Raw genomic sequence first — 43,679 nt, forward strand, 5'->3', positions numbered from 1 at the left:
GCCAGGATCGGCAGGCTGCTTTCGAGCGCGATCGCCTTGCCGAGGCCGATCGTCGACCCGCCGCCGATCGCGATCGCGCAATCCGCGTCGCATGACCGGGCGAACGCCTGCGCATCGCGGGCGATTTCGATCGGCACGTGCATCGTCGCGCGGTCGTACAGCCCGGCGGCGCGTGCACCGAGCCGCTCGACGATGCGTTGCGCGAGTTCGCGCTGGTCCGGCGTGCAGAGCACCAGCGCGCGCTGCGCGCCCAGCGCCAGCACTTCGCGTTCGAGATGCTGCAGGCTGCCGGCACCGAAGACGACGCGTGCGGGACGCGCCTGGTAGATGAAGTTCATGTTCTCGTTACTCCGTTGCGTAGTCGGCGTGATGGCGCGCGGTGCGCTCACCTCCGGTCGTGCCGGCGACATTCCACATCACGACGTGCCGGATCATGCGGCGCGCTCCGCGCGATTCAGCACGAAGTCGTAATCGAGCGTGTAGAACGGCGTGTCCATGTGCGATCCGTCGGGCGCCGTGCCGGGCGCGTGCCGGACCCAGTCGGCGACGAGCGTCGAACGCACGCCGAATACCGCATCGGAGTCGAGGTAGCGGTCGCCGTCGCGGAACACGTGCGTGATCAGCGTTTCGAAGCCGGGCGCCTCGATCATGAAGTGCAGGTGCGCGGGGCGCCACGGGTGGCGGCCGAGCGCATCGAGCATCGCGCCGACGGGGCCGTCGTGCGGAATCGGATACGGTTCGGCGAGGATCGAACGGAACGCGTAGCGGCCGTCGGCATCGGTGCGCAGCCGCCCGCGTGCGCGATGCGTGACCGAGCCGTCGTCGGCCGGTTGTTGCACGTCGTAATGCCCGTCCTCGTCGGCTTGCCAGACTTCCAGCGAGGCGTGCGCGACGGGCGTGCCGTGGATGTCGCGCACACGGCCCGACACGAAGCAGGGCTCGCCGCACGCGCCGTTCGCGATGTCGTCGAACATCCCGAACTCGGGGCTGCCTTCGACATAGAACGGACCGAATACGGTCGCCTCCGTGCAGCCGGCCGGCTTCGCATGATTTTGCGCGGTCACGAGCGTCGACAGCCCGAGCACGTCGGACAGCAGGATGAACTCCTGCCGCTTGTCGTCGGTGATGTGCCCGACCGCCGTCAGGAAGCCGATCGCGGCCTGCCATTCGGTTTCGGTGAGCTTCGTTTCCCGTGCGAACGCATGCAGGTGCTGGACGAGGTTCGTCATGACCGTGCGCAGCCGCTCGTCGCGACAGCCGCCCAGCGACGCGATCACGGCCTGCGTGATGGTGTCTTCGTTGAGATTGCGCATGGGGTCGTCTCCTGATGTCGTTCGATCACGCATTGACGTAACATTAATTCCTCCTTTGATCGTAATAAAGAGGGTTTGGAGGAGTTTTGTTCTCCGCCAGGTGGAAGAATCGAACGCATGGACAAGTGGACGCAGATCGAATTTTTCGTGCAGGTGGCCGAGCTGGGCAGCCTGTCGAAGGCCGCCGAGCGGCTCGGCATGTCGAGCGCGGCGGCGAGCCGCTGCCTGAATGCGCTTGAGGAGCGCCTGGCGGCGCGGCTCGTCGAGCGGACCACGCGCCGCTTGTGGCTGACCGACGCCGGGCACGAGTATCACCGGCGCTGCGTCGCGATCCTGACGGAGCTGTCGGAAGCCGACGCGGCGGTCAACGAGGCGAGCGTCAACCCGGCCGGCACGCTGCGCGTGACCGCGTCGGTGTCGTTCGCGTCGATCTATATCGCGCCGGCGTTGCCGGAGTTTCATCGCCGCTACCCAAACCTGACCGTGCAGATCGTCGCCGCGAACCGCTACCCGGATTTCATCGAGGCCGGCATCGACGTGGCGATCCGTACGCGCGAGCACGAGGCCGATTCGGGCATCACCGTGCGCAAGCTCGCCGAGACGCGGCGCGTGCTGGCCGCGTCGCCCGGGTATCTGGCAAAGCAGGGCGCGCCGGCGACGCCCGACGCGCTGTGCGACCACCGGCTGCTGGTCTACAACCTCGCCAACGATCCGTACGTGCTGCATTTCCGCCACGGTGCGAAGAAGCAGTCGGTCACGATCAGGAGCGTGCTCGATGCGAACGAAGGACAGGTGATCCGCGCCGCGGCGCTCGCCGGGCTCGGCATCCTGATCCAGCCGCTCTACATCATCCACGACGATATCGTCGCGGGAAAGCTGGTACCGGTGCTCACCGACTGGCAACTGCCGACGCTCACCGTCAACATCGCGTATCAAAGCCGCCGTCACCAGCCGGCGAAGATCCGCGTATTCACCGAGTTTCTGATCGAGCGCTTCGAACGCCTCGGACTCGCGCGCAAGTGGAAGGAAGTCGGCCGCTGAGCGCGGGCAGTCGGTCGCGATCGGCCCGCGTTCGCGGTGCGCAACCGGCTGCAGGGCGACACGCTGCGGGTGCAGTTCAGCTTTCCGCTTTTGCGACATCGCGCGAGCCGACGCAAGCTGACAAAATCCTGACGAATCAAGTTGATATATTGTATCATCCGATGTTTTCGTCGCCTGCCGCCCGGGCCGCCGGGCATGGCCGCGCGCGACGACACCATCCGAAGATCGATACGAAGTGACGAAAGCCAGAAACAAACCGGCGCGAGGGGAGCGGCAGCATGCCGCGTCGCGCCGGAACACCGGCGCCTGGCGCGCACGCGGCTGCACGACCTTGCTGGGCTGCGCGATGGCGACCTCCGGCGCGTTGGCCGCCGAAGCGGCAGCCCCCGCACCGGACGACCGGCACGCGTTGCCGGCGATCAATGTTTCCGCGCGATCCGCGCCGGTCGACCCGCTGACGCAACCGCTCGAAACGGGTTCGCGGCTCGGGCTGGCGAGCCTCGACACGCCCGCGAGCGTCGAGACGGTCACGGCCGACACGATCGACGCGCGCGGCGATCGCACGGTGCTCGACGCCGTTACGCGCACGGCCGGGTTCTCGAGCGCGATGGCGCCGGGTACCGGCGGCACCGCGATGAGCGTGCGCGGCTTCAGCGGGCAGGAATCGGTGATGACGCTGCTCGACGGCGTGCGGCTCATGCCGGCGGCCGGCACGATCACGTTCCCGTTCGATACGTGGTCGGTCGAGCGCATCGAGGTGCTGCGCGGCCCGGCGTCGGTGCTGTATGGCGAAGGGGCGATCGGCGGCGTCGTGAACGTGGTGCCGAAGCGGCCGCAGCGCACACGCGAGACGACGCTGCAGGTTGGCGTCGGCCCCGACGGCGCGAAGCGCGTCGCGTTCGATACGACGGGCGCGCTCGGCCCGCGGCTGTCGTACCGCTTCTACGCGAGCGATGCGCGCGCAAACGGTCTCGCCGAGCGGGCCGATACGCATACGACGGCGGTCGGCGGCGCGCTGCGCTTCGACGTGAGCCCGCAATTCACGCTGACGCTCGACTACGACTACGGCCGCCAGATGCCGGCGACCTACTATGGCGTGCCGGCGCCGAACGCCGTGCTCGACCCGTCGCTGCGCAAGCTCAACTACAACGTCGGCGATGCGACGATCGCGTATTACGACCAGTGGACGCGCCTGTCGGCCCGCTACCGGCCCGCGCCCGGCGTGACGATCGACAACCAGCTCTACTACCTGACGTCGAACCGCCACTGGCGCAACGCCGAATCGTATGCGCTCGACCCCGCGACGGGGCGCGTCACGCGCGGCGACTATCTCGACATCGGCCACCATCAGCGGCAGATCGGCGACCGGCTGAGCGCGCGTTTCGACGGCACGCTGTTCGGACGCGCGAACCGCTTCGTCGTCGGCACGGAATTCAGCCAGATCACGTTCGACGGTACCAACAATTCGCCGTACGGCGGCGAATCGACGGTCGCCGCGCATGGTTTCGATCCCGGCGTGTTCGCGAGCCCCGACCCGACATTGCCGAAGTTCAGCACGCGTGCGCGGCAGGCGGCGGTGTTCGCCGAGAACCGGCTCGAAGTGCTGCCGCGGCTCGCGTGGGTGAGCGGCCTGCGTTACGACCACATCGCGTTCAACCGCGAGCAGGCGGCGACCGGCGCGGGCTTCGACAAGCGTTTCGCGAACGTCGGCTGGCGCACGGGTTTCGTGTTCGAAGTCGCGCCGACGTTGAGCGCGTATGCGCAGTACACGACGGGCGCGGAAGGCCTCGGCTCGCTCGTGACGTTGTCCGCGTCGCAGGCGAACTATCGGCTCGCGACCGGCGAACAGTGGGAAGCCGGCGTCAAGCAGACGCTGCTCGACGGCCGCGCGTACTGGACGTTCGCGGTGTACGACATCACGAAGCGCAACCTGCTCAGCACCGACCCGTTCAATCCCGCGCTGCGCCAGCAGGTCGGCAGGCAATCGTCGCGCGGCGTCGAGCTGACGGGCGGCGCGCGGCTGCCGCACGGCTGGACGGTCGACGCGAACGTCGCGCTGCTGCGCGCGCGCTACGACGCGTTCAACCAGACGGTCGGCGGCGCCACGGTGTCGCGCGCCGGCAACGTACCGTCCAACGTGCCGCAGCAGACGGCGAACCTGTGGCTCGGCTGGGCGTTCGCCGAGCGCTGGCAGGCGAATGCGGGCGTGCGCTATGCCGGCGCGACGTACGGCGACGATGCGAACCGCCTGCAGGTGCCGTCGTACACGGTGTTCGATGCGTCGCTGCGCTGGCAGCCGACGTCGCGCACCGAGCTCGCGCTGTATCTGCGCAATCTCGCGAATCGCACGTATGCGGTGACGACGTCGAACGGCGGCGAGCAATGGTTGCTCGGTCCGTCGCGCTCGGCGGAGCTCGTCGCGACGATGCGCTTCTAGTGCGGCGCGGCGAACCTCCCATGGCGCACATGCTCGAAATCGAACGCGTGAGCTGGTCTCCCGGCGGCGCGGTCACCGTGCTCGATGCGGTGACGCTGAGCGTCGCCGAAGGCGAGTTCGTCGGGCTGGTCGGCCCGAACGGCAGCGGCAAGACGAGCCTGCTGCGCTGCGTGTTCCGTTATGCGCGGCCCGACGCGGGCAGTGTCGCGCTCGATGCGCAGGACGTGTGGCGCATGCGGCCGCGCGCGGTCGCGCAGCGCATCGCGGTGCTGCAGCAGGAGACGCCGGACGAATTCGGGCTGACGGTCGACGAACTGGTCGGCATGGGCCGCACGCCGCACCAGCGGCCGTTCGATGCGGAGTCGACCGACGACCGCCGGATCGTCGAATCCGCGTTGCACGACGTCGGTCTTGCCGAGCGCCGCGCGCAACGCGTCGCGTCGCTGTCGGGCGGCGAGAAGCAGCGCGCGCTGCTGGCCCGTGCGCTCGCGCAACAACCCGAGCTGCTGCTGCTCGACGAACCGACCAATCATCTCGACCTGCGTCACCAGCTCGAACTGCTCGCGCGTGTGCGGCGCCTCGGCATCGCGACGCTCGCGACGATTCACGACCTCAATCTCGCGGCTGCGTATTGCGACCGGCTCCATGTGCTCGCGCACGGGCGGGTCGTCGCGTCCGGCGCGCCGGACGACGTGCTGACCGAAGCGCTGCTGCGCGACGTGTTCGGCGTCGCCGCGCTCGTCGACCGCCATCCCGTCACGGGCCGGCCGCGCATCACGCCGCTTCATCCGGAATGACCGCCATGCCGTTTCCTGTCTTGTCCGCCGTATCCCGCCGGGTTGTCGCCGCTGCCGTGCTCGGCTGTGCCGCCGTTCATGCGGGTGCCTATCCCGTCACCGTGCGCAGCTGCGATCGCAACGTGACGTTCGAGCGCGCGCCGACGCGCGCGGTGAGCAACGACGTGAACCTGACCGAGATGATGCTCGTGCTCGGCCTGAAAAACCGGCTCGTCGGTTATACGGGCATCGGCGGCTGGAAGACGGGCACCGCGCGCGTGCGCGACGCATTGCGTGGCGTGCCCGAACTGGCGAGCCAGTATCCGTCGCTCGAAGTACTGGCTGCCGCGCGCGCCGATTTCTATCTGGCGGGCTGGAACTACGGGATGCATGTCGGCGGCGCGGTGACGCCCGCGACGCTCGCGCCGTTCGGCATCCGTACGTACGAACTGACCGAATCGTGCTCGCACGTGATGAAGCAGACGCCCGCGTCGTTCGACGACGTGTTTCGCGACCTGAACAATCTCGGCCGGATCTTCGGCGTCGAGGCGCGTGCCGCGCAGGTGGTCGCCGCGATGCGTGCGCGTCTCGCGGCTGTGTCGCGCACGGTTGGGCGGCCCGAGCCGCTGCGTGTGTTCGTCTACGACAGCGGCACCGACAAGCCGATGACGGCGGGCGGGCTCGCGATGCCGACCGCGTTGCTGGCGGCGGCAGGGGCGCGCAACGTGATGGACGACGTGCCGCGCAGCTGGACGCAGGTGAGCTGGGAGAGCGTGGTCGAGCGCGATCCGCAGGCGATCGTGATCGTCGATTATTCGGCCGTGACGGCCGCGCAGAAGCAGCAGTTCCTGCTGAGCCAGCCGGCGCTCGCGCGCGTGGCCGCGATTCGCGACCGGCGCTTCGTCGTGATTCCGTACGATGCGGCGACGCCGGGGCCCGAGAATGTCGCGGCTGTCGAGACGCTGGCCCGCGCGCTGTATCCGGCCGCGTTCGCCGGGCCGGCGCGATGAGCGTGCGCGTGCAGGCGTCGCGGCTCGGCATGCGCGTGGTGCTGCCGGCGCTGGTCGTGCTGCTGATCGTGTCGATCGTCGCGTCGGCGGCGTTCGGTCCGGCGCCGATCGCGATGCCGGTCGCGGTACGCATCGTCGCCGCACATATCGCAGCGGCGTTTGGCGACGCCGGCGCGTTCGCGGCGGGCGCGGGCGACGACAGCATCGTGTGGCTGATCCGGATGCCGCGCGCGTTGCTGGCCGCGATCGTCGGCGCGACGCTTGCGGCGGTCGGCGTCGCGTTGCAGGCGGCGACCGCGAACCGCCTTGCCGATCCGCACCTGCTCGGTGTGAGCGCGGGTGCGATGCTCGGCGCCGTCGCGGTCACGGTGGTGGCCGGCGCGGCGTTCGGCCCGTTCACGTTGTCGGCCGCCGCATTCGCGGGCGCGCTCGCGGCAACCGCGTGCGTCATCGCGCTCGCCTACCGGCGCGGCCGGCTCGAATCGGACCGGCTGCTGCTCGCGGGCGTATCGGTGTCGTTCATGATGGCCGCGTTCGGCAACCTGCTGCTGTATCTCGGCGACCAGCGCGCCGCGTCGTCGGTGCTGTTCTGGATGCTCGGCGGCGTCGGGCTCGCGCGCTGGGATCTGCTGCCGGTGCCGGCCGTGTGCGCGGTGCTCGCGGGCGGCGCGCTGTACGCGCGCCGACGCGAACTGAACGCACTGATGTCGGGCGATGCCGCCGCGGCCGGGCTCGGCGTGCCGAGCGCGCGGATGCGGCGCGAGGTCTTCGTCGTCGCGTCGTTCGCGACGGGCGCGATGGTCGCGGTGAGCGGCGCGATCGGCTTCGTCGGGCTCGTGACGCCGCATCTGTGCCGGCGCGTCGTCGGCGCCGAGCACGGCAGGCTGCTGCCGGTCGCCGCGCTGACGGGGGCGATCCTGCTCGTGTGGGCCGACGTCGCCGCCCGCACGCTGGCGGCGCCTGAGGATCTGCCCATCGGTATCGTGACCGCGCTGTTCGGCAGCCTGTTCTTCGTCGCGTTGTTGCGTCGCCGCTGAGCGGCGCGCATGGGCCGGCGGCAAGCCGTCAGGCGAGGGCGGGGCGGTGGCCCGCCGCGCGCGTCATCGCGGCGGCGTAGCCGTGCGCGTGCCGTCGCCGAGCGCGTCGGTGTGCGCGATGGTGCCCGCCACGTCGAAGAGGCTATCCGGCAGTGCGCGCGCGGGCAACGTGATCACGAAGCGTGCGCCACCGAGCGGCGAATCCTCGAGCCGCACGTCGCCGCCGTGCACCTGCGCGACGCGCCGCACGATCGCGAGCCCGAGCCCGAATCCGCCGGTCTGCCGGTCGCGGCTCGAGTCGAGTCGCTGGAACGGTTCGAATACGCGGGCGCGTTCGGCGACCGGAATGCCGGGGCCGTCGTCGTCGACGCTCAGCACGAGTGCGCCGGACCGGTCGGTGACCGCGGCCAGCACCACCGTGCGCTGCGCGTAACGCGCGCTGTTGCGGATCAGGTTCAGCAACGCGCGGGCGACGAGCTTCGGATCGCACACGTGGGTCGCGGGCGCGCCGAGCGTCGACACGTCGAGCGTGACGCCGCGATCGGCGATGTCGTTCGCGACGTTGCCGGCGACGCTGTCGATCAGCGCATCGACGACGACTTCCATCGGCGCGAGCTGGCTCGCACCCTGTTCGAGCCGGCCGATCGTCAGCAGCTCGGTGACGAGTTCGTCGAGTTCGCGCACATCGCGCCGCAGCGCGTCGCGGCGTTCGCGCATCCGCGCCGATTCGTCGGGCTCGGCGAGTAGCGCGAGCCCGAATTCGAGCCGCGCGAGCGGTGTCTTCAGCTCATGCGAGATGCCGTGCATCATTTCGCGCTGCTGCTTGATCGACGCCTCGATGCGCTCGGCCATGTCGTTGAACTGCTGCGACAGCTCGTCGATGTTCGACTTGCCCGACAGCTTCACGCGTGTTGACAGCATGCCGGCGCCGAATGCGCGTGCGGCGTCCTGCAGCTTGCGCAGGTCGCGCCAGTGATAGTGAATCCACAGCACCACCGCGAACAGCGTGCTGATCGCGAGCAGCAGGTACGCATAGATCCTGATGTCGAGATCGGACGCCTCGACCGGCCGCGCGTGCAGCACCGTGCCGTCCGCGAGCGGCATGTAGTAATCCTTGCTGTTGTAGCTGATCGCGATCTTGCCGGCATCGAGATCGCGCAGCGGCGTGCCGCTCAGTTGCGCGCGGGCGGCGGCCATCGACATGAAACCGAACCCTTCGTTGCCGTGCTTCGCGAGCTCCCGCAGCGCGAGCTCGCGCTGCCCGCCCGGATGGCGTTCGAGGTAGTCGTTGAGCACGAACGCGTAGGTCGTCAGCGAGTCGCGCTGCGCCTGCGCGGTGCGCTCGTAGAAGATCCGGTCGAACGACAGCTGGATGAACATGATCGCCGCGATGACGAACAGGATCACGACGAGGTACAGCCTGATCAACGGACGCAGCATTTATTCGTCCCACGCGGAAGGGCTGAACAGGTAGCCGCGGCCCCAGATCGTCTTGATCTTGTGCGGCTCCGATGAAGCATCCTCGAAGCGGCGGCGCAGCTTCGAGATGCCGGAATCGACCGAGCGGTCGAGCCCGTCGAACTCGATGCCGCGCAATTGCTTCAGGATGTCGTCGCGGCTCAGCACGGTGCCGGCCGCGCGCGCGAGGATCAGCAGCAGGTTGAATTCGGCGGTCTTCAGGTCGACCGGCTCGCCGCGCCACGTGACGGTGCGGTTCGGCGGCGAGATCACCAGTTCGCCGAATACGAGCGCCTCGGGCGGTGCAACGGGCGCATCCGCGGCGGCCGGCTGCGCGCGGCGCAACAGCGCGCGGGCGCGTGCGACGAGCACGCGCGGCTCGATCGGCTTCGTCACGTAGTCGTCGGCGCCGGTCTCGAGTCCCGCGACCTGGTCGTAGACGTCCAGGCGCGCAGTCAGGATCAGCACGGGGACGTTGGTGAACGCGCGAATGCGCCGGCAGACTTCCATCCCGTCGAGGTTCGGCAGCATCAGATCGAGTATCACGAGGGCCGGCTGGTGCTCGCGCACCGCCGCGACGGCGAGGTCGCCGCGCCGCACGACCGTGACCGCGAATTCATAACCGTCGAGGTACTCGCGAACGAGTTGCGCGAGCCGGTCGTCGTCCTCGATCAGCAGTACACGGTATTTGAGCGGATCTTCGTTCATATTCTCCTCGAGACGCACGCGCCATCTCGTACCCGGCAGACCGGAGTGTGGCGCGGCACGCGAATTCTATCCGGCGCACCGGAGGCCGGGGGAGCAGGGCGACAATCGCGGACAATCGAACACAATTGAGCACAGATTCTCCGCAGATTCTGGACAGTCTTGGCGCAGGGCGGCACCTAGACTGCGGGCTCCGTCACTCTTATCTCAATATTGTGCGCCCATTACTTCGCCGCTACCGCTATTGCATGCCGCTCGCCGGCCTGACCCTCGCCGCCGCCGCCCACGCGGAAAACCAGTATTCGCTGTCCCTCGGCGGCGGGTTCGCGCCGCGCTACCAGGGCAGCAATCAGTATCGCGGCGTGGTCGCGCCGTCGTTTTCCGCCAAGTTCGGCAACGGCTTTTTCATCGACACCACGCAGGGCGCCGGCTACCGGCTGGATCTGCCGCACGGCGCGTTCGTGTCGGCGGCCGTGAGCTACGACGCGGGCCGCGCGGACGAGAACCGCTTCGACCTGCCGGGCTCCGACTACCTGAAGGGCATGGGCCGGATTCCGGGCTCGGTGCTCGTCGGCGTGCGCGCGGGCGTGACGCTGTTCAATGCGGCGGAACTGAGCGTCACGATCGACTCGCCGGTGACGCATACGTCGCGCGGTGTATCGGGGCACATGGATCTCGCGGTGCCGGTGCTCAAGACCTCACAGCACGAGATCGTCGTGACGGGCACCGTGCATGCGGGTTCGGGACGCTATACGCAGACGTTCTACGGCGTGACCGATGCACAGTCGATGACGAGCCGGTTCCGGCCATATTCGACGAGCGGCGGGATCGACAGCGCATCGATGGCGGTCGCGTGGAACTGGACCCTGTCGCAGCACTGGTCGGTGCTCGCGACCGGCGGCGTCACGCGGCTGCTCGGCCGTTACGGCGACAGCCCGATTGTCCAGTCGCGCAGCAACTACTTCGGCATCGCGGGCGTGACCTACAAGTTCTGAGCGGGTTGTCGTGGCATGCATGGAAGGGCGCGATCGTCATGCACGCGCCGTCACGCGGGGCAGCGTGCGGTAACATGCAGGCGGCTCCGGCGCGCCGAATCGGCGTGACCGGCGCGTGCGAGGCCGCGGTTCGCTTGCCGGCATCCGTCCGGAAACGGCGAGCGACGCGCGGCACCGATCATGCATGCAACGCCCGGTCGGCCAGGAACGCCGCACATGCTCCGCCGGGCGCGAAAGGGAGAAACCGATGAAGAAAACGATCGCGATGATGATGGCACTGGTTGCGAGCGCAACGTTTGCGGGATGTGCGGACATGAACGGGAGCAATACGAACGCGGGCAGCGTACCGGCGAATGGCGGGCAGGCGGGCGCGTCGCAGGCATGCAAGGCAGACGCGGGGCCGGACGATGCGCTGGTCGGCAAGACCGAAGCCGATGCGGCGGCGCAACTGGACGGCTGCCTGTGGCGCGTGCTCGAGCGCGACGGCAAGGCGTTGCCCGGCACGATGGATTACCGTGAGGAACGCCGCAATCTCGGCATTCGCGACGGCAAGGTGATCTGGGTGCGGCGCGGGTGATCGAGCGACACGACGATTCCGCAGCCGGAGTCGTCGACGTCGTGTTATCTGCGCATGTATTTCAGGAAGAACGACACGGCCGAACTGGAGTGGGCGCTATGAACGCCCCCGAGTTGCCGCCGACCGTGGAGAAATGATCGCCGCGCAATGCGTGCGATCGCGTGCGCGTTACTTCGAGATGTACCACAGCGCATCCGTGCTGACGCGCGAAGGCTGAGCCGCAGGCGCCGGAACCGGCGCGGCGGGCGGCGTGTTCGACGTGACGGCGGTCGGCAGCGTGGCGGGAATATTTGCTGTCGACGGCGATGCCGCATTCGATCCCGATCCGTACGTCGACGGCGTGTTCAGATACCAGAGCGCATCGGTCGACGACGTGCGTTTTGCGGCCGCATTGGCGGGCGTATTGGCCGCGGTATTCGTCCCCGCATCGGCGGACTTCTTCGACGCAGCGGCCGCAGCCGTCGGCGAGCCTGCCGTTCCCGGACGCTGCGCGGTCATCCCTGCAGCCCCGGCCGCGCCACGCTGCGCGCGCGCCTCGAACGGCCCGAGCTGGAAGATTAACGTTTGCGCGGGACGCGTCACAACGGCATACGGAAACTGCAGCTCCCACGACATCAGCACGCGCCCGGCCGACGTCTCGGTGAAGATCGCCGGCACGTGCTTCATGTCGCTGAACTGCACGTAGATGCGCGCACCGTCGTCGAACACCTGGGTCGGCTTCGCCTGGTCCGCACCCGTGACCGTCCATCCGAAGTTGTACGTGCCGGCCGGGCCGGCGGGTCCGCCCTGCGGCGGCGGAGGCGGCGGTGCGGCCGGCGAGATCGTGCGCGCCCGCGTGACCGGCGGCGCGGACACGCTCAGGCTCGCGAACGGGTTGTACGCCTGTTGCTGCTGCGGCGGCGTAAAGGAGGGGGGAAGGATAGGCATGGGAGTATCCGGCGAATCCGGCATGGTCCGGATTGCATCATAGACCTTGCGCGCATACGCGAGGCGCTTGTCGGGCGACGCGGAGTTGTACGCGCCGATCGCGTTCCAGTTGGGACCGAGCTGGCGGATGTTCTGCGACAGGATCCACGCGCCGACATACGCGTTCGTGCACGGATCGAACAGGCTCTGCTGCGTGATGCCTTCGCGCGCGAGCGTCGGCAGCCACGTGCTGTTGATCTGCATCAGGCCGATGTCGACCGTGCCGTTCGTATTGGTGTTGACGGCATTCGGATTCATCCCCGATTCGACCTGCGCGATACCGCGCATCAGCGCGACGCTCACGTGCTGAAACGCGGCCGCGTCGTCGAGGCAATCGGCCCGCGCGACGCCGTGCAGCGCGCACGACATGGCAATCGTCGAGGCGACTTTCAGCGTTTCGCGGCTGATCGAACGGGTGGTATGACGCGGCATGGCAGGATGGGGCGGAATCCGGGCGCCCGGTGCAAGGAAATTACGCGAGACGCGAAGTTTGCCATAGCGAGCAGACAAATGGCTCGCGTCAAACTTTCCTTTGCATTTGCCCATCAGTTAGCCATGCATTTTTATCGCGCCGGATCACCGGTTGCCGTGAAGCTTGGTCGGTAAAAATGGCCGGCATTCCGCGCGTATGTCGATGCAGTGAGGTGTTCGGAAAACTGACGCATCGCGTCAGTTGCACCGGGAAAGCGGCGGTGAATGGAACAGGACGGAAATCGCCCGGTAATTTTGCGATCGGACCGATAAAGGCGATAAAAAGAGCGGCCGAAACCGCCGGGTCGACAAGCGCGGTTTCGAGCGGCCGCGCGGCGCGCCGTCCGGGCCCCGCGAAGTCATGGCGGCTTCGTCATGCATCGCGGTTCCGGTGCGTCGTCTGCGTGACCGACCGTGGCCGCCGTGCACCGAAACCCCGGCCGCCGGTCCGCTTTTGTATATAATAATCATTCTCATTTACAAAATTGCCGACGCCTGCGCATCCCGGAACCCGGCCATGTCCGCTGACAAGCTGTCTCTCCATCGAGAAATCGACGCCCTCTATGTCGGCCACCACGCGTGGCTGCGCGGCTGGCTGAGCCGCAAGCTCGGTTGCGCGCATCGCGCGGCCGATCTGGCGCACGACACGTTCATGCGCCTGCTCGCGCGCGACGAGCCGATCGGCGCCGACGAGCCGCGCGCGTTCCTGACCACGGTCGCGCAGCGCGTGCTGAGCAACCACTGGCGGCGCGAGCAGATCGAGCGCGCGTATCTCGACGTGCTCGCGCAACGCCCGGAAGCGGTTGCGCCGTCGCCGGAAGAGCGGGCCGTCGTGTTCGAGACGCTGCTCGAAATCGACCGGCTGCTTGACGGGTTGCCGCTCGCGGCGAAGCGCGCGTTCCTGCTCGCGCAGCTCGACGGACTCACGCAGGCCGAGATCGCGCGCGAACTCGGCGTGTCGCTCGCGACGGTGAAGCGCTATCTCGTGAAGGCCGGCACGCAGTGCTTCTTCGCGATGGCGGCCTGACCGATGGCCGCCCCGGGAGCGCCGGCGGTGCCGCCGCAGGTCGCGCGTCGCGCGGTCGAATGGTGGGTCGACCGGCAGGCCGGCCGCACGGACGACGCGTTCGCCGCCGCGCTCGCGCGCTGGCGTGCCGAGGATCCGGCGCACGACGCGGCCTGGCGTCATATCGAAGCGATGCAGGGCCGGTTCGGCCGGCTGACGGCCGGGCTCGACACGCAGGCCGCGCACGCGGCGCTGCTGCCGCCGCGTGCGGGCCGCCGCCGCGCGGCCGTGAAGACGCTGGGCGTGCTGCTGTTCGCGGGCGGCGCCGCGTGGATGGCCGATCCGGTGCGGCGCGCGGCGATCTGGCCGGCCGACCTGCGTACGGCGGTCGGCGAGCGGCGCACGGTGACGCTCGCGGATCGCACGGTCGTCGTGCTCGATACCGACACGGCGCTCGACGTGCGCTTCGACGGCACGGCGCGCCGCCTGCGCCTGCTGCGCGGCACGATCATGGTGACGAGCGGCCACGACGATCGCGTGCCCGCGCGGCCGCTCGTCGTCGCGACCGCGCAAGGCGAGCTGCGACCGCTCGGCACACGCTTCGCGGTGTGGCAGCGCGACGGCGCGACGCGCGTCGAGGTGTTCGCCGGCGCCGTGCGCGTGCAGCCGGCCGATGCGGCGGCCGGCACACGCGTGATCGCGGCCGGTGAGGGCGCGTCGTTCACGCGCGACGTGATCGGCGCGTCGGCGCCGCTCGATCCGTATGCGTCCGCGTGGACGGGCGGCATGCTCGTCGCATCGCGGATGCGGCTGGCCGACCTCGTCGCCGAGCTCGATCGTTATCGCCGCGGCAGCCTGCGCTGCGATGCGGCCGTGGCCGACCTGCGCGTGTCGGGCACCTATCCGCTCGACGATCCCGCGCGCGTGCTCGACACGCTGAAGGCGACGCTGCCGATCGACGTCGACTACCTGACGCGCTACTGGGCGACGGTCGTGCCGGCCCGTTCATGAGCGCGTCGAAAATTTTTTTCTCCGACCTGAGCTGTTTCTCGATGTTCGCGTGACATGGGTAGTGAAAGCAGCACCGGCCCATCGTCCACCGACTCCCCGATCATGGTTTCCATCCGTCTCACGTATCGGCGCCGTCCGGCGCCCGCTCGTCATCTGCCGCGCGCATCGCGCCCGGCCGCGCTCGCCGCGCCGGGCCGCCTTGCGCGCCGGCTGGCCGGCGCCGTCCTGCTGTCGGCGCTGCTGCCGCTGCCCGCGCTGGCCGACACCGACGCCGATGCGGCGCCCGCCGCGCAGCGCGCGTCGCGTCGCGCGTTCGACATTCCGGCCGGCCCGCTCGAAGCGACGCTGAACCGGTTCGGGCGCGATGCGGGCATCCTGCTCGCGTTCCCGGCCGAGCTGACGGCCGGCCTGACGAGCGGCGGCGTGCACGGACGGTTCGACATCGACGGCGCGCTGGATCGCGTGCTGGCGGGCACCGGGCTCGTCGCGCTGCGCCAGCCGGGCGGCGGCTACACGCTGATGCGCACGAACGGCTCGGCCGCGCAGCCTGCGGCGACCGGCGCGGCGGCGGCCGCCGAACTGCCGGCGATCAACGTGCGCAGCACCGCGCTGCGTGCCGAAAGCTACCGGCCGCCGAAGGAAGCGGGTGTGCTGCGCTCGGACATCCCGCTGCTCGACACCGCGCAGGCCGTCAACATCGTGCCCGCGCAAGTGCTGCGCGACCAGCGTCCGCGCAATCTCGACGACGCGCTCGGCAACGTGAGCGGCATCACGCAGGGCAACACGCTCGCGGGTACGCAGGACACGATCATGAAACGCGGTTTCGGCGGCAACCGCGACGGCTCGATCATGCACAACGGCATGCCGATCGTGCAGGGGCGTTCGTTCAACGCGGCGGTCGACAGCGTCGAGGTGCTCAAGGGGCCGACGTCGCTGCTGTACGGGCTGATGGATCCGGGCGGCGTCGTCAACGTGGTCAGCAAGCAGCCGCAGCTCACGCGCTACAACGCGATTTCGCTCGGCGCGTCGACGTTCGGGCACGGCAAGAACGGCGGCAGCGCGACGTTCGACACGACGGGGCCGGTCGGCGATTCGCGGCTCGCGTACCGGCTGATCGTCGACCAGTCGAACGAGCAGTACTGGCGCAACTTCGGTGAAAACCGCCAGACCTTCGTCGCGCCGTCGCTCGCGTGGTACGGCCGCGATACGCAAGTCGTGGTGTCCTATGAGTACCGCCAATTCCATTCGCCGTTCGATCGCGGCACCGCGCTCGACCCGCGCACCAATGCGCCGCTCGACATTCCTGCGCGGCGGCGACTCGATGAGCCGTTCAACAACATGGACGGCGAATCGCATCTCGCGCAGCTGAGCGTCGATCACCAGTTCAATGCGGACTGGAGTGCGCATCTCGGCTACAGCTACAACCGCGAGACCTACGACGCGAACCAGTTGCGCACGACGGGCGTCGATCCGGTGAAGGGCACGCTGTCGCGCAGCAACGATGCGACGCACGGTTCGCTCAGCACCGACAGCTACGGGATCGGCTACGTGAACGGCAAGCTGACGCTCGCGGGGATGCGCCACGACGTGCAGATCGGCTTCGACAGCGAGTACCGCCGCATCTACCGCAAGGACATGCTGCGACAGGCCGTGAAGACGCCGTTCAGCTATCTCGATCCGGTGTACGGGCTGCTGCCGCCGTCGAGTACCGTGTCCGCGAGCGACAGCGACCAGACCGACACGCTGCACGATGCGTCGGCGTTCGTCCAGGACACGATCCACCTGACCGACAAGTGGATCGTGTCGGGCGGCTTGCGCTACATCACGTACAACCAGGTCGCGGGGCGCGGCCGGCCGTTCAAGGCGAACACCGATCTCAGCGGCTCGAAGTGGCTGCCGCGTGCGGGCGTCGTCTACAAGTGGACCGAGTCGTTCTCGCTGTACGGCAGCTATTCGCAATCGCTGAAGCCGTCGTCGTCGATCGCGCCGATGACGGGCTACATCATCGACGGTGCGACGCCGCCCGAGGAAGCGACCGCGTGGGAGGTGGGCGGCAAGCTCGACCTGCCGGGCGGGATGACGGGCACGCTCGCGCTGTTCAACATCGACAAGAAGAACGTGCTCGTGTCGCAGTACAACGACGCGACGAAGCTGACCGACTGGCGCACGTCGGGCAAGGCGCGCTCGCGCGGCGTCGAGCTCGACCTGTCGGGCAAGATCGGCGAACGCGTGAACGTGATCGCGAGTTATGCGTACATCGATGCGAAGACGACCGAGGATCCGCTGTACGCGGGCAACCAGCTGTGGAACGTCGCGCGGCACACGGCGTCGCTCGCGGCCGTCTACGACGTCGGCACGCTGGTCGGCGGCGACGACCTGCGCATCGGCGCGGCGGCGCGCTATGTCGGCGCGCGGCCCGGCGATTCGGCGAACAGCTTCACGCTGCCGTCGTACGTGCTCGCCGACGCGTTCGCCACCTACGACACGCGGATCGGCAAGCAGAAGCTGTCGTTCCAGCTCAACGTGAAGAACCTGTTCAACCGCACGTATTACCCGTCGAGCGCGAACCGCTACTTCGTCGCGATCGGCGATGCGCGACAGGTGTCGCTGCTGACCACGCTGCAGTTCTGACCACGCAATCGCCGCGTGGCCGATCCAACGGCGCGCGGCTTCGGAGAAGCTCCAGATGAACCGGAAGATGAAGACCGGCGCCGTGCGCGCCATGGCCGCCGGCGCGCGGCGCCGCGTGTTGCGCGCGATCGCGGGCTCGGTGCTCGCACTGGGCCTGGGCGCGGGGGTTCCCGCCACCGCGCTTGCAGCCGATGCGCCGCAGGCCGTCACGCGCGTCGCGATGCTCGTGCAACTGCGCGGCCCGAACCTGAAGGTCGACGAACGCATCGTCCAGCATCTCGGCGAGCGTGGTTACGCGGTGCGCCTGATCGACGAGTCGGCCAGCCCCGACGCGGCGCGCGATGCCGACCTGGTCGTGATCTCGTCGACGGTGTCGTCGAAGAACGTGCGGCCCGGCTGGCGCACGCTCGACAAGCCGCTCGTGACGTGGGAAAACGACCTGCTCGACGATCTTGCGATGACGGGCAAGCGTCACGACGTCGACTTCGGCGAAACGGGCAAGGAGCGCTATCTGTGGCTCGTCAATGCGCCGCATCCGATCTCGGCCGGGCTGCCGGCCGGCGCGACGAACGTGTACGGCAAGCAGGCGCCGATGAGCTGGGGCAAGCCGGGGCTCGGCGCGATCACGATCGCGACCGTGTACGGCCAGCCCGACAAGGCCGCGATCTTCGCGTACGAGAAGGGCGCGACGATGGACTACGAAGCGCTCGCGCCGGCGCGCCGCGTGATGTTCTTCCTCGACAACTACACGTTCGTGAACCTGTCGCCGGCCGGCGTCGCGCTGTTCGATGCGGCCGTCGACTGGGCGGCCGGGCGGCGCTGATCGGCTAGGGCATCCGCGTCGCCGGGCGTGCGACTCAGGTTGCTTGCGGTGGCGCGCTTCGTTGCGACGCGGCCTCGATCAACCGGGCCAGCATCTGCGCCGGTTCCGACATCGTGCGCCGCGCGCGATGCACGAGCCCGATGTCGCGGTGAAACGTGTGGTGCCCGAGGTCGAGCGCGCGCACGCCGGCCGGCCAGCGGCGATACACGGCGGTCTGCGGCACGATCGCGATGCCGACGCCGTTCTCGACCAGCTTGACGATCGCGTCGAGTTCGTCGAGTTCGCAGGTATCGCGCACCGCGATGTGCATCTTCCGCAGGAAACGATCGACCTGGCGGCCGCCGAACGATGCGCGGTCGTAGCGGACGAACGGCTCGGTCGCGAGCAGCTCGGCCCAGTCCTTGCCCTTCACGCCGCGCGGCACGATCAGCCGGAACGGTTCCTGCGCGAGCGTCGTCCAGTGCAGGTCGCTCTGCAGCGAAAACGGCGGCCGGATGATCGCGGCCATGTCGATCTCGCCCGCGTCGACCCGGTTGACCAGCTCGATCGACAGCCCCGGTATCACGCGCGTCCGGCAGCCGGGATGGCGGCGATGGAAATCGGCCAGCGCGGCCGGCAGCAGCGCGCTCTGCACCGACGCGATCGCGCCGATCGTCACGCGCACGGCGGCCGGCGAGCCGGGCGCGGTCGAGCTCAGGTTCTCGTACAGGCCGATCAGCGCCTGCGCCTGGTCGAGCACGTGATGGCCCATCTCGTTGAGACGGGCCGACCGGCCTTGCCGGTCGAACAGCGCGAAGCCGAGTTCGGCTTCGAGGCGCTGCATCTGCGCGCTCACGGCGGCCTGCGTCAGCCCGATACGGTTGCCGGCCGCGGCGAACGTGCCTTCCCGGGCGACGGCGACGAGGGTTTTCAGCTCGCGGATCATTGATCAATTCCGTTTGTGAATTGCAAAACTATATATTGATTTAATTTTTGCGTGGCGTTGTCTACCATGGTGCGATCCGCGCGCCATGCGCGTGTTTTTTCACGAGGCAACCATGAGTCTTTCCCCGTTTCACCTGGCGATTCCGGTCTACGATCTGCCGGCCGCGCGCGATTTCTACGGCCGTGTGTTCGGGCTGGAAGAGGGGCGTTCGAGCGCGCAATGGGTCGACTTCGACTTCTACGGGCACCAGCTCGTGATCCATGAGCATCCGAAGACCGCGTCGCAGGAAGGCGCGCATACGAATGCCGTCGACGGTCACGACGTGCCGGTGCCGCACTTCGGGATCGTGCTCGACTGGGCGAGCTGGGAAGCGCTGGCCGAGCGGCTGCGGTCGTTCGGCGTGACGTTCGTGATCGAGCCGTATGTGCGGTTCCAGGGCCAGGTCGGCGAACAGGCGACGATGTTCCTGTTCGATCCGTGCGGCAATGCGCTCGAGTTCAAGGCATTCCGCGACATCGGCCAGCTGTTCGCGAAGTGACGCGCGGGGCCGTCAGCGCCGATTGAAATTGGGTGCGAGAATGCGGCCTTCGGCCGGGCCGCGCGCACGCGCGCCGGCCGGTGCCGCGCCGCACGGCTTCCGTCCGTGCGCGCCGTTCTCCAAGGAACCCGTATGGACAGTCACATCGCTCCGGTGGAGCTGAAGAAAGCCTACCGTCTCCTCAACCACGGGCCGACCGTGCTCGTGTCGGCCCGCCACGACGGCGTCGACAACGTGATGGCCGCGGCCTGGGCGTGCGCGCTGGATTTCCTGCCGCCGAAGCTGACGGTCGTGCTCGACAAGTCCGCGAAGACGCGCGAGCTCGTCGAGCGCAGCGGCACCTTCGTGATCCAGGTGCCGACGGCCGCGCAGCTGCAGCTCACGCACGCGGTCGGCAGCCACAGTCTCGCGGAACGGCCCGACAAGCTGCGTGAAGCGGGCGTCACGCTGTTCGACGTCGACGGCCACGACCTGCCGTTCGTCGCCGGATGCTCGGGCTGGCTCGCGTGCAAGCTGATCCCCGAACCGCACAACCAGCAGACCTACGACCTGTTCATCGGCGAAGTGGTCGGTGCGTGGTCCGACACGCGCGTGTTCCGCGATGGCCACTGGTATTTCGAATCGGCCGATCCCGCGCTGCGCAGCCTGCACTACATCGCGGGCGGCAATTTCTATGCGATCGGCGAATCGCTGCACGTCGATCCGGACGCGCCGTAAGCGTCACGCGATCTTCCCGTTCCGCTCCGGGCGCGCGGCTCACGCGCGCTTTTTCAATTCCGCCAGCATTGCTTCCGCGAACGCCTGCGCGACGCGCGGCAGCGTGCGGCCGCGCTTCGTGACGAGCGCGATCGGCCGCACGAACGCGGGATCGTCGATCGGCTTCGCGACCAGCTCGGGCTCGGCGCGCACCTCGCGCGCGGTCGCGGGCAGGATCGTCACGCCGAGGCCACCGCGCACCATTGCGACGGCCGTCATCATGTAGGTCGGTTCGCACGCGATGTCGGGCGTGCAGCCGGCCGCTTCCAGCGCGGCATCGACGACACTGCGCACGCTCGTGCCCTGCGCGGTCAGCACGAGCGGCACGCTGGCGACGTCGGCGGTGGTCACGCGGCGCTTGCGCGCGAGCGGATGGTCTTTCGGGCATACGGCGACGAGCCGGTCGGCGCCCGTGTACAGCACCTCCAGCGATGCATCGAACGCATCGCCGCCCGTCAGCCCGAGATCGGCCTCCTCGTTGCGCACGAGTGCGGTGACGAGGCTCGCGACGCCGTCGCGGATCTCGAAGCCCGCGCGCGGCACGTCGCGCCGGAACGACTGGATCAGCTCCGGCAGCACGCTGGACGCGAAGGTCGGCAGACACGCGAGCCGCACCGTGCCGCTCGTGCCTTCGCCGAGCGCGCGCGCATCGCGCAGCACGCGTTCCATGTCGTCGAGCGAGCGCTGCAGCAGCGGCAGCAGCTCGCGTCCCGTCTGCGTGAGCGCGACGCTGCGGCTATTGCGGTCGAACAGCCGCGCGCCGACGATTTCCTCGAGCCGGCGGATCTGCACGGTCAGCGCCGGCTGCGACAGGTGCAGGCGCGCGGCCGCACGCGTGAAGTTGCCGGCGTGCGCGACGGTGACGAACGCGCGGATGTCGCGAAGATTCAGATCCATAACAGTTCGTGATTGCTGCGATCAAATCATTTCAATTGTGCTATCGCTGCGCCGACCTTACGCTCGTCTCCAACAAAAGACAAGGTAGGAGACACGGATGCTGCCGTTACTCGGGCTTGGCACGATCGTCGTGCTGCTGGCCGCGATTCTGTCGAAGCGGATGTCACCGCTCGTCGCGCTGATCATCGTGCCGATCGCCGCGTCGCTGATCGGCGGCTTCGGGCTGCACACCAGCAAGTTCGTCATCGACGGGCTGAAGGGCCTCGCGCCCGTCGTCGGGATGTTCGTATTCGCGATCCTGTATTTCGGCACGATCACCGATGCCGGCACGCTCGACCCGATCATCGACCGCATCCTGCGCGCGGTCGGCACGCGGCCGACGCGCATCGTGATGGGCACGACGCTGCTCGCGCTGCTGATCCATCTCGACGGCTCGGGCGCCGTCTGTTTTCTCGTGACGATTCCGGCCGTGCTGCCGCTGTACGACCGGCTGAAGATGGACCGGCGCGTGCTGGCCGCCGCGGTGTCGATGGCCGCGGGCATCAACTTCCTGCCGTGGACGGGGCCGATGATCCGCGCGTCGGCGTCGCTGCACCTGCCGGTGTCGGCGCTGTTCAACCCGCTGATTCCGGTGCAGGCGATCGGGCTCGTGTTCGTGTTCGGCGTCGCGTACTGGCTCGGGCGGCGCGAGGAGAAGCGGCTCGGCCTGTCGCGCGACGCTGCGTCCATTCCGCTGCCGAAGCGCGAGCTGACGCCCGACGAGCAGGCGCTGCGCCGGCCGCACCTGTTCTGGTTCAACCTCGTGCTGACGTTCGTGGTGCTCGGCACGATGGTCGTGATGGGCGAGAAGATTCCGCCCGCGATCATGTTCATGGTCGGGCTGTGCATCGCGCTGATGGTGAATTACCCGGACGTCGACATGCAGAGGAAGCGGATCGACGCGCATGCGCGCGCCGCACTGATGATGGCCGGCATCCTGCTCGCGGCCGGCGTGTTCACCGGGATCATGCAGGGCAGCGGGATGCTGAAGGCGATGGCGCAGGCGGCGGTCGGCTTCGTGCCGCCGTCGATGGCCGGCCACATCCCGGTGGTGCTCGGCCTCGCGTCGATGCCGCTCAGCATGCTGTTCGATCCCGATTCGTTTTACTTCGGCGTGCTGCCCGTGATCGCGGAGGTGGCCGGCCAGCTCGGCGTGCCGGCCGTGCAGGTCGGGCAGGCCGCGCTGCTCGGCCAGATGACGACCGGTTTTCCGGTCAGCCCGCTGACGCCCGCGACGTTCCTCGTCGTCGGCCTGTGCGGCATCGAGCTGGCCGAGCACCAGAAATTCACGTTTCCGCTGCTGTTCGGCGCCTCGATCGTGATGACGATCGCGTGCGTCGTGCTGGGCATTTTTTGATCATTCCCGGCGGCGTAACCGCCGGACGACGGTACCGACATGACAGCAAAGCAACCTGAACGGCGCGTGCGCATCGGCGCGGGCGCCGGCTACTCGGGCGACCGGATCGAGCCCGCGGTCGAACTCGCCGAACACGGCCAGCTCGACTATCTCGTCTTCGAATGCCTGGCCGAGCGCACGATCGCGATCGCGCAGCAGGCGCGGCGCAAGGACCCGGCGCTCGGCTTCGATCCGCTGCTCGACGCACGGATGCGCGCCGTGTTGCCGGTCGCCGTGCCGAAGGGCGTGCGCATCGTGTCGAACATGGGCGCGGCGAACCCGCGTGCGGCCGCGCAGCGTACGGCACGGATCGCGCAATCGCTCGGCATCGCGGGGCTGAGGGTCGCGGCGGTCGAAGGCGACGACGTGCTCGACGTCGTGCTGCGCGGCGCGTTCCGTTTCGAGGAATCGGGCGACGAAGTCGCCGCGTATCGCGACCGCATCGTGTCCGCGAACGCGTACCTCGGCGCCGCGCCGATCGTCGATGCGCTCGCGGCCGGCGCGGACGTCGTGCTGACCGGGCGCGTCGCCGATCCGTCGCTGTTCGCCGCGCCGCTGATTCACGCGTTCGGCTGGCGGATGGACGATTGGGACACGCTCGGGCAGGCGACGGTCGTCGGCCATCTGCTCGAATGCGCGGGGCAGGTGACGGGCGGTTATTTCGCCGATCCCGGTTACAAGGACGTGCCGAACCTCGCGCGGCTCGGGTTCCCGATCGGCGAAGTCGCGGCCGACGGCGCGGTCGTGATCACGAAGGTGGCGCATGCGGGCGGCCGCGTGAGCGCGGCGACCTGCAAGGAACAACTGCTCTACGAGATTCACGATCCGGCGCGCTACCTGCAGCCCGACGTCGTGGCGGATTTCACGCGGGTCGCGGTCGCCGAGGAGGCGCCGGACCGTGTGCGCGTGACGGGCGGGCGCGGTACCGTACGGCCCGATACGCTGAAGGTGTCGGTGGCTTACGTCGACGGCTATATCGGCGAAGGCCAGATCTCGTACGGCGGCCCGGGCGCACTGGAGCGTGCGCGTCTCGCGCTCGACATCGTCCGCGAGCGGCTCGCGCTGACCGGCGTCGCCGCGACCGAATTGCGCTTCGACCTGATCGGCGTCGATTCGCTGTATGGCGACGCGACGCCGGCCGTGCGCGGCGAGCCGGCCGAGGTGCGGGTCCGGGTGGCCGGCCGCGCGGCGAGCGCCGATGAAGCGGCGCGGATCGGCAATGAAGTCGAGACGCTGTATACGAACGGGCCGGCCGGCGGCGGCGGCGCGTTCAAGTCGACGCGCGAGGTGATCGCCGTGCAGTCGGTGCTGCTGCCGCGCGCGGCCGTGACGCCGTCGTTTTCATTCGTGGAGGTTTGATGCAACTGCGTGAACTCGCGCATGCGCGCACCGGCGACAAGGGCAATACGCTGAACGTATCAGTCATCTGCCGCGATCCGCATCATTACGACCATCTGCGCGCGCATCTGGACGCGGACGCGGTGAAGGCATGGCTCGCTGGCATCGTGCACGGCGACGTCGTGCGTTACGAGTTGCCGGCGCTCGGCGCGTTCAACTTCGTGATGCGCGACGCGCTCGGCGGCGGCGTGACACGCTCGCTTGCACTCGATGCGCATGGCAAGTCGGTCAGTTCGGCGCTGCTGGCGATCGACGTGCCCGACCCGGTGTGACGAACGGCGTCGACGCCACGAGGCGGGCAGGTGCTTATGGAATCAGCAGCTCGCGGCGTCCGTCCGCGTGCTCGATGCGTTCGCCGGCGACGTGCAGGCGCTGATCCTTTCGATAGTCGTAGACCGCGCGCGACGCGGCGATCTGGTCGAAGTCGAGTTCGACCGCGTGACGCGATTCGGTGTTGCCGGCTTCGAAGATCACGTTGCCGAACGGATCGACCGCGAGGCTGCCGCCCGCGAACACGACGTCGTGCGCGCTGTCGCCGACGCGATTGGCCACCACCGCGAACACCTGGTTCTCCATCGCGCGAGCCGATGCCGACGTGCGATGGACATAGCGGTACGGCTCCATGTTGCCGTCGGTCACGAGGATCAACTGCGCGCCGAGCGCGGCGAGTGCCCGGCCGGTTTCCGGGAATTCGCTGTCGTAGCAGATCAGCAGGCCGATCCGCACGCCGCGCCATTCGACGGTCGCGTAACGATCGCCGGGCAGCACGACGCCATGCTCGCTCACCCACAGATGCGTCTTGCGATAGCGCAGCGCGATGCCGTTCGGCGTGACGAACACGGTCGTGTTGTAGAAGCGCCCGCCGTCGTTCTCGATCAGCCCGACCACGACGGCGACGTCGTGCGCCCGCGCGGCCGCGATGACCGCAGCGATGCTCGGGCCGTCGAGCGGCTCGGCGACTTCGGCGAGATTGGACGGATCGAGGAAGCCGGTGAGCTGCGCTTCCGGAAACATCACGATGTCGGTGCCGGGCGCGCAGGTCGCGATCGCGTCGAGCGTGCGCTGCAGGTTGTAGTGCGTGTCGCCGTCGCGGCCGGCGAGCTGGACGATGTCGAGCTTCAGTTTCATGGGCGAATTCGGTGGCAGTGGCCCGTCGCGGCACGCGGCGGAGCGGTTGGAAACAGGGCCTAGTATGCGCTGATCCCTGCGGTTTCCCATCCCGCCGACGCGTTAACCCGTCGGGGGTATTGAACTCGCGACAGGCGCTCGTCCTGGCGCGCGATGCGCGCGTCGAAGCCGTGATGCGACGGCGCTGCGCATCACGAATCGGTCTGCGCCTTCAGGAACAGCGAAAACAGCTCCGACTGCGAATTGATCGCGAGCTTCGCGTAGATGTTGCGCCGGTGCACCTTGACCGTTTCCGCCGAAATCGCCAGCTTGTTCGCGACTTCCTTGTTCGAGCGGCCGCTCAGGATCAGCCGGATCACGTCGAGCTCGCGCGCGGTGAGCGGCGTGCCGAGCCGCGCCATCGCGTGCTCGAAGCCGTCCTGCGTGCCGGCACCGGCCCGGCGCGGCGGCGCGGGTTCGGCGGGCGTGCGCTCGTACGCGAGGCGCTGGCGCATCAATCCAGCCACCCACGGCCGCACCAGGTCGAGCAAGGCCACCTGTTCCGGGCTGAAGCGCCGCTTGCTGCCGAGCGACAGGCACAGCGTGCGCGTGTCGTCGAGCACGACGTTGAACTGCACCTCGTCCTCGACGACGTTGTGCGTGAAATAGAGCGTGTAGTACTCGGTGTCGCGAAAACACTCGGGCGCGACGTCGGACAGCCGGAACAGGCCGCTCTTCGGCGCGTCGCGGTTCGCGATGTAGAACGGGTCCAGCAGGTACAGGCCCTGCACGTAGTCGCGGTACAGCGGGTCGGGGCCGCCGCCTTCGTACGGGCATTCGGCGAACACCTGCGGGCGGCCGTCGCCGAACATCAGCGCGACCCAGCTGTCGACCGCGACGTATTCCTCGATCAGCCGGATCAGCGACAGCCAGAAGCCCGGCTGGTCGAGCGACTCGATGAGCCGTCCGACCGACCGGTGCCATGCGACGTCCTGCAACGTGAGGTTCATGCGTGTGTCCGTGTCGGGCCGGCCGATGCGTTTGCGATGCCGCGCGGTGCGTGTACGCTACGGGCTCGCGGGCACGTTTCCGCACGCGCGGCAGGGGCCGCGCGCATCACCGGATCCTGGAATGAAGAACGAGATCGTAACGCCGGCCGGCGCGAATGGCGAGGCCGTGCCGCGTCGCCGGTTCGCGGCCGTCGCCGCGCGCGTCGCGCTGGCGTGTCTGGGCGCGGTGGCCGCGCAGTCGGCCGTTGCCGCGCCGCCGGCGTCATGCAGCGAGCAATTGACGCAACTGATCGTGCCGACGCTGCGGCAGCCCGCGATGGACCGGCGCGCGATCCGTGCCGACGTGGACGAGCGTGACGGCGACGTCTTCCGCGTCCGCCTGTTCGTCACGCCCGATCATCCGGGCACGCCGAACGAGGACGCGACGATCGGCTGGGTGACGTTCGATACGCATGCGATGCGCGCGCTCGACATCACGCGCGATCCCGACCGGCCGGACGTGCTGGCGATCGACCGGCGCGCGCTGTCGCGCTTCGTGTCGGCGTGTGCGGCACCGGCCAAGCCCGCGCACAGCGCCGTGGATTGCGACGCGCTGAACCGCCGCGCGCAGGCTCAGGGTGATGTCGTGATGGGCAGCGACGCGGGGCGCGTCGTGACCGGCAAGGGGCGTCTGCCGTTCTTTTCCGCGCCGGACGACGCCTGCCGGGTCGACGGGCTGTTCATCGTCGAGCACGACCGCGTCGATGCGCGGGCCGAATACGGCCGTTTCACGTCGGTCGTCTATCTGAATCCGCGCACGCGCGGCATCGCCGAAGGGTGGGTGCAAACCGCGCGCCTGAAGCCGGACGGCACCGGCATCGCGCCCCGGCAACCCTGATCGCGTGCATCGGTCGCCAACGGCCGCACGCCGTTTCAATCCAACCGAATCGAACCCCGTCATGACTGTCCAGCACCGGAAAAAACGTCTCAAGCCGATTGCGGCTTCGCTCGCCGTACTTGGCGCACTCGCGGTGCTCACCGCGCTTTCCGCGTTGTCGCCCGTCTACGCGGCCGATTCGATCCCTGCCGACCGTCCGCTGCAGACGTTCATTCACGACAGCTACGGCAAGTGGCGCGCGGACCGCAAGGGCTGGCAGGCGGACGGGGACGATGTCATCTATTCGACGTGCGGCTCGCTGCGCGTCACGACCGCCGACGGCCCGCGGTACCTGCTCGCGATGTGCGGCGAGACCGAAGCAGCCGTGCAGAACGGGATGCCCGGCATGGATTCGGATGCCACGGCCGGCACGATCGATTTGTACGTGCTGAAGCCGGCACCGGACGGCAAGTCGCTCGAGCCGGTCGTGAAGAAGACAGACATCGCGTCGGGCAAGCGCGGCGAACCGGGCACGGTGCGCATCGAGCGGCTCGGCCCGCACCTGTTCGGGTTCGTCATCGGCGACGGGATCACGCTGCAGGGCTACACGCAGGCGAGCCGGTCGATCTGGCTGCCGCTCGGCAACGCGATCGTCGAAGCGGCGCCGCGCATCAACGAAACGCTCGACAACTCGGGATCGCTCGATTGCGGGAACGCGAAGTCGCGTTGCGAGAGCCGCACGTTCGCGATCGTGCCCGACACGACGGGCACCGGCGACGTCTATCCGCTGACGGTGACGGAGACGGGCACGCGCGGCGACAAGGATCTCCACGCGCGCTACACGGTGAAGTTCGATGCATCGCGCGGCCGCTACATCGTGCCGAAGGCGCTGCGCGAAGGGTATTGAGCGTCCGCGAGCGGGAACGGGCGGCGTTGCGCCGCCCGCGCATCACACGTACAGGTAGCGCACGAGGTGGAAGAACACGGGCGCGGCGAAGCAGATCGAGTCGACGCGATCGAGCATCCCGCCGTGACCCGCGATCATCGAGCCCCAGTCCTTCGTGCCGAGCGAGCGCTTGACGGCCGACAGCACGAGCCCGCCGACGAAGCCCGCGATCACGATCGCGAGCGAGATCCCGAACGCCGCGCCGAAGCTGAACGGCGTCACGCGATACAGCGATGCGCCGCACAGCGTCGCGAGCAGGCCGCCGCCGACGAAACCTTCGATCGTCTTCGACGGCGACAGCTGCGGCGCGATCTTGCGGCGCCCGAACAGCTTGCCGACGACGTACTGCAGCACGTCGCTGATCTGCACGACCACGAGGAAGAAGAACAGCAGCAGCGCGTTCTGCCCGGTGTAGTGCGGAATGTCGAGGATCAGCACGGCCGGCGCGTGGCTCAGCCCGTACACGCACACCATCAGCGCCCAGTTGATCTTCGCGTTGCGGCTCAGGAATTCGCGCGTGTCCTGCGTGAGCGCGGACACGAGCGACATCGCGAAGAACAGGTGCACGGGCACGAAGATCGAATACATCCCGTACCAGTTGATCCCGAGCAGCAGGTACTGCACGGGGATCGCGACGAAGAACGCGATGAAGAGCGTCGTATGGTCGCTCGCGGTCGTCGGCGTGAGCGTGATGAATTCGCGCAGCGTCAGGTACGACAGCAGCGCGAACACGAAATACGTGACGTTGTTGCCGAGGCCGATCGCGATGGCCATGATCGCGATCATCGCCCACCACGCGCGGATGCGCTGGTTCAGGTTGACGATGGTCGAGCTCGTGCCGCCGCTGCGCGCGCCGAGGATCGCACCGATCACGGTGGCGACGACGAGCACGCCCGTGACGCCCGCGACCAGTTCCCAGAAGAGAGTTCGCATGGAGATATCCGGAAAAGGAAAGGAGGGCGCCGCGTTCAGCCGGCCGGCCGCTGCGGCGGCGCGAGCGCGACGACCGCGTCGTGCATGCGGGCGAGGAAGGTCGGTTTTTCTTCCTGGTCGCCGAGCGCTTCGTTCGCGCCGAAGTGCACCTTGCAGATCAGCGGCACGGGCCAGATCGCGCCCTTCGGCATGATGCGCTGCAGGTTCTCGAGGTAGACGGGCGCGAGCGCGACGTTCGGGAACTCGGTCGCCAGATGGAACAGCCCGCTCTTGAACGGCTGCGGCAGCACATCGGCGCCGCGCGTGCCTTCCGGGAAGATGATGATCGAGTGGCCTTGCCGCAATGCGTCGCGCACGGGTTCGAGCGGGTCGCCGCCGGATTCGCGGTGGCGGTCGATCAGCACGACGTTCAGCAGCTTCTGCGCGATGTGGCGCTTCATGTTGCTGCTGTCCCAGTAGTCGCGCGCGGCGACCGGCCGCACGACCGCGCGTACGTTGCGCGGTAGCGCGGCGAGGATCGCGAGCGTGTCGATGTGGCTCGTGTGGTTCGAGAAGTAGATCTTCTGCGTCGGTGACGGCGGCGCCTGATGCCAGACCGGATACGCGCCGGCGACGAGCCGCACGATGGACAGCAGGAAGTCGCGCTGCCACACATTGAAAATGTTCATCGGCGCTGCGCCTCCTGCCTGCATGCCCGGCCGCATGTGCAGCGGGCGGGATCCCGAAATGCCGGTGCGGCGGGATGCGCGCCGGACGGCCCTTGTTTAAATTTGTTCAAATTCGTGGCTGCCTGTCGCAGGTCCGTGATAATCGGACGGTTCGCCGTCACACGCTGTTGCGTCGCGGCGAATGCGCCGGTCGGCGGCGTGATAATCGGCTGTTGCACGAGCGCCCGTTTGCAGTTCGAATGGATCTTGCTGCGATCGGGCCAGCGGATTATCGCGAGTTTCCGTAAAAAACGCCAGATTGATGCCACGGGTGCATGCTTGACGCATCGGGGCCACTCGGCGACGATGAGAGCCTTCCATTGAAGGCCGACGAAGGCCGTTTCGCCGCCCGGGGCATGGCGGCGGGAAACGTGTCCGACTGTGCCGCGCGAATAATACGAATACGAAACGATGAGCCTCTACGCACTCAAACCCAAATTCCAGAACCGTCTGCGCCCGTTCGCGAATTCGCTCGCCGAGCGCGGCGTCACCGCCAACCAGGTCACGTTGTTCGCGGCCGGCGGCTCGATCGTCGTCGGCGCGCTCGCCGGGCTCGGCGTGTTCGCCCGCGCGTTGTTCCTGCTGATTCCGCTGTGGCTGTTCGCGCGGATGGCGCTCAACGCGATCGACGGGATGCTCGCGCGCGAGCACGGGCAGAAGAGCACGCTCGGCGCGTACCTGAACGAGCTGGGCGACATCGTGTCCGACGTCGCGCTCGTGCTGCCGTTCCTCGCGATTTCCGCGTTCGCTCCGGCGGACGTCTGGCTGTTCGCGCTGACGGCGGTCATCGTCGAATGCGCGGGGCTGATCGGGCCGCTCGTCGGTGCGAGCCGTCGCTACGACGGCCCGTTCGGCAAGAGCGACCGCGCGCTGGCCCTCGGCGCGTTCGCGCTGTGGATCGGCTTCGGTTTGCCGGTCGGCAGCGTCGCCGCGTGGCTGTGGCGCCTGCTGATCGTGCTGTCGATCGTCACGGTGGTACGGCGCGTGCAGGCCGGCATCGCCGAAAAGGGCGGTTGACCCACGAGGCGCCAGAGGGCGGCGCCACATGATTCGAACAACGAAACGAGAGAGATCGCATGAGCGCACGCACGGCCCGTGAGGCCGACTTCACCACGCACGACGGCGAAACGCTGTTCTATCGTCACTGGCCCGCAACCGGCCCGCGCTGCCGCGGCGCCATCGTGCTGCTGCATCGCGGCCACGAGCATTCGGCGCGCGTCGCGCACCTCGTCGACGAGCTTGACCTGCCTGATTTCGCGTTTTTCGCGTGGGATGCGCGCGGCCACGGCCGCTCGCCCGGCGCGCGCGGCTACAGCCCGAGCGCGGCCGCGTCGGTGCGCGACCTGCAGACCTTCGTCGAGCATATCCGCGACACGCACGGCATCGCGATCGAGGACATGGCCGTGGTCGCCCAGAGCGTCGGTGCGGTGCTCGCGGCCACCTGGGCGCACGACTACGCGCCGCCGATCCGCTGCCTCGTCGTCGCGTCGCCGGCCTTCCACATCAAGCTCTACGTGCCGTTCGCGCGGCCTGGCCTGCGGTTGATGCACAAGCTGCGCGGGCTGTTCTACGTGAACAGCTACGTGAAGCCGAAATTCCTTACGCACGACCCCGAGCGGATCGCGAGCTACGCGTCCGATCCGCTGATCACGCGGCCGATCGCGGTCAACATGCTGCTCGACCTGCACGACACCGCGAAGCGGATCGTCGCCGACGCGGCCGCGATCACCGTGCCGACGCAACTGCTGATCTCGGGCGCCGACTGGGTCGTGCATCGCGGCCCGCAGGACCGCTTCTTCGAACGGCTCGGCGCGGCGCGCAAGGAGCGCATCGTGCTGCCGGGCTTCTATCACGACACGTTGGGCGAGCGCGACCGCGCGCAGGCGCTCGCACCGCTGCGCGCGTTCGTGCTGCGCGAGTTCGATGCGCCGAGCCCGCGCGTGTCGCTCGCCGACGCCGACCGGCGCGGCGCGTTCCACGACGAATACGCGGCGCTCGGCCGGCCGCCCGCGAACGTGTTCGCGCGGGCGTACTGGGCGCTCACGCGGGCCGGCCTGAAAGCCGGCGGCGCGCTGTCGGACGGCATCGCGCTCGGGTTGCGGCTCGGCTTCGATTCGGGCTCGACGCTCGACTACGTGTATCGCAACCGCGCGCAGGGCCGGCTCGGCGTCGGCGCGCTGATCGACCGCACGTATCTCGATTCGCCGGGCTGGATCGGCATCCGCCAGCGCAAGGTGCATCTGCAGGAACTGATCGGCACGGCGATCGGCCGCCTGCGCGGCCACGGCACTCCGGTGCGGATCGTCGACATCGCGGCAGGGCACGGGCGCTACGTGCTCGACGCGATCGCGACGGCCGCCGAGCGCGACGGCGCGGCGCCCGACGACATCACGCTGCGCGACTACAGCCCGCCGAACGTCGAGGCCGGGCGTGTGCTGATCGCGCAGCGCGGCCTGGAGCCGATTGCGCGCTTCGAGCGCGGCGACGCGTTCGACGAAGCGTCGCTCGCGACGCTCGAGCCGCGTCCGACGCTGGCGATCGTGTCGGGCCTGTACGAACTGTTCGGCGAGAACGCGCTGATCGAGCGCTCGCTGCGCGGGCTCGCGCAGGCGGTGCCGCCCGGCGGATATCTCGTCTATACGGGGCAGCCGTGGCATCCGCAGCTCGAATTCATCGCACGCGCGCTGAACAATCACCGCGGCGAGGCGACCTGGGTGATGCGCCGCCGCTCGCAGGCCGAGATGGACGAACTCGTCGCGCGCGCGGGTTTCCGCAAGCTCGACCAGCGGATCGACGAAATGGGCATCTTCACGGTCAGTCTCGCGCAGCGGGTCGACGCGTCATGAGCGAGTTCGGCGGCGACGCGCGCGGCCTGGCGGCGCAGGCGTCGGCGGCCGGTGCGCGTGACGCGTCGTTCGCGCTGCGCTTCGGCTGGCTCGCGGTGATGGGCGCCGTGTTCTTCTCGACGTACGGCTTCGCGAACTGGCTCGCCGCGCGCCGCGCAGCGGTGCCGACGTTCGCATTCGGCTGGGAGCATGCGATCCCGTTCGTGCCGTGGTCGATCGTGCCGTACTGGTCGATCGACCTGCTGTACGCGCTGTCGTTTTTCTTCTGGACGCGCCGCGCCGATTTGCTCGATCACGTGAAGCGGCTGCTGACCGTGCAACTGGTGTCGGTCGTGTGCTTCATCGCGTGGCCGCTGCGCTTCGGTTTCGAGCGGCCCGACGCGGGCGGCGTGGCCGGCGCGCTGTTCACGCTGCTGATGGGTTTCGACAAGCCGTTCAACCAGGCGCCGTCGCTGCACATCGGCTTGCTCGTCGTGCTGTGGGCCGTTTATGCGGAGCACCTGCGCGGCACGGCCGCGCGCGTCGTGCTGCATCTGTGGTTCGCGGCAATCGGCGTGTCGGTGCTGACGACCTACCAGCATCACGCGATCGACGTGCCGACCGGTGCGGCCGTCGGCTGTCTCGCGTTGTTCCTGTTTCCGTTGCGCGATGCCGCGGGCCGGTTGCCGGGCGCCGATGCGTCGCCGGGCGCGGCCGGCCGCGCGCTCGCGCGTCGTTATGCGCTCGGCGCGGCGCTGGTCGCGCTCGTGGCGCTGTGGTGCGTGCCGCGCGCGCCGGGCTGGGCGCTGGCGGCGGGGTGGGTCGCGCTGGCGCTCGCGTGCGTCGCGTGGATCTACCGGCGCGGCGCGCCCGGTGCCTTCCAGAAGGATGCGCACGGGCGTTTCCCGGTCGTCATCCGCTGGCTGCTCGCGCCGACGATCGCCGGCGCATTCGTCAATTCGCGGCTGTGGACGTTCCGGCAGCCGGCGCCCGTGCGGATCGACGAGCGCGTGTCGATCGGCCGTACGCCGACGACGCGCGATGTGCGGCGCCACGGCTTCACGGCGCTGGTCGACCTGACCGCCGAGATGCCGCGCTGGGCGGCATCCGACGCGTCGTTTGCATACGCGGCCGTGCCGCAGCTCGATCTTGTCGCGCCGACGGCGGCGCAGCTCGCGCAGGCCGTCGCGGCGCTCGAACGCCTGCACGGGGAAGGGCGCGACGTGCTGGTCTGCTGCGCGCTCGGCTACGGGCGCAGCGTGCTGTGCGCGGCCGCGTGGCTCGCGGCACGGCGCGGGCTGGGCGATGCGCGCGACGCGCTTGCCGCCGTACGCGCGGTGCGGCCGCACGCGGTGTGGTCGGACGACGGCGTGGCCGTGCTGCAGCACTGGATCGATCGCCGTCGCGGCGCGGGAGGCAGGTGATGCGCGATCCGTCCGCGCCGTTCCGGATTGCCGCCGCGCGCGGCGCGCTCGATGCGGGCGCGTGGGCGATCGCGGCCGCGCTGGCCGCGGCGGGCGCGGGCTGGTGGATCGCGGCGGGCTGGGCCCCGGCGTCGATCACCCGCGTGCTGCTGGCCGTCGTCAGTACGGGGTCGGGGATCGCCGCGCTGTGGTACGCGGTACGCATCGAGATCGACCGCCGGCTGTTCGCCGCGCTCGCGCGGGTGGCCTCCGGCGATGTGTCGATCGACGACGGGCTCGCGGCGCTCGACCGCGCGCTCGCCGATCTCGGCTGGATCGATGCAGGGAAGGTCGGGCGCGCGCTCGACGCGCGCGTGCGCGGCGCGGTCGGGCTGTGCCGGGCCGGCGTGCTCGTCGCGATCGTGCAGTGGCTCGTGGTCGGGCTGGCGATCGCGATGCCGCAGGTCGGCTAACGCCGCTTCACGCGATGATTGGGCGGGCCGGTTCGGCTGCGCCCGCAGCGGACCGGCTTCGGGCCGGCGTTACGCAGGCGTCCTGTGTTGCGATCGCGACCGCTTCGCTTCGTACATCGCCTGATCCGCATGCTCGATCAGCGCGTTCATGTCGGTGCCGTCGTCGGGCAGCATCGCGATCCCGACGCTGACGCCGAGCCGCAGCGGCTGCCCCTCGAATTCGAACGGTTCGCCGACCTGCCGCGCGAGCCGCGTGCTTTGCGCATGCGCGTCGTCGCGGTTGCCGAGGTTCGGCAGGAGCACCGCGAATTCGTCGCCGCCGACGCGCGCGACCGTATCCGAGCGCCGCACCGCACCCTGCATCCGCGCGGCGATCTCGCGCAGCGCGGCGTCGCCCGCGCGGTGGCCGAAACCGTCGTTGATCGGCTTCAGCCCGTCCATGTCGATGTTGAGAATGCCGAGCCGGCCGTTCGCGCGCAGTGCCGTATGCATCGACTGACGCAGGCGGTCGTAGAACAGCGCGCGGTTCGGCAGGCCCGTGAGCGCGTCGTGCGTCGCGCGCAGGTACAGCTCGTTCGCCTCGTTGCGCGCCGCGTGGAACATCGCGGCGGCGATCAGCTCGGCGGTCAGCCGCAGCGTGCCGGCATCGGCTTGCGAGAAGCCGTCGACGTCCGGCGACATCACCTTCAGCACACCGACCGTCGTGTCCGCATGCGTGAGCGGCATCACGAGCATCGAGCGCAGGCCGACCCGGCGACACGCGTCGCGATCGACGCGCGGATCGATTTCCGAATCGCTGCAGTGCAGCAGCTCGCCTTCCTGCACGCACAGGCCCGACAGGCTGCCCGAGCGGCGCAGCCGCAGCCCGAGCATCCCGGCCGCGGTGCCCGACGCGGCGCGGTACACCATGTCGTCGCCTTCGGCGAATTCGACCGCGGCGGCGCTTGCGCCGGTCAGCAGCGGTACTTGTTCGGCCACATAGGCCATCACGCTGCCGAGGTCGAGGCCGAGCTTTGCGATTTCGGTTTGCACCGCGATGATGCGCAGCAGCGTGTCGGCGGACGGGGTGGCGGTGTTGGCGATTTGATCCAAGTCAGTTTTCTCGCGAAGAAAGATCATCGGGCGGTGCGGGAGTGCGGTAGCATACGCGCCGCCCCGCGGCAGCGCCTTGCGGGCGGTCTGCAACGGACCGCCGCCGGCATGCCGGCCCGGCCGGCCGCGCCGGCAGTATGCCGTTCGGTCCCACCGGCAGCAATGGCGAAAATTTTGCCATTCACTCCTCTTGCGCAGCATTTCCGACCGGTCTGAGGTTTTTTTCGCTTCATCGTCGCGAATCGAGGTAAGTTTTGTCCTATTTTTGAGATAGTGTGACGAATACGCGAGTGCCGGTGCCAGGTGCGCGCAACACGACGCAGAGACCGCTAAAGAATCGGCCGCGTTGTTTCGATATATGAATCAGGCCAGTTAGATATGAGGGGAAGCAGTGGGATTGTGCACTCACGGGCATGGCTGCTTGATGCGCGCAGGTTTCGACGCGAATGAAGACCGGACAACCCTGACGAAGCGGAGCCGCGCATGAAGCCGGCCGCGTCGCTGTTCGTCCTGTCGGTCGCCGCGCTCGGCGCTTTCCACACGGCCGCGCTGTCGGCTGCTCCGATACCGGCGGTGCCGGCTGCGGTCGGCGCTTCGGCGCCCGCCGCCGTTGCCGCCGACGCGGCACCGCTCGCGGCTGCGCCGACGGCGGGCAGTGCGCCGTCCGCCGGGCTGCCGGCGACGACCGTACACCTGCCGTTCGCGTCGCTCGGCGCGTTCGATCCGCTGCGGCTGCGCGGCGCCGACGACGCGCGCACGATCAACGCGGGCGTGCGCCTCGACCGCGTGGTCACGGGCGCGCGGTTGCGCCTGACCTATGCGTATTCGCCATCGCTCGTGTTCCCGATGTCGCACCTGAAGGTGTCGGTGAACGGCGAGGTCATCGCGACCGTCCCGTTCGACGCCGCGCGCGCGGGCCGCACGGTCACGCAAGAGATCCTGATCGATCCGCGCTACTTCTCGGATTTCAACCAGATCGGCCTGCGCCTGATCGCGCACTACACGCTCGACCATTGCGAGGATCCGTCGAACTCGGCGCTGTGGGCCGACGTGAGCCCGACGAGCGAACTGATCCTCGACGAATCGCCGGTCCGCCTGCCGAACGATCTCGCGCTGCTGCCCGCGCCGTTCTTCGACCGGCGCGACAACGGCCGCGTGCGGCTGCCGTTCGTGCTGCCGGCGTCGCCTGATTCGGCGACGCTGCGCAGCGCGGGCGTGCTCGCGTCGTGGTTCGGCGCGCTGGCCGACTACCGGCATACGCGCTTCCCGGTGTCGTCCGCGCTGCCGGCCGACGACCAGGCGGTGGTGATCGGTACGGTGGCGACGCTGCCGGCCGGCCTCGCGCTGCCGTCGGTCAACGGCCCGCTGCTCGCGGTCGCCGACAACCCGGCGGCGCCTGGGCGCAAGCTGCTCGTCGTCACGGGCCGCACGGCGGCCGAAGTCGACGACGCGGTGTCGACGCTCGTGCTCGGCCGCGCGGCGCTGTCGGGGCCGTCGGCGACGGTCGCGCACGTCGATCTCGGCGCGCCGCGCAAGCCGTACGACGCGCCGCGCTGGCTGCCGGTGAACCGGCCGATCACGTTCCGCGAGCTCGTGTCCGATCCGCGCGAGCTGGAAGCGCGCGGCACGACACCCGACGCGATCCGCCTGAACCTGCGCGTGCCGGCCGATCTCCATTCGTGGAACGGCGCGGGCGTGCCGATCACGCTGCGGTACCGCTACACGGCGCCGACCGTGCAGGACAACTCGACGCTCGCCGTCGAAATCAACGACCAGCTCGTGAAGTCGTACCGGCTCGGGCCGGCCCATGCCGAGGACGCGCGCGGCCGCATGCAGCTGCCGCTGCTGTCGGTGCCGGAAGGGCGCGTGACGAGCGACGTCGATATTCCGGCGTTTCGCGTCGGCAGCGGCAACCAGCTGCAGTTCCGCTTCACGCTCGACTCGCAGAAGACGGGCCTGTGCTCGAGCACGGCCTCCGAGCCGCAGCGCGCGGCGATCGATCCCGATTCGACGATCGACTTCTCGCACTTCGTCCATTACGCGCAATTGCCGAACCTCGCGTATTTCGCGAACAGCGGCTTCCCGTTCACGCGCTTCGCCGACCTGTCGCAGACGGCCGTCGTGATACCCGACCGGCCGTCGCCGCAAGAACTCGAGGCGTACCTGACGATGCTCGGCCACATGGGCGAGTGGACCGGTTTTCCGGCCCTGCGCGTGCAGGTCGCGCGGCCCGGCGATGTCGCCGCGCTGTCGGGCAGCAAGGATCTGCTCGTGATCGACGGCTCGCCTGCGTCGCCGCTGCTCGCGCACTGGCGCTCGGCGCTGCCGCTCGCGATCGGCGAGCAGGACGGTGCGGGCACGACGCGTGTCGCGTTCACGGTGAAGGAGCGCTGGCGCAACGGCGTCGGCCTGGCCGACGGCGGCGCGCACATCGAACAGACGGGCCCGCTCGCGGCGCTCGCCGGTTTCGAGCTGCCGGGCAGCCATGGCCGCAGCGTTGTCGCGCTGACGGCGACCGACCAGCCGCGCCTCGGCGACTTGCTGAACGTGTTCGAGAACGCCGGCCTCGTGTCGCAACTGCAGGGCGATCTCGCGCTGGTGCGGCCGGGGCAGGTCGACAGCCTGCGCGTCGGCGAGCCTTACGTGGTCGGCTTCGTGCCGTGGTATGCGCGCGTATGGACGCATGCGGCGCGGCATCCGGTCGTGCTCGGCGCGGTTGGCGTCGTCGCGGGGCTGCTGCTCGCGCTCGGCGTGTTCAGCGTGCTGCAGAGAATCGCCGCGCGTCGACGGGGGATGTAACGGATGGCGCGGGTTATGGCGAAGCGACGGGCAACGCAGCCGGCGCGACGCGTCGGCGCGGCGTTCGCGCTGACGGTCGCGGTGGCGTGCGCGGCGGCCGGCATGGCCGCTCGCGCGCAGGCCGCGGGGGCCGATGCGGCCGCTGCGGGATGCAGCGCGGCGTGGCCGCGCTGGGACGCGTTCAAGCGCGATTTCATCTCGGCCGACGGCCGCGTGATCGACGTCGGCTCGGCCGATTCACGCACGGTGTCGGAGGGGCAGGCGTATGGACTTTTCTTCGCGCTGGTCGCGAACGACCGGCGCATGTTCGACACGATCCTCGCATGGACCGAGAACAACCTCGCGCAGGGCGACCTGAGCGCGCACCTGCCGGCGTGGCTGTGGGGCCGTGCGCCCGACGGCGCGTGGCGCGTGCTCGACGCGAACGCCGCGTCGGACGCCGACCTGTGGATCGCATATGCGCTCGTCGAGGCCGGGCGGCTGTGGCACGAGCGCAGCTATACCGCGCGTGGCACGCTGCTCGCGAAGCGTGTGCTCGACGAGGAAACGGCCACCGTGCCGGGCCTCGGCGTCACGCTGCTGCCGGGGCCGACGGGGTTCAAGCTGGCCAATGGTCAGTGGCGCGTGAATCCGAGCTATTCGCCGCCGCAGGTGATCCGCGCGCTCGGCGCGCGCCTGCCCGACGACCGGCGCTGGGCCGCGCTGGCTTCCAGCACCGGGCGCGTGCTGCTCGACACGGCGCCGAAGGGTTTTTCACCCGACTGGGCGCTGTATCGCGCGGGCACCGGCTTCGGGCCCGATCCGGAGACGCATGCGGAGAGCGCGTACAACGCGATCCGCGTGTACCTGTGGGCCGGCATGCTCGACCGCGCCGATCCGCTTGCCGCGCCGTTGCTCGCGCGTTTCGCGCCGTTTGCGGACGCCATCGCCACGCGTGGCGCGCCACCGGAGAAGGTCGATACGACGACCGGCGTCGCGGGGCCGAACGACGGCAACGCAGGGTTCTCGGCGGCGGCCGTGCCGTTTCTCGACGCGCGCGGCCAGCGCGCGCTCGCGGATGTGCAGGCGGCCCGCGTCGAGTCGCTCGCGCGCCAGTCGGCGCCCGGCTACTACACGAGCGTGCTGACGCTGTTCGGGCTCGGCTGGCGCGACGGGCGCTACCGGTTCGGCGCGGACGGCACGCTCGATGCCCGCTGGGGAGGCCGTTCGTGCGCCGCCCGCTGAAGCGTGCCGCGCCGCATGTCGCGGGGTTCGCGTGGCTCGCGTCGTCGGTGTGCGCGGCGGCGCCGGGCGCCGCATCCGACACGACGGCGCAGAAAACCGCCGCGCCGGCGACGTCCGTTTCCGCCGACGCGCAGCGCCAGCTCGACACCGCGCGGATGTGGGGCGTCAAGCACCGCGACGACCTCGCGCGCGATGCGCTGCGCAAGGGGCTGCTGATCGCGCCGGGCGACACCGAACTGCTGGCCGAGCAGGTGCGCGTGCTGCTGCGGCTCGGCGACGCGAAAGGCGCGCAGGCCGCGCTCGCGCGCCTGCAGGCGCAGTCGCCCGACGGGCCCGCCACGCGGCGGGTGGCCGACGAATATCGCGTCGCGACGAGCGGGCGCGGCGAGATGGCGCAGATCCGCCTGCTCGCGCGCAGCGGCCGCACCGACGAGGCGGCCCGGCGGATCGTCGCGCTGTTTCCGAACGGCGCGCCGTCGGGCGCGCTCGGCGCCGAGTATTACGAAATCCTCGCGAATGCGCCGGGGACACACGACTCGGCGCTCGCCGCGCTGCGCCGCAGGATCGCGGCCGATCCGCAGGACACCAGCGCGGCCATGGCGCTCGCGCGGCTGCTGAACCAGCATGCCGCCACGCGCGCGGAGGCGAACCGGATCGCATGGTCGCTCGCGAAGCGGGACGACGCCGATCATACGGAGGCGATGTCGCTGTGGCGGCGTGTGCTGCAGGCGGCCGGCAGCGATCCCGCGTATCTCGATGCGCTGCAGGCGTATCTCGCGCTGGTGCCGGACGATACCGAATTCCGCGGCCGGGTTGCCGAACTGGACAGCCGGCGCGATGCGCAGCGCCGGCTCGAACGCGATCCCGGCTACATCGCGCAGCAGCGCGGCCTGCAGGCGCTCGCGCGCGGCGACCTGGCGGGTGCGGATCCATTGCTTGCCCGCGCCGCGCGCGCGCGGGCCGACGATGCGGACGCGGTTGGCGGGCTCGGCCTGTTGCGTCTGCGCGAAGGCCGGCACGACGAAGCGCGTGCGTTGTTCACACGGGCCGCGACGCTCGCGACCGACCAGCGCGACAAATGGCAGAGCCTGGCGCGCACCGCGCAGTTCTGGGGACTGCTCGCGCAAGGCCGCGCGGCCGCCGCCGCGGGGCGGCCGAAAGACGCCGAGCGCGCGGCGCGTGCGGCGCTCGCGATGCAGCCGAACAGCCCGGACGCGAAGCTGCAGCTCGCCGATGCGCTGCTCGCGCAGCGCGACTGGGCGCGCGCGGAGCCGTTGCTGCGCGAGTTGCTGGCCGCGCGTTCGCCGAGCCTGCCGGCCGTGCGCGGCGCGGCAATGCTGTATGAGAACACCGGCCGTGCGGACCGGATCGGCCCGCTGCTCGACGCATTGCAAGGACGCGTGACGGGCCGCGACGATCGCCGCGCGCTCGACGGCCTGCGCGCCGACCTGCTCGCGGACCAGGCGCGCGCACTCGCGGACAAGGGCGAACGCGGGCCGGCCGCACAACGCTACGAGGCCGCCGTACGCGCGGCGCCCGACGCGCCGTGGACACGTNTGCTCGCGGACCAGGCGCGCGCACTCGCGGACAAGGGCGAACGCGGGCCGGCCGCACAACGCTACGAGGCCGCCGTACGCGCGGCGCCCGACGCGCCGTGGACACGTTTCGCGCTCGCGCGCCTGTATCGCGACATGGGGTTGCCGCAGCTCGGCCGCACGGTGATGGACGACGGGCTCGCGCAAAGCGATACGCCCGAGATGCGCTATGCGACCGCGCTGTACCGCAATTCGATCAACGACGTCGCGGGCGCGCAGGCCGCGCTCGCACCCGTCGACGACGCGCACCGTTCGGACGGGATGCGCGCGCTGGCGCGCAAGCTCGATGCCGAAAGCACGCTGGCCGACGCGCGCGGTGCGCTCGGGCGCGGCGACCGCGTGGCATTTGCCGCGTCGCTCGCGCATGCGCAGGCGAGCGCGCCGGACGATCCCGACATGCTCGCCGCGGTCGGCGCGCAGTGGATCGACGCGGGCGAACCCGATCGCGGCCTCGCGCCGTTGCACGACTGGATCGTCGCGCATCCGCGCGAAGCCGACGCGGACGTGCGGCTGCGCTACGGCGACCTGCTTGGCAGCGCGGGGCGCGACGACGCGCTCGCCGCGTGGCTCGACGCATTGCGCCGCGAACCGTCGCTGACGCCCGCACAAACGGCGAGGCTCGAGGATCAGTCGCTGCGGCTCGTGCTGCGGCAGACGGACGACGCGATCGCGCGGCAGGACTACGCGCAGGCACGCACGCTGCTCGATCGCGCGAGCCCGGCCGGCCGCGCGGACAAGCGCTACGCGCTCGAACTGGCCGATCTCGAACGCGCGCAGGGGCATTACGGCGCGGCGCGCGACGCGCTTGCACCGGTCGTCGCACGCACGCCGGACGATGCCGATACGCAGCTCGCGCTCGCGCGCATCGACGAGGACAGCGGCAACCGCGCGGCCGCGCTCGCGCGTGTGCAGGCGGTGCTCGCGCGCACGCCGGACGACGACGTCGATACGCAACTGTCGGCCGTACGCCGCCTGAATGCGCTGCGCCGCCCGGACGAAGCCGCGCAGGTGACCGACCGGCTGCACGCCGCATATCCGGCGCGCGCGGACGTGACGGTCGCGGCCGGGCGCGTGGCCGAAGCACAGGGTCGTTATGACGACGCGGCGTCGCTGTATCGCTTGTCGCTGTCACAGGAACGCACGGCCGGCGTGAGCCCGAGCCGCGACGGCCTGACGCCCGCGCAGGCCGCGTTCGCGGATCTCGAGCAGCGCCGCAACCCCGAGATCGAGACCGGCTGGACGCCCGCGTACAAGTCGGGCGACGAAGGCATTTCGTCGTATCGCGCGCAGCAGGTGCCGATCTACATGCAACTGCCGATCCGCTACGACGGGCATGTGTTCGCGCAGATCGACACCGTGCACCTGGATCCCGGCACGCTCGATACCAGCGATCCGAACGCCTATTCGCTCACGACGTTCGGGACCTACGCGGCGCTCAAGGCCCAGAGCGGGCTGCCGCCGCCATTCCCGTCGAATCAGTCGGCCGCCGCGTTGATCGCGAATCCGCCGGGCTCGCTGCACCAGACGGCGACGGGCGTTGCGCTCGGCGCCGGTTATCGCACCGATGCATGGCGTTTCGATCTCGGCACATCGCCGCTCGGCTTCCCTGTGCATTACCTCGTCGGCGGCGTGCGTTATCGCTTCGATGCAGGCCCGGCGAGCTTCAGCGTGAATGCGTCGCGGCGGCCGGAAACGAGCAGCGTGCTGTCGTATGCGGGGATGCGCGACCCGTGGACCGGCGCGGTGTGGGGCGGCGTGCGCCGCGACGGCGTGAACCTGCGCGCGTCGGTCGACGTGGGCCGCACGAACCTGTTCGCGGAACTCGGCGCGGGCGTGCTGTCCGGCCGCAACGTCGAGCGCAACGCGGAAGTCACGCTGCGCACCGGCTTCACGGTGCCCGTGTACGAGCGCGCAACGATGAAGGTCAGCACCGGGCTCGTCGGCAACGCGTGGCACTACGCGCAGAACCTGCGCTACTACACGTACGGGCAGGGTGGTTATTACAGCCCGCAGCGCTACCTGTCGCTCGGCGTGCCGATCGAATGGGCGGGGCGGCACGACGCGCTGTCGTGGGACCTGACCTTCACGGGCGGGGTGTCGAACAGCTATGAGAAGGATTCGCTGTATTACCCGACGTTCTCGGACCAGCGGGCCGCGCAGGTGGCGGCCGGGTTCGTGTACGCGGGCAGCTCGACGCGCGGCGTGTCGTTCTCGTACGGCGTGAACGGCATCGTCGAATACCGCGTGAATCCGCATCTGAGCGTCGGCGCGCAGCTTCATGTCGACCGGTCGCACGACTACGCGCCGAGTTCGGCGCTCGTGTACCTGCGTTATGCGTTCGATGCGCGTGCGCGACCCAATTGGCTCGTCACGCCGACACCTGTGCGGCTTTATTCGGATTACTAGGGTCTGTTTCCATATGGAACACACATGCGAATGCCCGAAATCGCGCGTAGGGCAAGAAGTGAGGAGCGCCGTTTGGCCGCGCCAAACAAGCGACGAG

The 43,679-nt window shown here is 69.4% G+C and carries 37 protein-coding genes and 2 pseudogenes (1 of these 39 only partly in view); 26 read left to right on the forward strand and 13 right to left on the reverse strand.

Features of this window, described 5'->3' with window-relative positions; genetic code table 11:
* Together ACTRWB_RS35155 and ACTRWB_RS35160 are read right to left on the reverse strand one after the other, a co-directional pair.
* Positions 1–338, reverse strand: the 5' portion of a protein-coding gene (locus ACTRWB_RS35155) for a maleylacetate reductase (RefSeq protein ID WP_446904574.1). 730 nt of this gene lie to the left of the window's left edge; 338 of the gene's 1,068 nt are visible here — the first part of the coding sequence; its start codon is at positions 336–338; its stop codon lies beyond the left edge, outside the window.
* Between the two features lie 93 nt (positions 339–431).
* Complete coding sequence (locus ACTRWB_RS35160) at positions 432–1,313, reverse strand: intradiol ring-cleavage dioxygenase (RefSeq protein ID WP_446904575.1); 882 nt, start codon at positions 1,311–1,313, stop codon at positions 432–434.
* A 117-nt stretch (positions 1,314–1,430) separates the two neighbouring features.
* Between ACTRWB_RS35160 and ACTRWB_RS35165 the strand changes: the two genes are divergently transcribed.
* The 5 genes from ACTRWB_RS35165 to ACTRWB_RS35185 all read left to right on the forward strand — a co-directional run bounded on the left by ACTRWB_RS35165 (position 1,431) and on the right by ACTRWB_RS35185 (position 7,614).
* Positions 1,431–2,354: a LysR family transcriptional regulator gene (locus tag ACTRWB_RS35165; protein ID WP_446904576.1), complete on the forward strand. Its 924-nt coding sequence runs from the start codon at positions 1,431–1,433 to the stop codon at positions 2,352–2,354.
* Positions 2,355–2,700: 346 nt separating this feature from the next.
* Entirely contained in the window at positions 2,701–4,791 is a 2,091-nt protein-coding gene (locus tag ACTRWB_RS35170; RefSeq protein WP_446904604.1) for a TonB-dependent receptor, read from the forward strand.
* 20 nt (positions 4,792–4,811) lie between these two features.
* Positions 4,812–5,588, forward strand: coding sequence for an ABC transporter ATP-binding protein (locus tag ACTRWB_RS35175; protein WP_446904577.1), 777 nt, complete (start codon positions 4,812–4,814; stop codon positions 5,586–5,588).
* On the forward strand, positions 5,585–6,577 hold the full coding sequence (locus ACTRWB_RS35180; RefSeq protein WP_446904578.1) for an ABC transporter substrate-binding protein: 993 nt from the start codon (positions 5,585–5,587) through the stop codon (positions 6,575–6,577). The genes ACTRWB_RS35175 and ACTRWB_RS35180 overlap by 4 nt, the downstream gene beginning before the upstream one ends.
* Positions 6,574–7,614: a FecCD family ABC transporter permease gene (locus tag ACTRWB_RS35185; protein ID WP_446904579.1), complete on the forward strand. Its 1,041-nt coding sequence runs from the start codon at positions 6,574–6,576 to the stop codon at positions 7,612–7,614. Before ACTRWB_RS35180 ends, ACTRWB_RS35185 begins: the two co-directional genes overlap by 4 nt.
* Positions 7,615–7,677: 63 nt before the next feature.
* Here the strand turns inward: ACTRWB_RS35185 and ACTRWB_RS35190 are convergent, their stop codons facing one another.
* Both ACTRWB_RS35190 and ACTRWB_RS35195 read right to left on the reverse strand, forming a co-directional pair.
* Complete coding sequence (locus ACTRWB_RS35190; RefSeq protein WP_446904580.1) at positions 7,678–9,054, reverse strand: ATP-binding protein; 1,377 nt, start codon at positions 9,052–9,054, stop codon at positions 7,678–7,680.
* The gene (locus tag ACTRWB_RS35195; protein ID WP_048244247.1) at positions 9,055–9,780 is read right to left on the reverse strand and encodes a response regulator; all 726 of its coding nucleotides are present in this window, start codon (positions 9,778–9,780) and stop codon (positions 9,055–9,057) included.
* Between the two features lie 245 nt (positions 9,781–10,025).
* On the opposite strand from ACTRWB_RS35195, the gene ACTRWB_RS35200 reads away from it, so the two are divergent.
* Together ACTRWB_RS35200 and ACTRWB_RS35205 are read left to right on the forward strand one after the other, a co-directional pair.
* Positions 10,026–10,772 (forward strand): MipA/OmpV family protein, encoded by a 747-nt coding sequence (locus ACTRWB_RS35200; protein ID WP_193098138.1) that lies wholly within the window; start codon positions 10,026–10,028, stop codon positions 10,770–10,772.
* A 247-nt stretch (positions 10,773–11,019) separates the two neighbouring features.
* Positions 11,020–11,349, forward strand: coding sequence for a hypothetical protein (locus tag ACTRWB_RS35205; RefSeq protein ID WP_446904581.1), 330 nt, complete (start codon positions 11,020–11,022; stop codon positions 11,347–11,349).
* 168 nt (positions 11,350–11,517) lie between these two features.
* Here the strand turns inward: ACTRWB_RS35205 and ACTRWB_RS35210 are convergent, their stop codons facing one another.
* Positions 11,518–12,747, reverse strand: a complete 1,230-nt coding sequence (locus tag ACTRWB_RS35210) for a transglycosylase SLT domain-containing protein (RefSeq protein WP_446904582.1) — start codon at positions 12,745–12,747, stop codon at positions 11,518–11,520.
* Positions 12,748–13,303: 556 nt separating this feature from the next.
* On the opposite strand from ACTRWB_RS35210, the gene ACTRWB_RS35215 reads away from it, so the two are divergent.
* Genes ACTRWB_RS35215 through ACTRWB_RS35230 form a run of 4 tightly spaced genes read left to right on the forward strand, consistent with a single transcriptional unit; the run spans position 13,304 to position 18,257 of the window.
* The gene (locus tag ACTRWB_RS35215) at positions 13,304–13,813 is read left to right on the forward strand and encodes a sigma-70 family RNA polymerase sigma factor (protein ID WP_446904583.1); all 510 of its coding nucleotides are present in this window, start codon (positions 13,304–13,306) and stop codon (positions 13,811–13,813) included.
* Positions 13,814–13,816: 3 nt separating this feature from the next.
* Positions 13,817–14,803: a FecR domain-containing protein gene (locus ACTRWB_RS35220; RefSeq protein ID WP_446904584.1), complete on the forward strand. Its 987-nt coding sequence runs from the start codon at positions 13,817–13,819 to the stop codon at positions 14,801–14,803.
* Positions 14,804–14,857: 54 nt separating this feature from the next.
* On the forward strand, positions 14,858–17,434 hold the full coding sequence (locus tag ACTRWB_RS35225) for a TonB-dependent siderophore receptor (protein WP_446904585.1): 2,577 nt from the start codon (positions 14,858–14,860) through the stop codon (positions 17,432–17,434).
* A 55-nt stretch (positions 17,435–17,489) separates the two neighbouring features.
* A complete protein-coding gene (locus ACTRWB_RS35230) occupies positions 17,490–18,257 on the forward strand; it encodes a hypothetical protein (protein WP_446904586.1) in 768 nt (255 codons plus the stop codon).
* Positions 18,258–18,291: 34 nt separating this feature from the next.
* Here ACTRWB_RS35230 and ACTRWB_RS35235 read toward each other — a convergent pair whose 3' ends face one another.
* A complete protein-coding gene (locus ACTRWB_RS35235; RefSeq protein ID WP_446904587.1) occupies positions 18,292–19,182 on the reverse strand; it encodes a LysR family transcriptional regulator in 891 nt (296 codons plus the stop codon).
* A gap of 112 nt (positions 19,183–19,294) precedes the next feature.
* Here ACTRWB_RS35235 and ACTRWB_RS35240 point away from each other — a divergent pair, with 112 nt between their 5' ends.
* A complete protein-coding gene (locus ACTRWB_RS35240) occupies positions 19,295–19,720 on the forward strand; it encodes a VOC family protein (RefSeq protein ID WP_021163061.1) in 426 nt (141 codons plus the stop codon).
* Positions 19,721–19,852: 132 nt separating this feature from the next.
* On the forward strand, positions 19,853–20,437 hold the full coding sequence (locus ACTRWB_RS35245; RefSeq protein WP_193098146.1) for a flavin reductase family protein: 585 nt from the start codon (positions 19,853–19,855) through the stop codon (positions 20,435–20,437).
* Positions 20,438–20,476: 39 nt separating this feature from the next.
* Here ACTRWB_RS35245 and ACTRWB_RS35250 read toward each other — a convergent pair whose 3' ends face one another.
* Positions 20,477–21,373 carry a LysR family transcriptional regulator gene (locus ACTRWB_RS35250; RefSeq protein ID WP_446904588.1) on the reverse strand — a complete coding sequence of 299 codons (897 nt, stop codon included), beginning with the start codon at positions 21,371–21,373 and terminating at the stop codon, positions 20,477–20,479.
* A 97-nt stretch (positions 21,374–21,470) separates the two neighbouring features.
* On the opposite strand from ACTRWB_RS35250, the gene ACTRWB_RS35255 reads away from it, so the two are divergent.
* From ACTRWB_RS35255 to ACTRWB_RS35265, 3 genes are read left to right on the forward strand one after another with little or no spacing between them, the layout of a single operon-like run.
* Complete coding sequence (locus ACTRWB_RS35255; RefSeq protein ID WP_412022041.1) at positions 21,471–22,769, forward strand: CitMHS family transporter; 1,299 nt, start codon at positions 21,471–21,473, stop codon at positions 22,767–22,769.
* A gap of 39 nt (positions 22,770–22,808) precedes the next feature.
* Positions 22,809–24,167, forward strand: a complete 1,359-nt coding sequence (locus ACTRWB_RS35260; RefSeq protein WP_446904589.1) for an acyclic terpene utilization AtuA family protein — start codon at positions 22,809–22,811, stop codon at positions 24,165–24,167.
* Positions 24,167–24,478: an AtuA-related protein gene (locus ACTRWB_RS35265; RefSeq protein ID WP_446904590.1), complete on the forward strand. Its 312-nt coding sequence runs from the start codon at positions 24,167–24,169 to the stop codon at positions 24,476–24,478. The genes ACTRWB_RS35260 and ACTRWB_RS35265 overlap by 1 nt, the downstream gene beginning before the upstream one ends.
* Positions 24,479–24,512: 34 nt before the next feature.
* On the opposite strand, the gene ACTRWB_RS35270 is transcribed toward ACTRWB_RS35265, so the two are convergent.
* Both ACTRWB_RS35270 and ACTRWB_RS35275 read right to left on the reverse strand, forming a co-directional pair.
* Positions 24,513–25,334 carry a carbon-nitrogen hydrolase family protein gene (locus ACTRWB_RS35270; protein ID WP_446904591.1) on the reverse strand — a complete coding sequence of 274 codons (822 nt, stop codon included), beginning with the start codon at positions 25,332–25,334 and terminating at the stop codon, positions 24,513–24,515.
* A gap of 191 nt (positions 25,335–25,525) precedes the next feature.
* The gene (locus ACTRWB_RS35275) at positions 25,526–26,323 is read right to left on the reverse strand and encodes a response regulator transcription factor (RefSeq protein WP_446904592.1); all 798 of its coding nucleotides are present in this window, start codon (positions 26,321–26,323) and stop codon (positions 25,526–25,528) included.
* 121 nt (positions 26,324–26,444) lie between these two features.
* Here ACTRWB_RS35275 and ACTRWB_RS35280 point away from each other — a divergent pair, with 121 nt between their 5' ends.
* Together ACTRWB_RS35280 and ACTRWB_RS35285 are read left to right on the forward strand one after the other, a co-directional pair.
* Positions 26,445–27,200 carry a hypothetical protein gene (locus tag ACTRWB_RS35280; RefSeq protein WP_446904593.1) on the forward strand — a complete coding sequence of 252 codons (756 nt, stop codon included), beginning with the start codon at positions 26,445–26,447 and terminating at the stop codon, positions 27,198–27,200.
* Positions 27,201–27,261: 61 nt separating this feature from the next.
* The gene (locus tag ACTRWB_RS35285; RefSeq protein ID WP_446904594.1) at positions 27,262–28,086 is read left to right on the forward strand and encodes a topoisomerase IV; all 825 of its coding nucleotides are present in this window, start codon (positions 27,262–27,264) and stop codon (positions 28,084–28,086) included.
* Positions 28,087–28,128: 42 nt separating this feature from the next.
* Here the strand turns inward: ACTRWB_RS35285 and ACTRWB_RS35290 are convergent, their stop codons facing one another.
* The 3 genes from ACTRWB_RS35290 to ACTRWB_RS35300 all read right to left on the reverse strand — a co-directional run bounded on the left by ACTRWB_RS35290 (position 28,129) and on the right by ACTRWB_RS35300 (position 30,053).
* On the reverse strand, positions 28,129–29,058 hold the full coding sequence (locus ACTRWB_RS35290; protein ID WP_446904595.1) for a phosphatidate cytidylyltransferase: 930 nt from the start codon (positions 29,056–29,058) through the stop codon (positions 28,129–28,131).
* Positions 29,059–29,093: 35 nt separating this feature from the next.
* Positions 29,094–29,726 (reverse strand): lysophospholipid acyltransferase family protein, encoded by a 633-nt coding sequence (locus tag ACTRWB_RS35295; RefSeq protein WP_129514304.1) that lies wholly within the window; start codon positions 29,724–29,726, stop codon positions 29,094–29,096.
* A gap of 96 nt (positions 29,727–29,822) precedes the next feature.
* The gene (locus ACTRWB_RS35300; RefSeq protein ID WP_240674398.1) at positions 29,823–30,053 is read right to left on the reverse strand and encodes a hypothetical protein; all 231 of its coding nucleotides are present in this window, start codon (positions 30,051–30,053) and stop codon (positions 29,823–29,825) included.
* A 123-nt stretch (positions 30,054–30,176) separates the two neighbouring features.
* Between ACTRWB_RS35300 and ACTRWB_RS35305 the strand changes: the two genes are divergently transcribed.
* Genes ACTRWB_RS35305 through ACTRWB_RS35320 form a run of 4 tightly spaced genes read left to right on the forward strand, consistent with a single transcriptional unit; the run spans position 30,177 to position 34,466 of the window.
* Complete coding sequence (locus ACTRWB_RS35305; protein ID WP_129514305.1) at positions 30,177–30,782, forward strand: CDP-alcohol phosphatidyltransferase family protein; 606 nt, start codon at positions 30,177–30,179, stop codon at positions 30,780–30,782.
* A gap of 59 nt (positions 30,783–30,841) precedes the next feature.
* Positions 30,842–32,611 carry a bifunctional alpha/beta hydrolase/class I SAM-dependent methyltransferase gene (locus ACTRWB_RS35310; RefSeq protein ID WP_446904596.1) on the forward strand — a complete coding sequence of 590 codons (1,770 nt, stop codon included), beginning with the start codon at positions 30,842–30,844 and terminating at the stop codon, positions 32,609–32,611.
* Complete coding sequence (locus tag ACTRWB_RS35315) at positions 32,608–34,014, forward strand: dual specificity protein phosphatase family protein (protein WP_446904597.1); 1,407 nt, start codon at positions 32,608–32,610, stop codon at positions 34,012–34,014. The genes ACTRWB_RS35310 and ACTRWB_RS35315 overlap by 4 nt, the downstream gene beginning before the upstream one ends.
* A complete protein-coding gene (locus ACTRWB_RS35320; RefSeq protein WP_446904598.1) occupies positions 34,014–34,466 on the forward strand; it encodes a hypothetical protein in 453 nt (150 codons plus the stop codon). The genes ACTRWB_RS35315 and ACTRWB_RS35320 overlap by 1 nt, the downstream gene beginning before the upstream one ends.
* Before the next feature lie 69 nt (positions 34,467–34,535).
* Here ACTRWB_RS35320 and ACTRWB_RS35325 read toward each other — a convergent pair whose 3' ends face one another.
* Positions 34,536–35,558, reverse strand: coding sequence for a diguanylate cyclase domain-containing protein (locus ACTRWB_RS35325; RefSeq protein WP_446904599.1), 1,023 nt, complete (start codon positions 35,556–35,558; stop codon positions 34,536–34,538).
* Positions 35,559–36,041: 483 nt separating this feature from the next.
* On the opposite strand from ACTRWB_RS35325, the gene bcsB reads away from it, so the two are divergent.
* The 4 genes and pseudogenes from bcsB to ACTRWB_RS35345 all read left to right on the forward strand — a co-directional run.
* Positions 36,042–38,357: a cellulose biosynthesis cyclic di-GMP-binding regulatory protein BcsB gene (gene bcsB / locus ACTRWB_RS35330; RefSeq protein ID WP_446904600.1), complete on the forward strand. Its 2,316-nt coding sequence runs from the start codon at positions 36,042–36,044 to the stop codon at positions 38,355–38,357.
* Positions 38,358–38,360: 3 nt separating this feature from the next.
* Positions 38,361–39,581: a cellulose synthase complex periplasmic endoglucanase BcsZ gene (gene bcsZ, locus ACTRWB_RS35335; RefSeq protein WP_446904601.1), complete on the forward strand. Its 1,221-nt coding sequence runs from the start codon at positions 38,361–38,363 to the stop codon at positions 39,579–39,581.
* Positions 39,566–41,113, forward strand: a pseudogene (locus ACTRWB_RS35340) (tetratricopeptide repeat protein); the annotation flags it as partial. The gene bcsZ and the pseudogene ACTRWB_RS35340, both read left to right, overlap by 16 nt.
* A gap of 105 nt (positions 41,114–41,218) precedes the next feature.
* A pseudogene (locus tag ACTRWB_RS35345) lies at positions 41,219–43,582 on the forward strand (cellulose synthase subunit BcsC-related outer membrane protein); the annotation flags it as partial.
* Positions 43,583–43,679: the final 97 nt, after the last annotated feature.

This window comes from Burkholderia sp. YIM B11467 (assembly GCF_052952715.1).

What these genes read in the sequence shown, in the direction of transcription:
- ACTRWB_RS35285 (WP_446904594.1), top strand. Translation starts at nt 27,262, where the DNA reads ATGACTGTCCAGCACCGGAAAAAACGTCTCAAGCCGATTGCGGCTTCG.
- ACTRWB_RS35205 (WP_446904581.1), top strand. Translation starts at nt 11,020, where the DNA reads ATGAAGAAAACGATCGCGATGATGATGGCACTGGTTGCGAGCGCAACG.
- ACTRWB_RS35225 (WP_446904585.1), top strand. Translation starts at nt 14,858, where the DNA reads ATGGGTAGTGAAAGCAGCACCGGCCCATCGTCCACCGACTCCCCGATC.
- ACTRWB_RS35300 (WP_240674398.1), bottom strand. Translation starts at nt 30,053, where the DNA reads ATGCGTCAAGCATGCACCCGTGGCATCAATCTGGCGTTTTTTACGGAA.
- ACTRWB_RS35210 (WP_446904582.1), bottom strand. Translation starts at nt 12,747, where the DNA reads ATGCCGCGTCATACCACCCGTTCGATCAGCCGCGAAACGCTGAAAGTC.
- ACTRWB_RS35305 (WP_129514305.1), top strand. Translation starts at nt 30,177, where the DNA reads ATGAGCCTCTACGCACTCAAACCCAAATTCCAGAACCGTCTGCGCCCG.
- ACTRWB_RS35310 (WP_446904596.1), top strand. Translation starts at nt 30,842, where the DNA reads ATGAGCGCACGCACGGCCCGTGAGGCCGACTTCACCACGCACGACGGC.
- ACTRWB_RS35260 (WP_446904589.1), top strand. Translation starts at nt 22,809, where the DNA reads ATGACAGCAAAGCAACCTGAACGGCGCGTGCGCATCGGCGCGGGCGCC.
- ACTRWB_RS35280 (WP_446904593.1), top strand. Translation starts at nt 26,445, where the DNA reads ATGAAGAACGAGATCGTAACGCCGGCCGGCGCGAATGGCGAGGCCGTG.
- bcsB (WP_446904600.1), top strand. Translation starts at nt 36,042, where the DNA reads ATGAAGCCGGCCGCGTCGCTGTTCGTCCTGTCGGTCGCCGCGCTCGGC.
- ACTRWB_RS35165 (WP_446904576.1), top strand. Translation starts at nt 1,431, where the DNA reads ATGGACAAGTGGACGCAGATCGAATTTTTCGTGCAGGTGGCCGAGCTG.
- ACTRWB_RS35230 (WP_446904586.1), top strand. Translation starts at nt 17,490, where the DNA reads ATGAACCGGAAGATGAAGACCGGCGCCGTGCGCGCCATGGCCGCCGGC.
- ACTRWB_RS35200 (WP_193098138.1), top strand. Translation starts at nt 10,026, where the DNA reads ATGCCGCTCGCCGGCCTGACCCTCGCCGCCGCCGCCCACGCGGAAAAC.
- bcsZ (WP_446904601.1), top strand. Translation starts at nt 38,361, where the DNA reads ATGGCGCGGGTTATGGCGAAGCGACGGGCAACGCAGCCGGCGCGACGC.
- ACTRWB_RS35220 (WP_446904584.1), top strand. Translation starts at nt 13,817, where the DNA reads ATGGCCGCCCCGGGAGCGCCGGCGGTGCCGCCGCAGGTCGCGCGTCGC.
- ACTRWB_RS35160 (WP_446904575.1), bottom strand. Translation starts at nt 1,313, where the DNA reads ATGCGCAATCTCAACGAAGACACCATCACGCAGGCCGTGATCGCGTCG.
- ACTRWB_RS35290 (WP_446904595.1), bottom strand. Translation starts at nt 29,058, where the DNA reads ATGCGAACTCTCTTCTGGGAACTGGTCGCGGGCGTCACGGGCGTGCTC.
- ACTRWB_RS35265 (WP_446904590.1), top strand. Translation starts at nt 24,167, where the DNA reads ATGCAACTGCGTGAACTCGCGCATGCGCGCACCGGCGACAAGGGCAAT.
- ACTRWB_RS35215 (WP_446904583.1), top strand. Translation starts at nt 13,304, where the DNA reads ATGTCCGCTGACAAGCTGTCTCTCCATCGAGAAATCGACGCCCTCTAT.
- ACTRWB_RS35235 (WP_446904587.1), bottom strand. Translation starts at nt 19,182, where the DNA reads ATGATCCGCGAGCTGAAAACCCTCGTCGCCGTCGCCCGGGAAGGCACG.
- ACTRWB_RS35170 (WP_446904604.1), top strand. Translation starts at nt 2,701, where the DNA reads ATGGCGACCTCCGGCGCGTTGGCCGCCGAAGCGGCAGCCCCCGCACCG.
- ACTRWB_RS35190 (WP_446904580.1), bottom strand. Translation starts at nt 9,054, where the DNA reads ATGCTGCGTCCGTTGATCAGGCTGTACCTCGTCGTGATCCTGTTCGTC.
- ACTRWB_RS35270 (WP_446904591.1), bottom strand. Translation starts at nt 25,334, where the DNA reads ATGAAACTGAAGCTCGACATCGTCCAGCTCGCCGGCCGCGACGGCGAC.
- ACTRWB_RS35250 (WP_446904588.1), bottom strand. Translation starts at nt 21,373, where the DNA reads ATGGATCTGAATCTTCGCGACATCCGCGCGTTCGTCACCGTCGCGCAC.
- ACTRWB_RS35320 (WP_446904598.1), top strand. Translation starts at nt 34,014, where the DNA reads ATGCGCGATCCGTCCGCGCCGTTCCGGATTGCCGCCGCGCGCGGCGCG.
- ACTRWB_RS35255 (WP_412022041.1), top strand. Translation starts at nt 21,471, where the DNA reads ATGCTGCCGTTACTCGGGCTTGGCACGATCGTCGTGCTGCTGGCCGCG.
- ACTRWB_RS35275 (WP_446904592.1), bottom strand. Translation starts at nt 26,323, where the DNA reads ATGAACCTCACGTTGCAGGACGTCGCATGGCACCGGTCGGTCGGACGG.
- ACTRWB_RS35185 (WP_446904579.1), top strand. Translation starts at nt 6,574, where the DNA reads ATGAGCGTGCGCGTGCAGGCGTCGCGGCTCGGCATGCGCGTGGTGCTG.
- ACTRWB_RS35180 (WP_446904578.1), top strand. Translation starts at nt 5,585, where the DNA reads ATGACCGCCATGCCGTTTCCTGTCTTGTCCGCCGTATCCCGCCGGGTT.
- ACTRWB_RS35315 (WP_446904597.1), top strand. Translation starts at nt 32,608, where the DNA reads ATGAGCGAGTTCGGCGGCGACGCGCGCGGCCTGGCGGCGCAGGCGTCG.
- ACTRWB_RS35245 (WP_193098146.1), top strand. Translation starts at nt 19,853, where the DNA reads ATGGACAGTCACATCGCTCCGGTGGAGCTGAAGAAAGCCTACCGTCTC.
- ACTRWB_RS35195 (WP_048244247.1), bottom strand. Translation starts at nt 9,780, where the DNA reads ATGAACGAAGATCCGCTCAAATACCGTGTACTGCTGATCGAGGACGAC.
- ACTRWB_RS35175 (WP_446904577.1), top strand. Translation starts at nt 4,812, where the DNA reads ATGGCGCACATGCTCGAAATCGAACGCGTGAGCTGGTCTCCCGGCGGC.
- ACTRWB_RS35295 (WP_129514304.1), bottom strand. Translation starts at nt 29,726, where the DNA reads ATGAACATTTTCAATGTGTGGCAGCGCGACTTCCTGCTGTCCATCGTG.
- ACTRWB_RS35240 (WP_021163061.1), top strand. Translation starts at nt 19,295, where the DNA reads ATGAGTCTTTCCCCGTTTCACCTGGCGATTCCGGTCTACGATCTGCCG.